Origin of the sequence: Streptomyces sp. BK79 (assembly GCF_044142145.1) — a bacterium.
Classification (GTDB): Bacteria; Actinomycetota; Actinomycetes; order Streptomycetales; family Streptomycetaceae; genus Streptomyces.
Window position 1 is genome coordinate 1 of sequence record NZ_JBHVOC010000025.1, and the last position, 56,963, is coordinate 56,963.

The following is a 56,963-nucleotide window of genomic DNA, read 5'->3' on the forward strand; positions in this document are numbered from 1 at the left end:
GCGCCCACGGACGTCCGTCGCTCAGGCCGACGCCTCGGTGAGCGTGCGGACCTCCTGCTCCGTCAGGCTCAGCTCCGCCACGCCCAGCAGCGCCGGCAGCTGCTCCACCGTCCGCGCGGAGGCGATCGGCGCGGCCACCGTGGGCTGCGCGGCCAGCCAGGCCAGGGCGACCGTGGCGACGGGGGCGTCGTGGGCACCGGCGATCTCGTCCAGGGCGGCGAGGACGCGCCGGCCCCGCTCGCTCTCCAGGTACCTGGCCGCGCCGCCCGCCCGCGGGCTGTCGACCTCGGCGCCGGGCCGGTACTTGCCCGTGAGGAACCCGGACGCGAGGGCGTAGTACGGCACGGCGGCCAGCCCGGACCGCTCGGCGAGATCGCGCAGCCCGCCCTCGTAGGTGTCCCGGGAGACCAGGTTGTAGTGGGGCTGGAGGGCGACGTACCGGGCGAGGCCCTCGCGGTCGGAGAACTCCAGGGACGCCGCGAGGCGCTCGGCGGAGATGTTGGAGGCGGCGATGTGCCGGACCTTGCCCGCCCTCACCAGCTCGTCGAGCGCGCCGACGATCTCCTCGACCGGCACTTCGGGCTTGTCGAAGTGGGTGTAGTAGAGGTCGATGTGGTCGGTGCCCAGGCGGCGCAGCGAGGCGTCGGCGGCGGCCTTGATGTTCGCGGCGCTCAGGCCCGGGTACTCGGGGTGCTGGCTGACCTTGGTGGCGAGGACGACGCCATCGCGGTTGCCGCGGGAGGCGAGCCACGCGCCGATCGGCGAAGGAGGTGTCCTGGTCGGCGGTCCAGCCGAAGACGTTGCCACCGAGGGCGAGGGGGAAGATCTCCAGGTCGGAGGCGCCGAGCTTGCGCAGAGCAGTCATGTCGTGCGTCAACGAACGCACCGGAGCCCGGGATTCCGGAGGCGGGGCAAAATACCCGCAAACCGCAAACCGCCAGCCGGCAGCCCTGACGTCGGGGGGTCGCCGTCAGGACCGCCGGGGTTCGGGAACCGGCGGCGGGGGCTCAGCGGGCGAGGCTCAGGGGGTGAGGCCCTTGCTCTGCAGCCACGCCATCGGGTCGATGCCGGCGCCGTCGCTGGTGTGGACCTCCATGTGGAGGTGGGCGCCGGTGACGTTGCCGGTGGCGCCGACGCGGCCGATGACGTCACCGGTGGTGACCTTCTGGCCGACGCTGACGCTGATGGACGACTGGTGGGCGTACCAGATCTCGGTGCCGTCGTCGAGGGTCAGCACGGTCTTGTAGCCGTACGACCCCTCGTAGCCGGCCGACGTGATCGTGCCGCTGTGGACCGCCTTGAGCAGCGTGCCCGTGGGAGCCGCGAAGTCGAGGCCCGTGTGGTACCCGGAGGACCAGTAGGCGCCGGCCTGGCCGAAGCTGGAGGAGATGGTGTACGAGGAGGTCGGCAGCGTGAACTGCTTGGCCAGCTTCGCGAGTCGCTCGGCCTCGGCCTTCTTCGCGGCCTCCTCCTCCGCCTTCTTCTTGGCGGCGGCGGCCTTGGCCTCGGCCTCCTTCTCCGCCTTGGCGGCGGCCTCCGCGGCCTTCTTCTCGGCGGCGGCAGCGGCCTCGGCGGCGGCCTTGGCCTCGACCTGGGCCTGCTGCTGCTCGGCCTGCGCCATGATCCGGGCCCGGAGCGTCTCGCCGGCGTCGGCGGCGCCCTCGGTGGCGGTGGTGTCGGCGGCGACCGCGGCGATGCCGCTGAGCGGGGTGGCGGAGCCCTGCGGCTCCGGTTCCGCGTCGTCGGAGATGATCGAGCCGACGTTGGGCAGGTCCGGCATCGAGATGGACACCGGCGGCTTGCCGGTCTGCGCGGTGGCCATGCCGCCCGCGCCGACCGCGGCTATGACACCGACGCCGAGGACGGTGGAGCTGCGGGCGAGTCCGCCGCGCTGCTTGGCCACGCGGTGCCGGCCGCGTACGGGGCGGATGGAGTCCGCGGTGGGATTCCACTCCTCCCAGGGGCCCTCTTCGGTGCGGTGGCCGTCGAAGCCGAAGGTGTCGGTGTCGTGCGTGAGCGGCACGAACGGGGCCTCGGGGGCAGGCCGGTTGGACGCCACGTGGGCGTACTCCTTTCCTTCCTTCTCGCCTACCGGGTTAGCTGACGGGTTCGGAGCAGGAAGGTCTCCTACGCGCGTATAACCGCCGTGTCTCCACGGCGTCGTACGAGCGATTCACCCCAATGTGGTGGTTCCCCGGTTCCCTTGCGGGATTCGGCGCGTGCGCACGGAGCCGCCTTCTGTGACGGCTGGGACGACCGCGCTGCGTTATCGAACGTTAATAGACGCGGGCCTCGTATTCCAAGCCGTTCCTCTTGATCATTAACGAATCCCGGACGGACGCAGGCCTCAGGAGCGGTGAAAACCGGGCAACTTGACCGCCCCTCAGTCCCATCTTCCCCAACCACTTTTTCTGACGGTGTGTCAGTTGTGATGCGGAGGGCGCTTGCGTCGTCACCGGTTGTGATCACGGCCGTCGTACGGCGAGCAGGGCCATGTCGTCCGTCATGCCGCCCCCGGAGTGCCGGCGGACGTCCTCGGCGAGGGTGTCGAGCAGTTCCGTCGGGTGCCGGAAGGCGCGGCCGGCCAGCCGCGCCTGCGGATCGTAGAACTCGCCCCGGGCGTCGCGGGCCTCCGAGAGCCCGTCGGTGTACAGCAGCAGCGTGGCCCCGCCCGGGAAGGGCGCCTCGTCCGCCCGGTCGGGCCACACGCCCAGTTCCCCCATCCCCAGCGGCAGCGCCGACTCCCGGGCGGGCAGCGGACACAGGGTGCCGTCGGCGTACAGCAGCAGGGGCGGCGGATGGCCGCGGTTGACGATGCGCACGACCCCGTCGCCGTGCGGGAGTTCGGCGAGGACGGCGGTGGTGAACCCCTCGAAGGCGTCCAGGCCGTCGCGCCGGGTGCCCTCGCGCGCCAGCGCCCGCTCCAGCCGCTGCGCCACCGCCTCCAGCGTCGCCTCCTGCTCGGCCGCCTCCCGGAACGCGCCGATCACCACGGCGACGGCGGCGACCGCGCCCATGCCCTTGCCGCGCACGTCCCCGACGATGAGCCGGATGCCGCGCGCGCTGTCCTGCACCGCGTAGAGGTCGCCGCCGATGAAGGCGTCGGCCTGCGCGGCCTCGTAGCAGGCGGCGATCTCGAAACCGCCGATCCGCTCGGCGGGCTCGGGCAGCACGGCGCGCTGGGCCGCCTCGGCGATCTCCCGCACGGTGACCAGCCGCTCGCCGGTACGGCGGACGAAGGCGTTCACGAAGACGGCGAGCGCGGCGACCGTCGCGATGGTGATCAGCTCGGTGAGGGAGTCGACGTAGTGGATGACGCCCTTGGTCAGTTGCAGCCCGATGACGGCGGCGACGACGGCCGCCCCGGTGAGTGCCGTGCCGCGCCGTGAGTAGAGCGGGGCGGCGACCAGCGGCGCGGCCGTGTAGAGGGGGGCGGCGGTGAAGTAGCGCGGGGTGAGGATGTCGTACAGGACGGCGACGACGATGAGCAGCACGGGGAGCAGGCGGATCAGGGACCGGCCCCGGAGAGCGCGACGCCGCTGGTCGGGGACGGTGGACGGCACCGGCTCGACGACCGCCCCGAGGCCCGGGTCGGGCACGGGATCACCGGGGAGCCGACCGCCGGCCCTGGCGTACGCTCCCTCGCCGTCCACGTCACCTGGCCGCACCACTCGTCTCCCGCCACCCCGCATGTCCGCGCCGCTTGCCGTCCCGTCCTCCAGGTTTCCCCGGGCGGGGGCGGGGGGCGAGCCGCGGGGGCCGATCAGGTGACGGGGCCGGGGACGGAGTCCGGACGGCTCTGCAGGCGAGGACCGGGCCGGACCCTGAACGCACCGAAGGCCGGAACCCTTACGGATTCCGGCCTTCGGTCTTGAGTAGCGGGGACAGGATTTGAACCTGCGACCTCTGGGTTATGAGCCCAGCGAGCTACCGAGCTGCTCCACCCCGCGCCGTTGTGTTCTCCACTGTACGTCATCCCGGGGGCGGAATGCACATCCGTATCCCGCTACCCCTCCAGGTGACGGTTCGGCGCCGTCGCCCGCTCCTCGTACTCCGGCAGTACGACGACGGTGGCGCCCCCCGCGGTGAGCACCCCGCTGCCGTCGGCCCCCGGCACGAAGGTGTCCGGCTCCCGCCAGGCCGTGACCACGCGGCGCACCCCGGCGTCGAGGATCAGCCGGGCGCAGGGCGCGGGCCGGGAGGCACGGCGGGCGCACGGCTCCAGGCTGCTGTACACGGTGGCGGTCGTGAGCCGCGGGTCGGCGGGGTCGGCCTTGGCGAGCGCGGCCTCCTCCGCGTGGACGACGGGGTCGCCGCCCTCCCGCGAGTGCCCGCGCGCCAGCTCCGTCCCGTCGGCGGCGACCACGACCGCCCCCACGCTGAACGCCGTGCGGGACGGCGGGCACACCTCGGCCAGCTCGCAGGCGAGGGCCAGCCAGTGCCGGTCGGCGGCGGTGACGCGGTCGCCGGTGCCGGGGGCGGTCGGCAGGTACCGCACGAGCACGACGTCCTCGATCCGCCGCGACTCCACCAGCCGCAGGCGTCCGCCCTGGTATCCCCCGGGCCCGAACAGCCGGGGGGCGCCCGGGTCCCCCACGAGCAGCGGGGCGAGGACGAGCTGCAGTTCGTCGGCGAGTTCCAGCCGCAGCAACTGGCTGTGCACGGTCCCGCCCCCCTCGACCATGAGCCGCCGCACTCCCCGCCGGTCGTGCAGGTACTCCAGCGCCGCCCGCCAGTCGAGCACGTCCCCGAGCGGCACGACGTCGGCGCCGATCCCCAGTGCGCGGGCCCGCCGGGCGCCGTCGTCCGTGGTGAGCAGCACCTTCTCCCCGCCGGTGTGCCAGAACCGCGCCGCCGGGTCCAGCTCGCCCGTGGCACTGACCGTGACCTTGACCGGGTACTCCGCCTTCCCCGCCGCGACGCGCGCCGCCCGCCGCCCGGCGTCGTTCACCAGCAGCCGCGGGTTGTCCGCCCGGATCGTGCCGGCCCCGACGAGGATCGCGTCCACCGAGGCCCGCACCTCGTCGACCCGCTCGAAGTCGGCCGGCGAGGAGAGCAGCAACCGCTCGGGACCGGTGTCGTCCAGGTAGCCGTCGAGGGAGACGGCGGCGGAGAGGAGGACGTAGGGGAGGGGCATGGGCTTACTCCGGTGAGGCGGGAGGGCGGGCGGGCGCGGGCAGACCCACGCTATGAGACGCCCCTAGCCGCCGTCGGCCACGGGCAGGCGCCGCCCGCGTGACTCCGCGACCCGCAGTACGTCGGCGAGGCACTCGGTCAGCCGGATGGCGGTGTAGCGGACCTCGGCGTTCGGGGTCACGGGGTCGTCCAGCAACCGACGGGCGGAACGGAGCACGTCCAGCCCTACCCGTCCCCGACGAGGCCGCCCCCGTACCTCCACGACATCACCTCATGACCGCGGCCCCGCTCTCCTTCGGGAGGGCAGGGCCGCTTTCGTGCGTCTGCGGTCAGTCGTCCAGGTCGATGCGGAAGTCGACGATGGTGGTGTCGCCGCGCCGCACGATCGGGTGGGCTACCTCGACGATGCGTCCCGTGTCGGCGATGTGGCGGCGGGTGTACCGCAGGACCGGTACGCCGCCGCCGATGCGGAGCGTCGTCGCCTCCAGTTCGGTCGGCATGCCCACCGTGAAGGACTCCGTGATCGCGGTGATGCGGATGCCGAGGCTGCCGAGCTGCGCGCGGGTGCCGCCTGGCCAGGGCTCGTTGATGGGGTCGGCGACCGGGGTGCCGGCGACGTCGGACCAGCGGACGTAGCTTGTGGACATCTGGGTGGCCTGGTCGTTGTCGTGGAACACGAAGTGCCGGGCAAGGAGCCGTTCGCCGGCCTCGCACTCGAACAGCGCGGCCAGCTCGGTGTCGGCCTTCACGCGCTCGAACCGCTTGTCGAGCCGGTACTCGGACCAGCCGATGCCCTGGTCTCGTGTGTAGGGCGTCGACTTGGCGCCGGGCGTGGACCGGTAGCGGTCGGCGGCCATGCGGTGGATCGGCGGCCGCGGCCGCACGCGGGTGCCCGCCCGGGCCCGGGTCTCGATGAGGCCCTCGGTGGCGAGGAGCCGGAGTGCGTTCCTGATGGTGGTCTCGGATACGCCATATGAGGCACACAGGGCGGGCAGGGTCGGCAGCTGGTCGCCGGGGGCGAGCTGGCCGGAGGCGATGCGCTGCCGCAGCTCACCGGCGATGCGCAGGTACTCGGGCTGTGCCACTGCCGTACCACCGTTCCACGTGATCGCGTCAATCTGAGTACACATACTCTCCCCTCCCTCTTGACCAGCGCCAACTGCGGCGACAATCTGTGTACAGATAAGCAATATCCGTACACAGATAGCCACCGTCTGCGGGGTACAGCCATGCCCGAATCGGGTCACACGTGGCAGAAGGCGTTCAAGGGCGAGCCCATCGAAGCGCCCCACGTCCGCCTGTGGGTCCGTGGCCGCGTCGAGCACCCCGATGCCCCGCTCGTCGCCGACGAACTGTTCGTCGCCGTCCTCGGCTCGGGAGCCCTCGTCGTCGAGATGACCCTCTCAACCGCCGGCGCCCGCATCCGGATCACCGCGCAGGGCCCCGACCCGCTGCCGCTCATCCACAGCCACGGCCCCGGCTGGTCCATCCTCACCGCCCTCTGCCACAGGGCCGGGCTGACCACCGACGAGAGCGGCCTGTGGGGGCAGTTGGGGGGCTGCTCGTGATCGCCGAACTGCCCGCAGTCTCCGCGCTGTCCTGGGCGCAGTACTCGGGGTGGGCCTGCACCCTGTGCGGCGCCTTCCTCGCCGTGACCGGAGGTATTTCCGTGGGCCGCGCCCAAGGCCGCTCCGGAAGCCACGACTTGAGCGTCGAGGTGTACGCCTGCCTGCCCCTGTCCGGCTGTGGACCCGCGCGCCTCACCCAGACTCCCGCCCGCCACCAGCGGACGGGCCGGACGCCCCCGACCGGGGGCTCCATCCACACCAGGAGGACATCGTGACCGTCGCGTTAGACCTCGCCAGCACCACCCGCACCCGGGACCCGCAGGAACTCCTCAACGCGGTCGCCCCCCACATCACCGAGCTGACCGTCAACGTCTTCGACTCCGGCATGACCCTCTGGGACCGTGAGGTCGCGCTGCTCCTGCGCGACCACACCATGGTCCGCGACATGGCCGAGCGCATCCTCGACAACGCGGTCATGTACGTCATGGGCTCGATCGAGAACCCGGACGTCCATCTCGGCGTCGGCAAGCTCGTCGACATCGGCGTCCACCAGCTCATCCTCGACACGCCGGTCTGGTGGGGCCTGTGCCGCCTGTACAACGGCGGCCGGTACAAGCACCACGCCCCGTTCATCGAGCGCCGTAGCGACGGCCTGTGCCTGCGCACCAGCGACTTCCTGCGGTCCCAGGGCTGGGACATCGACGAGGAGCTGTGGGCCATCGACGGCGCGAACTGCAGCCCCTGCGACAACAAAGTCCCCGACAGCCACTGACCGCCGCTACAGTCGGCCCCTGCCCTCACGGCACCCCGAGGGCAGGGGCCTCCCCGCGACCAGGAGAACCACTGTGCCCGTACCCCACGACATCCCCGCCGAGATCGAACTCTGGGACACCTTCGCCAAGAGCGCGTTCGACGCCGAGGCCGAGCCCTCGTTCTGCTGGACGCAGTACACCGGCCACGGCCCCGGGCCCGAACTCCTCGGCACCCCGGAGTCGGTGCTGGAGATCGGCTGCGGCACCGGCCGCGCGCTCGCCACCCTCGCGCAGCAGGGCGTGAAGGCGACCGGCGTGGACCTGTCGCCGCGCATGGTGCAGCTGGCCGGTGAGCGGTGGGCGCCGCTCGGCGTGCGGATCGAGCAGGCGGAGATCCTCGACTGGCTGGCCACCGACACCAGCCGGTACGACGCCGTGTACTCCATCTTCGGCGCGGCCTGGTTCACCGACCCGTCCCGCCTCTTCCCCCTCGTCCGCGAGCACCTGGCCCCGGGCGGCGTGTTCGTCTTCTCGCAGCCGCCGGCCATCCCCGGGGCCTACGGCCCGCAGGGCATGTACAAGGGCGGGTTCGCCGGGAAGGCGATGTTCACCTACCGCTACAGCTACAAGCCCGCGGTGTGGGAGCGGCACCTGATCCGGGCGGGGTTCGCCGAGGTGGAGGCCCGCATCATCGACGCCCCGCAGGAGGGGCACATCGGCACCCTCATCGTTCAGGCACGCGCCTGAGCAACCTCCCGAGGCGGCCCGGGCCGATCGCGCTGTGGCTCCCGAGCGGCCTGCCCCTGTCACCCCCGTCGGGGGCGGGCCGCTCACAGTCGTGCGAGTTCCTCCAGCTCGATACCCATGGCGTCGGCGATCCGGATCAGGGTGTCCAGCTTCGGAGAGGAGTGGCCCTGCTCGATTCGGCTGTACGTCGCGACGTCGATACCGGACCGGCCGCACACGTCGGCCTAGGACAGATTCAGGTACTCGCGCACGCGCGGGATCTGCTCCCCGACCTGGCGGCGGCGGGCGATGACCCGGTCGTCGGGCGGGGTGGGGCTCTTTCTTGAGCGCACGATCCAGATAGGTTACGGTGAGGTCATGGCAAGGACCCGGGAGTTCGACACCGAGGCGGCGGTGAGCCGCGCGATGGAGCTGTTCTGGACGCGTGGCTACGAGGCCACCTCGGTGCGCGACCTGACCGGGCACCTGGGGATCGGGCAGGGGTCCTTGTATGCGGCGTTCGGCGACAAGGACGGCCTGTACCGGGCGGCGCTGGAGCATTACCGCACCACCCTCGCGGCGGCCGCCCTGCGCAGCCTGGAGGAGGGGTCGGACGCCCGGTCGGCGATCCGCACCATGCTGGTCGAGCGGGTCCGGATCGCCGTGGCGGACAATGGCCGGGGCTGCCTGGCGGTCAATGCCGCCTGCGAGCGCCTGCCGGAGGATGCGGCGATCCGGCGCACCGTGCGCGACATGCAGGACGCCAGCCGGGACGCGCTCGCCGAAGTGCTGCGGGTCGCGGCGGAGCGGAGCGAGATCGCGAAGCGGCACGACCCGGACACCCTCGCCGCCTTCCTCGTCACCTTCCTCAACGGACTGCTGGTCTCCGCGAAGATCACGCCGGACGTCCGCGCCCTCGAACCCCTCGTGGAGGTCGCGCTGGCCGCCCTCGACTGACTTTTTCATGCGCGAAATCTGTATCGCACGATCCAGAAAAATCGCCGGTGCCCGCTCGGACAAAGGGACCGGCGACCCCGCCCCGGTTCAATCGACGACTTCGGAGGACCCATGCCCCGCGCATCCGTCCCGGGTACGCCCGCTCTCGGCGGAAGCCGCTGGAACACCTTCCCCGCGGCCGGCACCACCCTGACCGCCCGCGAGTTCCTCACCGCCACCGAGCCGCTGCTCCAGGGCATCATCGACGACAACGCCCTCACCAGTGCCGACAGCGAGGTGCTGGAGGGGCAGATCCGCGCGACGCTCGCCCTCGGCTCCCGGGAGACCTCCCTCCCGCTGTTCCTCGGCCCGGACAGCGCCTCGGCAGCGCGCGAACTGGGCGCGCAGGCCGAGACGATCGGCCAGAAGCTCGCCTCCTGGGCGACCGAGGCGCTGGAGAGGCTGCTCACCCATCCGGTACCGCTGCCCGCCGGCCCGCTGGTCGTCCGCAGCCACTGCTACGGCCACCTGCTCACCCCTCCCGCAGCCGATCTGCTCCGCGGCCGTCGCGGCGGACCGGTCACGATGCAGCTCTACAACGAGTGGCTCCACCAGATGGTCCTGCTGCGCGACGCCCTGCTGCCCTTCACCAACTGGCAGGACGTCCCGCTCCTGATCACCCCGACCGGACTGCGGCACACCGAACCGGCCCGCGACGCGTTCCTCACCGAACTCCTGGTCCGGCAGATCCGGCACACCAGCATCGTGGCCTTCGCCCGCAACGTCGTCACCGGCACCTCCGGTCCGGCCGGCTACGGCTTCGAGGCGGGTGGCGGCACCGCCCTGCCCGCCGTCCTCGGCCAGCCACCCCTGACCGCGCCCCGGCACCTGCTGACCTGGCGCCCCGACCCGGCCGTCGGTGAAGCCGCCACGTACGTCACCGGGGTACAGGACTACTACGCCGCACCCCGCACCCTCGTCGAGGACCTGCCGCCCGCCACCACCACATCCGGCCCGCTCTCCGCCCGTACCGTCACCGCGCCGGTCGCCGACGGGACCCGCACCGCCCGCATCGAGGTCACCCACGAGGGCACCACCGCCCACGTCGACCTCGGCCAGGCCCTGCGCGGCCACCGCTTCGCCCACCGGGAGGGCCCCGCCGCAGGCGACGCATCCGGCACCGCCGACGTCTGGTCCGCGCTGCGCGCGCCGGGACTGGTGTGGACACAGGGCGGCGACGTCGCCCTGGACGCCACCGGTCAGGAGGACCTCGTCGTACTGGCCCTGCTCGGCCGGCTCTACCCGGAGAACGTCACCCTGCGCCCCGCCGGCCGTTCCGCCGGTCCGACACCCCCCGGCGGCAGCGGACCGAGCCACCTGGTGACCCTCGTCGACCCTCCGCAAGCCCACTGACACCCGCATCGCGACGCACACCACGAAGGTTGAAGAACATGATGTCCGACCATGAAGGAACGCCCGTCCGCACGGGCCGAGCCGCCGTGAACGGAACGAGCCTGCACTACCGCACAGCCGGGTCCGGCCCTGCGGTGGTGCTCCTGCACGGCGTGCCCAAGACCGGCTACCACTGGCGCCACCTCGTCCCGGAGCTGACGCCCCACTACACCGTCGTCGTCCCGGACCTTCGCGGTCTCGGCGACTCCGCCCGCCCGTCGGACGGCTACGACTCTGCGACGATGAGCGACGACATCGCAGAGTTGATGAACCACCTCGGGCACCGGACATACGCCGTGGTGGGTGAGGACTGGGGAGCGGTGATCGGCTACCAGCTCGCCGCCCGCCACCGCGACCAGGTCACTGCTCTCGTGTTCGCGGAGGCACTGTTCCCCGGATTCGGCTTCGAGGACCACACGGCCCTCACCCCCGAGAACGTCTCCAGCGGCATGCACCTGTGGCATCTGGGCTTCTACTTCCAGCCCGACGTACCCGAGATGCTGATCACCGGACGCGAGCGCGAGCTGATCACCTACATGATCAAATACGAGCGCAGCCGGCCCGACACCGCCACCCCCGACGCGGTCGACGAATACGTGCGCTGCTACTCCATGCCCGGCGGCATCCGCGCGATGCTCTCCATCTACCGGGCCATGCTCGTCGACGCCGAACAGAACCGGCAGACCGCACAGAAGAAACTGGACATCCCGGTCCTGGCACTGGGCGGATCCGCGTTCATCGGCGACCGCAACGAGTCCCAGATGCGACTCATGGCCCACGACGTCACCGGGCATGTCTTCGACGCCGGCCACGACCTCGCAGAGGAAGTACCCGACGAGATGACCGACGTCCTCCTGCCGTTCCTGGCCACGCACCAGTAACCGCACCCGGCCGCCGAGACCGGCGATCTGCAGCGGCCCGGCACGGCGAGGGCCTCGTGCCTGACACGAACGATCTGGTTCCGCACAGCCAGGGCGACTTGGACGCCTCGCAGGCTGGGGCACGAGCGGAGGGACTTGCCAAGCATCGCAAGCGCTCACGCACGGCATCGAAAACGAAGCAGTGCCCGACCCGGCCGAAGCCGACTCAGGCACTGCACAGCAGGTCAGAGGGTGTTTCCCTCCCCCGCTAGCGGTAGGCCCTGTGGGACTCGAACCCACAACCAATGGATTAAAAGTCCACTGCTCTGCCAATTGAGCTAAGGGCCCAGGGCGCGTGTTGCGTGATGTTGCCACACCGAGCATAGCCCGACGCGGCCGAGACTCCGATCGGGTATCGGGAGTCGGCCGCGTCGGCGCGTGTCAGGGGCGGGCCGTCACGGATCCACCGGCTCGGGGGCGTTCGCGCGGGCGGCGACGCGGGCCCGGGTGCGTTCGTGGTCGGGGTTGAGGAACCAGTGGCGGGCCGAGGCCAGCCACCAGGTCGCGGCGAAGCCGAGCACCACCAGGACGGCGACCGGCGCGTAGTTGAACGTCTCCCAGGTGACCGGGGAGACCTGCGGCAGCATGAACAGGACCGTGATGACGCCGACCCACGTCACGGCCACCACGCCCACCGCCCGCGACCACCGGCCCAGGTGCCACGGCCCCCGTTCGAACGCGGCGCCCTTGCGCAGGCGCAGCAGGGTCGGGATGGCGTACGCGATGTAGAGGCCGATGACGGCGATCGACGTCACCGCCGCGTACGCCGTGACGTTGATCAGGTACGGCAGGCCGAGCACCAGCGCGCCCAGGGCCGCCAGCCAGACCGCCGCGACCGGCGTGCGGGTGCGCGGGTTCACCGTGTGCCAGACGTGGGAGAAGGGCAGCGCGCCGTCGCGGGAGAAGGCGTAGATCATGCGGCTGTTGGCCGTCACCGACGCCATCCCGCAGAACAACTGCGCCCCGATGACGACGAGAAGGAGCAGCTTCCCGGCGGTCGCGCCGAGCGCGTCGAGCAGGATCTGCGCGGGCGGCGCCCCCGTGGGGGACGTCAGGGCGCCCTCGTAGGACTGGATGGCGAAGGTGAAGCCGAGCAGGAGGACGAAGCCGGCGATCCAGGACGTCCAGATGGCGCGGACGATGCCCTTGGGGCCGGCCGTGGACGCGTCACGCGTCTCCTCGGTCATGTGGGCGGAGGCGTCGTAGCCGGTGAAGGTGTACTGGGCCATCAGGAGGCCGATGAGGACGACGTAGACGCCGCTGCCCCAGCCGGTGTTGTTGACGAACTCGCCGAAGACGAAGGACGCCGACTGGTGCTGGTCCGGCGCGAAGGTCAGCGCGCCGACGATGACCGCGACGCCGATGACGTGCCACCAGACGCTGATGCTGTTGAGCAGGCCGACGATGCGGACACCGAAGGTGTTGAGCAGGCCGTGCAGGATCAGGATGGCCGCGAAGAGGAGGATCGTGCGGCCCGGGGTGACCTCGAAGCCGAACTGGAGGTTCAGGTAGGCGCCCAGGAAGGACGCGGCGCCGAAGTCGATGCCGGCGGTCACCGCGACCTGGCCCAGCACGTTGAACCAGCCCGTGAACCACGCCCAGGCGGCCGCCGTACGGGGCGGCGCGAGACGGTGCGCCCAGAAGTACAGGCCCGCCGACGTCGGGTACGCCGAGCAGATCTCGGCCATCGCCAGGCCGACGAAGAGGGTCATCAGGCCGACGGCGACCCAGCCCCACGTGATGACGGCGGGGCCGCCCGTGTTCATGCCGAAGAGGTAGAGGGTCAGGCAGCCCGACAGCACCGAGATGATGGTGAAGGAGACCGCGTAGTTGGAGAACGCCGACATGCGGCGGGCCAGAACCTGGGTGTAGCCGAGCTGGGCCAGCCGTTCCTCGTCCGAGAGCCCGCTCGCCTTGGCGTCGTCTGTCATGCCCCCAGCAATTCCCCTGCGGGCTACGTGACATGCGTCACTCGGTGGCCGAAAAGCAGTCCGATGGGCGAGCCGGTGAACAGCGGGTGCGAAAAGCGCCGTGGCCTCCACCCGTTGGGGCGGAGGCCACGGCGTTGTCAGACGCTCAGACGCTCAGGGACGTCAGCCGTTGCGCTTCCAGCGCGGCTTGTCGTCACGGCGGCCGAAGGAGGAACCGCGGTGGTCGTCACGACGGCCGTACGGGCGGTCGTGGCCGCCGGCGCGGAAGCCGGGGCGGTCGCCCTGACGGTCGCGGTTGAACGGACGGTCGCTGCCGGGGCGGTCGCCCTGGCGGTCACGGTTGAACGGACGGTCGCTGCCACGGTGCCCGCCGCGCTCGCCGCGGTCGTCGCGGCGGAAGCCGCCACGGTCGCCACCGCGGTCGTCACGGCGGTCGAAGGAACGGCCGCCACGGTCGTCACGACGCTCGAACGAACGCCCACCACGGTCGCCGCCACGGTCACCACGGTCGTCACGACGGAAGCCACCACGGTCACCGCCACGGTCGTCCCGACGGTCGTCACGGCGCTCGAACGAACGCCCGCCACGGTCACCACGGTCGTCGCGGCGGAAGCCGCCACGGTCGCCACCGCGGTCGTCACGACGCTCGAAGGAACGGCCACCACGGTCGTCACGACGCTCGAACGAACGCCCACCACGGTCACCGCCACGGTCACCACGGTCGTCACGACGGAAGCCACCACGGTCACCACCGCGGTCGTCACGACGCTCGAACGAACGCCCGCCACGGTCACCACGGTCGTCGCGGCGGTCGTAGGAACGGTCGCGGTCCGCGAAACGGTCCCGGCCACCCCCGCGCTCGGTCCGCTCGGTCCGCTCGAACCGCTCGGTCTTCTCCACGTCCCGCGCGCCCGGCTGCTCCGGCAGCGTGACCTCGGCCTCGGCGGACACGGCGGCGGCCACCTCGGCCAGCACCGCCTCCGGGTCCTCGCCACGCTCCCGCGCGGAGCGGGCGACCAGACGGTCGGCCTCCTCGCGCAGCTCGGTCGCGCGCCGCTGGGCCCGCTCCAGCTCCTTGGTGAGCTGGGCGACCTCGCGCTCGGCCTGCTGCGCCGCGTTGCCCGCGGACTCGGCCTGGACCTCGGTCATCGACCGGGCCCCGGTGATCTCGGCGACCTCCGGCTCGAAGGCCGCGCCGCCCTGGATGATGTGGCGCGTGGCGTCGACGCCCGCGTCCTCCATCAGCCGGAAGATCTGGCGCCGCTGGTGCGGCAGGGAGAGGGAGACGACCGTGCCGGTACGGCCCGCGCGGGCGGTACGGCCGGCCCGGTGCAGGTAGTCCTTGTGGTCGCCCGCCGGGTCGACGTTCAGGACGAGGTCGATGCCGTCGACGTGGATGCCGCGCGCGGCGACGTCGGTGGCGACCAGGACGTTGACGTACCCGTCCTTGAAGTCGGCCAGCGTGCGGGTGCGCGCGCCCTGGGTCATGCCGCCGTGCAGCGCGTCCGCCTTCACACCGGCGTCGCGCAGCTGCTCGGCGACGCGGTCGGCGCCCAGCTGGGTGCGGACGAAGATGATGGTGCGGCCCTTGCGGGAGGCGATGGCCGCGGTGACCGGCGCCTTGTCCTTGGGCTTCACGACCAGGATGTGGTGCGACATGGTCGTCACCGCGCCCTGGGCCGCGTCGACCTCGTGGCTGACCGGGCTGTTCAGGTACCGGTCGACGAGGGTCTTGATCTCGTTCTCCATGGTCGCGGAGAACAGCATCCGCTGACCGCCCGCGGGCACCTGGTCGAGCAGCTCGGTGACCTCGGGCATGAAGCCCAGGTCGGACATCTGGTCGGCCTCGTCGAGGACGGCGATCTGCACGTTCTCCAGGGAGCAGGCGCCGCGCTTGATGATGTCGCGCAGGCGGCCCGGGGTGGCGACGAGGACGTCGACGCCGCGCTCCAGGGCGTAGATCTGGTTGCCCATGGAGGTGCCGCCGCACACGACCTTCATCTTCAGCCCGAGGACGTCCCCGTACGGCTGGAGCGCGTCCGCGACCTGCATGGCCAGCTCACGGGTGGGCGTCAGGATGACGGCGCGCGGCTTGTGCTTCTCGGTGCGGCCGCCGGCCAGCGTGGCCAGGGTCGGCAGACCGAAGGAGAGAGTCTTGCCGGAGCCGGTGCGGCCCCGGCCGAGGATGTCCTTGCCCGCCAGCGCGTCCGGGATGGTCGCGGCCTGGATCGGGAAGGGGGTGGTCACGCCGTTCTGCGCGAGCTTGCGCACGACGCCCTCGGGCAGTCCGAGCGACGCGAAGGTCACCTCGGGAGCGGCCTCGACGGCCTCGACACTCTCGGTGCCGGGGGTCTCGACGGCCTCGACGGCCTCGGTGATGTCGGCGTTCGGGATGTCGGCGTTCTCGGGCACGACGACGTGATCAGTACTGATGATGGACATGCGAATGCGAAACCTTCCGGAGTCTCTCAGTCGGCACGCGCCCGTCAACTCCGTGAATCGCGATTCGCAATACGACCGCCTCGATGCGGTCCACCACGGCAAAGGAGAGTACGCGCCACACGGCGCGCTCTGCGGTGGCGCCGGGCAAATGGGATCAAACGATCTACCACCATACGCACCCCCCACCCCTCAAGGCAAACCGACCGGCACATGCCCAGGTCAGACCGGCTGCCGGTGCCTTCCGCGACCCCCGTGCCCCGCCCGTCCGACTACACCGGCACGCCCGCCTGGGGGGCAGGCTCGCGCTGCTCCAGCTGGGTCCCCGGAGGCTCGTGCGCCGACGAGGACGGCTCCGCCGTCGTCGGCTCCGGCGTGGGCGAGGCGGGCGGCTCCTGGGGCGGCGTGGGCTCCGGCTCCGGCGCCTTCGTGGGCTCCCAGGGCGGCGTCCGGGTGGGCGCCGGCTCCTCGCCCCCGCCCTGGGCCGGCGGCGTCCCCGTCACCCGGGCGGGCGGCTCCTCGGCCGGAGCGGAAGCGTCCTGGCCCTTGCCGTCCCGGCCCTTGCCCTTGCGGTCGCCCTTGCCCTTGCCCCCGTCCTTGCCGCCCTTGCCGCGCCCGCGCCCCTCGTCGGCCTTCGGCCCGTACCCGGCGTTCCCGCCCGACACGGCGGCGCCGCCCCCCGGTGCCTCGTCGCCCCGCTCCCCGGCGGACCGCGACGGCTTGGCGCCCCCGCCGGACGCGTCGTCGCCGACACTCATGCAGCCGGCGGCGGCGACGACGGCCACGGCCGTGACGGCCAGCCGGGCGGGGACCGACAGACGGACGGGGACGGCCCTACGGACGGGTACGGACAAGGGGCGCACGGGCGGCCACCTCCGGGGGTCAGGAGTCGCCGTGCCCAACTCCCGTCACCCGCAAGAGGACACGCGCCGCGCGCCTCGGACCTTGACCCGAGCGCGTCACCCGTACCCGAGGGCGTGCAGCCGCGCGTCGTCGATCCCGAAGTGGTGCGCGATCTCGTGGACCACCGTCACCTCCGTCTCCGCGACGACGTCCTCACGCGTCTCGCAGAACCGCAGCGTCGGGCCCCGGTAGATGGTGATCCGGTCCGGCAGCACCCCCGCGTACCACTCCCCGCGCTCCGTCAGCGGCGTCCCCTCGTACAGCCCGAGCAGCTCCGGGTCCTCCGCCGGGGGTTCGTCCTCGACGAACACCGCGACGTTGTCCATCAGCCGCGTCAGCTCCGGCGGAATCCGGTCCAGGGCCTCGGCGACCAGTTCCTCGAACTCCTCGCGCGTCATCTCCAGCACGAGCCCATTGTCGGGTACGACCGTGGAGTACGACACAGCCGTCCGAGTCGCTCGCATACCCGCCCGGGGCCATGGGCATACGGCACCAATGGCCCGCGTCCGAGCCGCAGTCCCGCACGTCCTGGCCGAGGTGATGAAGCCCATCCGCAACGCCCCGCGCGCCCTCACCCGCCGCCACCGCACCCACGAGGCACCCACCGAGGTCGAACTCGCCCCCCGGTCACGCCCCTGGACCCGCGCCGCCGGCCTCGTCGCCGTCGTCCTCCTCGGCGCCTGGCTCGGCCTGCTGGTCGTCGGCGACGTCCGCGTCCCCGTCGGTCCCATGAACACCACGATGACCCTGCGCCCCTCCGCCACCGGCGGCACGAAGATCAACGTCTCGCCGCTGGGCGCCCTCCAGCTCGACAGCCACGTCGCCCCCGTCCGCCTCGACGTCAACGTCGACCAGCTCGACCCCGACCGCGCCCAGGCCCTCGTCGACCACCCCGAACGCCTCTCCGGCCTCCAGGACGAGGTCTCCCAGGACGTCGAGCACGGCACCCTCGACCTCGCCGTCCGCTCCTGCGTGGCCGTCGTCACCGGCGCCACCGCCCTCGGCCTCGCCGTCTACCGCCGCCCCCGGCGCGCCCTCGCGGCCGGCGGCCTCGCCCTCACCCTCCTGGTCGCCTCCGGCGGCACCGCGTACGCCACCTGGAACCCCGACTCCGTCCTGGAACCCAGGTTCTCCGGCCTGCTCTCCTCCGCGCCCTCCCTCGTCGGCAACGCGCGCAGCATCGTCACGGAGTTCGACGTCTACCAGAAGGAGCTGGCCCGCCTGGTGACGAACGTGACCAAGCTCTACGACGTCACCTCCACGCTCCCCGCCTACCAGCCCGACCCGACCACGATCCGCGTCCTGCACGTGTCGGACATCCACCTGAACCCGGCGAGCTGGAAGATCATCGCCTCGCTCGTGGAGCAGTACGAGGTGAACGTGATCGTCGACAGCGGCGACACGATGGACCACGGCACCGCCGCCGAGAACGGCTTCCTCGACCCCATCGAGGACCTCGGCGCCCCCTACGTCTGGGTCCGCGGCAACCACGACTCCCACGTCACCCAGGAGTACCTGAAGGGCCTCAAGAACGTGCACGTCCTCGACGACGGCCGGGCCCGCACCGTCGCGGGCCTGCGCTTCGCCGGCATCGGCGACCCGCAGTTCACCCCCGACCGCTCCAGGCCGGACGGCGCCGAGGCCTCCCAGGAACTGGCCGGCGCCCGCCTGGCCTCCGCCCTGCGCGACCAGAGCGCGGCCGGCACCCCCGTGGACGTCGCCGTCGCCCACGAACCGTCCGCCGCCCGCGAGGTCGACGGCGAGGTGCCCCTCGTCCTGGCCGGTCACGTCCACCGCGAGGACATGGAGGTCATGAAGTACGGCACCCGCCTGCGCATCGAGGGCTCCACCGGCGGCAGCGGCCTGCGCGCGGTGGAGGGCAAGCACCCCGACCCGATCCAGGCGTCGATCCTCTACTTCGACCGGGACAGCCGCCGCCTCCAGGCCTGGGACCAGATCAAGCTCGGCGGCCTGGGCCTGACGACGGCCGAGGTCAGCCGCCACCTCCCCAAGGAGAACCAGCCCGGCGCGACCCCCTCCCCGACCGGCACGGGGCCGTCCCCGACCAGCCCCTCCCCCAGCACCCCGTAAACCGTTTTGGCGATACCTCCCGCCATCCCATATGCTTCTCACGTCCCCGACGCGCTGCGAAGCGCCCAGGCGGGCCGATAGCCCTCATCGTCTAGCGGCCTAGGACGCCGCCCTTTCAAGGCGGTAGCACGGGTTCGAATCCCGTTGGGGGCACGCAGTACGTGTGCGACACTGTCGTACGAAGCTTGGTCCTGTGGAGCAGTTTGGAGTGCTCGCCACCCTGTCAAGGTGGAGGCCGCGGGTTCAAATCCCGTCAGGACCGCTGAGGTTTCACGTGAAACCTCGCGGCTGGGTAGCTCAGTTGGTACGAGCGATCGCCTGAAAAGCGATAGGTCGCCGGTTCGACCCCGGCCCCAGCCACATTCAACCCCCGTCGAGATCATCGACGGGGGTTTTGTGTGTCCGGTGGGCAGGCGGACAGGCGGTGCCCCCACGCCGGGACGGCCGGGCGGAAATCGTTCGCCACGAAATTCGCGGGGATGAGATCCTGGAACCCGTATGTCTACGCACCCCGCCCCCGCCCTCGGCACCCTCGCTTCCCGGCTGACCGAGCTGTCCCTGCGTGACGCGCACCGGCTCGGCCGCAGGCTCGAGGGTGCGCGGAAGATCCGTAAGCCGGAAGCCCGTGCCGCCGTTCTCGCCGAGATCGAGACGGAGGTGGCCAAGGCCGAGCAGCGCATCGGTGAGCGCCGGGCGCGTGTGCCCGCCGTCAGCTATCCGGAGCAGCTGCCCGTCAGCCAGAAGAAGGACGTGATCGCGGAGGCCATCCGCGACCACCAGGTCGTGATCGTCGCCGGTGAGACCGGGTCCGGGAAGACCACGCAGATCCCGAAGATCTGCGTGGAGCTGGGCCGCGGTGTGCGCGGGATGATCGGGCACACCCAGCCCCGCCGGATCGCCGCGCGCACCGTCGCCGAACGGGTGGCGGACGAGCTGGACACGCCGCTCGGTGAGGCCGTCGGCTGGAAGGTGCGGTTCACCGACCAGGTGAACCCGGACGCCACCTTCATCAAGCTGATGACGGACGGCATCCTGCTCGCCGAGATCCAGACCGACCGCGAGCTGCGCGCCTACGACACGATCATCATCGACGAGGCCCACGAGCGGTCCCTCAACATCGACTTCCTGCTGGGCTACCTGGCCCAGCTGCTGCCCAAGCGGCCCGACCTCAAGGTCGTCATCACCTCGGCGACCATCGACCCCGAGCGCTTCTCCCGGCACTTCGGTGACGCGCCGATCATCGAGGTCAGCGGCCGGACGTACCCCGTGGAGGTGCGGTACCGGCCGCTCCTCGAGGAGGACGGCGACGACGCCGACCGGGACCAGATCACCGCGATCACCGACGCCGTCGAGGAGCTGATGGCGGAGGGGAAGGGCGACATCCTCGTCTTCCTCTCCGGCGAGCGGGAGATCCGGGACACGGCGGACGCGCTGGAGAAGAAGAAGTACCGGTTCACTGAGGTGCTGCCGCTGTACGCGCGGCTGTCGCACGCCGAGCAGCACCGCGTCTTCCAGCAGCACACCGGGCGCAGGATCGTTCTGGCGACCAACGTTGCCGAGACCTCGCTGACCGTGCCGGGCATCAAGTACGTGATCGATCCCGGGTTCGCCCGGATCTCCCGGTACAGCCACCGCACCAAGGTGCAGCGGCTGCCGATCGAGCCGATCTCGCAGGCCAGCGCCAACCAGCGCAAGGGCCGCTGCGGACGGACCAGTGACGGCATCTGCATCCGGCTGTACTCCGAGGACGACTTCGAGGCGCGGCCGGAGTTCACGGACGCGGAGATCCTGCGGACCAACCTCGCCTCGGTCATCCTCCAGATGACCGCGGCCGGCCTCGGCGACATCGAGAAGTTCCCCTTCATCGACCCGCCGGACCACCGCAACATCCGCGACGGTGTCCAGCTCCTCCAGGAGCTGGGCGCGCTCGACCCCGCGCAGAAGGACGCGCGGAAACGGCTCACGGACACCGGCCGCAAACTGGCCCAGCTGCCCGTGGACCCGCGGCTGGCGCGGATGGTGCTGGAGGCCGACAAGAACGGCTGTGTCCGCGAGGTCATGGTCATAGCGGCGGCGCTGTCCATCCAGGACCCGCGGGAGCGGCCTTCGGAGAAGCAGGCGCAGGCGGACCAGCAGCACGCCCGCTTCAAGGACGAGACCAGCGACTTCCTGGCGTTCCTGAACCTGTGGCGGTACGTCCGCGAGCAGCAGAAGGAGCGCGGCTCGTCCTCCTTCCGCCGGATGTGCAAGCAGGAGTACCTCAACTTCCTGCGCATCCGCGAGTGGCAGGACATCTACACGCAGCTGCGCACGGTCGCCAAGCAGATGGGCATCCACCTCAACGAGGAGGACGCCCCCGAGGAGCGCGTGCACGTGTCGCTGCTGGCGGGGCTGCTCTCCCACGTCGGCATGAAGGACGTGAAGGACGCGGGGAGCGAGGGCGCGAGGAGCGGGGGGAAGAACGAGTACCTGGGCGCGCGGAACGCCAAGTTCGCGATCTTCCCGGGCTCCGCGCTGTTCAAGAAGCCCCCGCGGTTCGTGATGTCCGCGGAGCTGGTGGAGACCTCCCGGCTCTGGGCCCGGGTCAACGCCAGGATCGAGCCGGAGTGGGTGGAGCCGCTCGCCGGGCACCTCCTCAAGCGCACCTACAGCGAGCCGCACTGGGAGAAGGACCAGGCGGCCGTGATGGCGTACGAGAAGGTCACGCTGTACGGCGTGCCGATCGTGGCCCAGCGCAAGGTGAACTACGGGCGGATCGACCCGGAGGTCAGCCGCGAACTGTTCATCCGCAACGCCCTGGTGGAGGGCGACTGGCGTACGCACCACAAGTTCTTCGCGGACAACCGCCGGCTGCTGACCGAGGTCGAGGAGCTGGAGCACCGCGCCCGGCGCCGGGACATCCTGGTCGACGACGAGACGCTGTACGACTTCTACGACCAGCGGGTGCCCGAACACGTCGTCTCGGGCGCGCACTTCGACTCGTGGTGGAAGCACAAGCGGCACGAGCAGCCGGACTTCCTCGACTTCGAGCGCGAGATGCTCATCAACGAGAAGGCCGGGGCGGTCACCAAGGACGACTATCCGGACTCCTGGCGCCAGGGACCGCTGAAGTTCCGGGTGACCTACCAGTTCGAGCCGGGCGCGGACGCCGACGGTGTGACCGTGCACGTGCCGCTCCAGGTCCTCAACCAGGTCACGGACGAGGGCTTCGACTGGCAGATCCCGGGCCTGCGGGAGCAGGTCGTCACGGAGCTGATCCGGTCCCTGCCCAAGCCGGTCCGCCGCAACTACGTGCCGGCCCCGAACTACGCGCAGAAGTTCCTGGAGCGGGCGGTACCGCTCCAGGAGCCGCTGACGGTGACCATGGCGCGGGAGCTGAAGCGCATGGTGGGGGTGCCGTTCGACGCGGAGGACTTCGACTGGTCGAAGGTCCCCGACCATCTGAAGATCACGTTCCGGATCGTCGACGAGCGGCGCCGCAAGCTGGCCGAGGACAAGGACCTGGAAGCGCTGAAGCTCCGGCTGAGGCCGAAGGCGCGCAAGGCGCTGTCGCAGGCCGCGGCGGCCACCGCCGAGCGCAGCGGCGGCGAGTCCCTGGAGCGCTCGGGTCTGACGGACTGGACGATCGGCTCGCTGTCGCGGGTCTTCGAGACGCGCCGGGCGGGTCAGCCGGTGAAGGCGTACCCGGCGCTGGTCGACGACGGCGACACCGTCTCGGTACGGCTCTTCGACACCGAGGCCGAGCAGGCGCAGGCGATGTGGAAGGGCACGCGCCGGCTGATCCTGCGCAACATCCCGGTCAATCCGGCGAAGTTCGCGTCCGAGAAGCTCACCAACCAGCAGAAGCTGAACCTGTCCGCGAACCCGCACGGTTCCATCCAGGCCCTGTTCGACGACTGCGCCATGGCGGCGGCGGACAAGCTGATCGCGGACTTCGGCGGGCCGGCGTGGGACGAGGAGTCGTACCGGAAGCTCTACGACAAGGTCCGGGCGGAGATCGTCGACACGACCGTCCGCGCGGTGGGGCAGGTGCAGCAGGTGCTGGCGGCCTGGCAGGCCTGTGAGCGGCGCCTGAAGGCGGTGCGCAGCCCCGCGCTGCTGGCGAACCTCCAGGACGTCCGGGGACAGCTGGACGCGCTGGTGAAGCCCGGCTTCGTCACGGAGGCGGGGATCAGGCGGCTGCCGGACCTGATGCGTTATCTGGTCGCCGCCGACCGCCGGCTCCAGCAGATGCCGACGGGCGTCCAGCGGGACACGTCCCGGATGGAGAAGGTCCACGAGATGCGCGACGAGTACGCGTGGCTGCTCGAGCAGATGCCGCAGGGCCGGCCGGTTCCGCAGCAGGTCCTCGACGTCCGCTGGATGATCGAGGAGCTGCGGGTCAGCTACTTCGCGCACGCGCTGGGCACGGCGTACCCCGTCTCGGACAAGCGGATCGTGAAGGCGATCGACGCGCTCGCGCCGTGACGAGGCCCCCACGGAGGGTGAGTTCGACCCGGGGCTCACCCTCCTGTAGAGTCTCTTCTCGCAGCGCAACGCAGGAAAAGCGCCGCAAAACCTGGTCCTGTGGAGCAGTTTGGAGTGCTCGCCACCCTGTCAAGGTGGAGGCCGCGGGTTCAAATCCCGTCAGGACCGCAGTGAAGAGGCTCGCACCGATCGGTGCGGGCCTCTTCTTCGTGCTGCCCGGCCGCGCTCCCGCGCCCCCTCGGCCGTGCTCGCCCGACGCGTTGCGCCCCACGCCCCCCAGGAGCCCTCAGCGGCGCTCTCGCGGCCTTGACGGCGTCACATTCGCTCGGTACTCCAAAGGCAGGCGACGTTCCCCGTACGGCCCCGGAGGTGGCGCATGGCGGCATCGGTCAGGCACGAGACGCGGGCTCTGCTCCGCGCGCACCTGGCGGCCGCGTCGTCGTACCGCCATCTGACGCGGCACTGTCCGATCTGCCACCGGCTGCTGCGGCTGGCGATGGACTCTCCCGCGCCACAGTCTCCGACGGGCCGTCAAGAGGGCGCCGAGGACCCGAGCGCGTCCACCGCCTGACCGGGGCCGGCCTCAACACCCTTGCCGCGCAGACCTGCTGGAGCCGAGGCTTCCTCTAGCGCACGGCGCCCGACGTCAACAAGCCGCGCGCCGTGTGACGGGTGTCACCGCGTGAGTTTTTGAAACCGTGGCACTTACGGCTCCCCTACAACCAGTCAATTTAATATGTGCAATTGCACTACCCTCCCCAGCTCGCGCACAGCTGTTCCGACACCCCTCCCCAGACACCGACAAGCCCGCTCACAGGGCGGCCCGGCAACCCCGCCACCAGGCATAGAACCGGACACAAAAAAGATCGCGCTGGACCCGGCGGAGTCCAGCGCGATCTACGACGCACCCCTGTTGGGGCAGGAACGGCGTCGTTCCAAGCTGTGGTCCCGAGCGCTCCGGCAGGTTGGGGGACCTGCCGTTCTGCCCGGTTATTCAGTTGTTCAGGCCTCGCTGCGCTGCTGCGGGATGCCCGCGAGCAGAGCGCGGACCTCGGCCTCGCGGTAGCGGCGATGCCCGCCGAGCGTGCGGATCGACGTGAGCTTGCCGGCCTTCGCCCAGCGCGTGACCGTCTTCGGGTCGACGCGGAACATGGTGGCGACCTCAGCCGGGGTCAGCAGCGGCTCGGCATCAGGGGTGCGAGCGGTCATGAGCGGCCTCCTCGGGAGAACCGAACCTTCTCGGTTCTTTCCTTTAAATTCTGCACCTTGACCCGCGTTGCCCGAAATGGCGGACACGGGTCGAGTCGGTTATAGGACGAACGGCTTGTCCTCGGCACTACAACTACACCATCCGTCCAGCCGCGTCGGCCAAACCGATGGAATTGCCCTCCCAGGTGTTCATCAGCGACGGAAGCCGATGGACCATGCCATAGCGGACAGTCACGCCACTGTGACGATCAGTCACAGGGCGATCAGGAGTCATCAGACCCAACATGAGACCCCCCAAAGCGTGCAATGCGGAGATTCCGCCCACAGTGCATCACGGCAGGACGGAAGGAGCCCTCCCCGGACTCCTTGTCCTATTTTGGCATGAGGAGGGGGAACAGGCGCAAGAGTGATGTACGTGCGGTCCGTCACGCTTGACGCAAACGCCCGGATCGGGACCTACGTCCCTTGTTGACCCATGATCAGCCCACACCGGGCACGTGTCGGATCGGAAGACGAAACCCCACATCGGGCGGTACGTCAAACGTCAGTTCGCCGACCGCCGGTCCCGCACCGCCCGCCAGCGCTCCACGAGCCGCCCGTAGGCCGCCCCCGCGGTGGCCCCGTCGCCGTGCCGCAGCGCCTCGATCCCCTCGGCCACGTCCGCCGCGGAGTGGTCGTCCTCCAACTCACCGGCCGACAGGGCGTGCACGAGTCCGCCGTAGTCCAGCTCCACCAGGGAGCGCGGGTGGAACTCCTCGAGCCAGCGCCCCACGTCCACCAGGCCGTCGACGAGCGGTCCCTCGTCCATCGCCTCCTTGAGCGCCCGCAGGCCCCGGGCCACCCGGCGGCGGGCCTGCACCATCGGCGTCCGGTAGCGCAGCACCGGCGCGGGCGCCCCTTCGCCCTCGCCGCCCCGGTCGTACTCCCGCTCCGCGTCGGAGACCAGGACGAACCAGTTGATCGGCACCTGCCAGGTGGCGGTGCGGATCCAGGGGCGGGCGTCCGGGTTGCGCTCCAGCCAGCGTTCGTAGTCCTGGGCCGTCTGCCGGCGTACGACCGGGGGCAGCAGGGCGTCCAGGACGGGCTCCGGGAAGTCCTCGGCCAGCTCCCCCAGGGCCTGCCAGCCGCGCAGCCGGGTCCGCCAGGGGCAGACGCAGACCACGCCGTCGACCTCGGTGACGAAGGCGTCGCCGCTCTCGTGCACCGGCACCGCGGCGGGCGGGGTCGGCAGCAGGGCGGCCAGGGAACGGCGGAGTTCGTCCTGGTAGGAGGGGAGGTCGGTGCGCCGGGCGTACCGCGTCCAGTGGGCCCGCTCCGCCTCGGGGAAGGCGGCCAGCGGCTCGTACACGCGCAGGTACGCCGCGTACGGGACGATCACCGAGGACACCTTGGGCACGCCTGCTCCCTCCCCCGCGCGCGGCCGCGAAAACCTGCGGGAGCCGATCACGGACGCACGGGAATCTCCACGCATCGTCGCACGCCCGTACTCCGTGCGGAGTGATCCTCGGCACTGTGCGGCGAGGAGGCCCCGGCAGGCTCTAATCTCGTGCCACAGTCCCCGCCACCCGCACGGGGACGCCCTCTCCACCCGCCGCATCTCACAGGAGTCACCACCGTGACCGACGTAACCGGCGCACCTGCTGATGTACTGCACACCCTGTTCCAGTCGGATCAGGGGGGTCATGAGCAAGTCGTGCTCTGCCAGGACCGTGCCAGCGGCCTCAAGGCCGTCATCGCCATCCACTCGACCGCCCTGGGCCCCGCGCTCGGCGGCACGCGCTTCTACCCGTACGCGAGCGAGGCGGAGGCCGTCGCCGACGCCCTGAACCTCGCGCGCGGGATGTCGTACAAGAACGCCATGGCCGGACTCGACCACGGCGGCGGCAAGGCCGTGATCATCGGGGACCCGGAGCAGGTGAAGTCCGAGGAACTGCTCCTCGCCTACGGCCGCTTCGTCGCCTCCCTCGGCGGCCGCTACGTCACCGCCTGCGACGTCGGCACGTACGTCGCCGACATGGACGTCGTCGCGCGCGAGTGCGACTGGACGACCGGCCGCTCCCCCGAGAACGGCGGCGCGGGGGACTCCTCCGTGCTCACCGCCTTCGGCGTCTACCAGGGCATGCGGGCCTGCGCCCAGCACCTGTGGGGCGACCCCACCCTGCGCGACCGCACCGTCGGTATCGCGGGCGTCGGCAAGGTCGGCCACCACCTGGTCGAGCACCTGCTCGCCGAGGGCGCCCACGTGGTCGTCACCGACGTGCGCAAGGACGTCGTGCGGGGCATCACCGACCGGCACCCGTCGGTGGTCGCCGTCGCCGACACGGACGCGCTGATCCGGGTCGAGAACCTGGACATCTACGCCCCCTGCGCGCTCGGCGGCGCGCTGAACGACGACACGGTGCCGGTGCTGACCGCCCGCGTGGTGTGCGGCGCGGCCAACAACCAGCTCGCCCACCCGGGCGTGGAGAAGGACCTCGCCGACCGCGGGATCCTCTACGCGCCGGACTACGTGGTGAACGCCGGCGGGGTCATCCAGGTCGCCGACGAGCTGCACGGCTTCGACTTCGACCGGTGCAAGGAGAAGGCCGCGAAGATCTACGACACCACGCTGGCCATATTCGCACGTGCGAAGGAGGACGGGATTCCGCCGGCCGCGGCGGCCGACCGGATCGCCGAGCAGCGCATGGCGGAGGCGCGCGACCGGCGGTGATCCGGCGGTGATCCGGCGGATGACCCGGCGGTGATCGCCCGGTGATCGTCCGGTGTCCGGGCAGGTATTTCGAAGGTTTGACCGGTACCCGCCGGGGGGCAGTTAGAGAGAACTCTCACTTATCCCGGCGGGTCGACCGTCGAAAGGTGGTTAAAATCGCCTTTGACCAGCGAGGACGGGGCGCCTCGACGGTCCTGGACGTGGCCACGTCCTGTGGGCGACGTACCGTATGGGCGTGGGCTCAGGTACCGTGGAAGCCCTACGGACCGGTCTCTCCACGGAGAGCCCGTTCCGGACCATGAACGCGTGTCAAGACTCTGGGGCCGTCGAGCCCCGTCGTTGAGGGGGTCGAGCCATGGGGCGCGGCCGGGCCAAGGCCAAGCAGACGAAGGTCGCCCGCCAGCTGAAGTACAACAGCGGTGGGACTGATCTCTCCCGCCTGGCCGAGGAGCTGGGCGCATCGACGTCGAGTCCGCAACCGCCTAACGGCGAGCGGTTCGAAGACGATGAGCAGGACGACGACGTGTACGCACGGTACGCCGACCTTTACGAGGATGACGACGAGGATGAGGACGGCCAGTCCTCCCAACAACGTCGCGGCGCTTGACCTCGCACTGAATGACCCGCCCGGTCGGTGACTCAGGTCACCGACCGGGTTTAGTGCTACCCGCGGACGCTCAGACGGCGTAGTCGCCCACCAGGGCGGCGCCCGTCCCGTGGTCGCCTCGGCCGGTGATCTCGCCGGCCACCCAGGCGTCCACACCGCGGTCGGCCAGGGTCGCCAGCGCCACGTCCGTCGACGCCTCGGGGACGATGGCGATCATGCCCACGCCCATGTTGAGGGTCTTCTCCAGCTCCAGGCGCTCGACCCGGCCGGTCCGGCCGACGAGGTCGAAGATCGCGCCCGGGGTCCAGGTGGAGCGGTCCACGACGGCGTGCAGTCCGTCGGGGATCACGCGGGCCAGGTTGGCGGCGAGCCCGCCTCCGGTGACGTGGCTGAAGGCGTGGACCTCGGTGGTGCTCATGAGGGCCAGGCAGTCCAGCGAGTAGATCTTGGTCGGCTCCAGCAGCTCCTCGCCGAGGGTGCGGCCGAGGCCGTCCAGGTGGGCGTCGAGCGACAGGCCGGCCTCGTTCAGCAGGACGTGGCGGACGAGTGAGTACCCGTTCGAGTGAAGCCCGGAGGCGGCCATGGCGATGACCGCGTCCCCCTCGCGGATGCGGTCCGCGCCCAGCAGCCGGTCGGCCTCCACCACGCCCGTACCGGCGCCGGCGACGTCGAAGTCGTCCGCGCCGAGCAGGCCCGGGTGCTCGGCGGTCTCGCCGCCCACCAGGGCGCAGCCGGCCAGGACACAGCCCTCGGCGATGCCCTTGACGATCGCGGCGACCCGCTCGGGGTGGACCTTGCCGACGCAGATGTAGTCGGTCATGAACAGCGGCTCGGCGCCGCAGACCACGATGTCGTCCATGACCATGGCGACCAGGTCGTGGCCGATGGTGTCGTAGACGCCCAGCTGCCGGGCGATGTCGACCTTGGTGCCGACGCCGTCGGTGGCGGAGGCGAGCAGGGGACGCTCGTAGTTCTTGAGGGCGGAGGCGTCGAAGAGGCCGGCGAAACCGCCGAGGCCGCCGAGGACCTCGGGGCGCTGGGTCTTCTTCACCCACTCCTTCATCAGTTCGACGGCGCGGTCGCCCGCTTCGATGTCGACGCCCGCGGCTGCGTAGCTGGCACCAGTCGTGTCAGACATGACGATGAGAACCTCTGACCTTTGTGTCGTACGGCAGGTATTGCGGACGGCTACGGGCGACGGATGGCGTCGGCGGCGGCCGTGGCGGCGGGCCCGGCGGCCAGCTCGGTCTCCAGGAGCTGCTTGCCGAGCAGCTCGGGGTCGGGGAGCTCCATCGGGTACTCGCCGTCGAAGCAGGCGCGGCACAGGTTCGGCTTGGCGATGGTGGTCGCCTCGATCATGCCGTCGATGGAGATGTACGCCAGGGAGTCGGCGCCGAGCGAGGTGCCGATCTCGTCGATGCTCATGCCGTTGGCGATGAGCTCGGCGCGGGTGGCGAAGTCGATGCCGAAGAAGCAGGGCCACTTCACCGGCGGGGAGGAGATCCGGATGTGGACCTCGGCGGCGCCGGCCTCGCGGAGCATGCGGACCAGGGCCCGCTGGGTGTTGCCGCGGACGATGGAGTCGTCCACGACGACCAGCCGCTTGCCCTTGATGACTTCCTTCAAGGGGTTCAGCTTCAGACGGATGCCGAGCTGGCGGATGGTCTGCGAGGGCTGGATGAAGGTGCGGCCGACGTAGGCGTTCTTCACCAGACCGGCGCCGAAGGGGATGCCGGACGCCTCGGCGTACCCGATCGCGGCGGGCGTGCCGGACTCCGGGGTCGCTATGACCAGGTCGGCCTCGGCGGGGGCCTCGGCGGCCAGCTTGCGGCCCATCTCCACGCGGGAGAGGTACACGTTCCGGCCGGCGATGTCGGTGTCCGGGCGGGCCAGGTACACGTACTCGAAGACACAGCCCTTGGGCTTCGCTTCTGCGAATCGCGACGAGCGCAGGCCGTTCTCGTCGATGGCGACGAACTCGCCCGGCTCGATCTCGCGGACGTAGGAGGCGCCGCAGATGTCGAGGGCGGCGGACTCGGAGGCCACCACCCAGCCGCGCTCGAGGCGGCCGAGGACCAGCGGGCGGATGCCCTGCGGGTCGCGGGCGGCGTAGAGGGTGTGCTCGTCCATGAAGACGAGGGAGAAGGCACCCATGACCTGGGGAAGCACCCGGTGGGCGGCCTCCTCGATGGTCAGCGGCTTGCCGTCGTCGTCGACCTGGGCCGCGAGCAGCGCGGTCAGCAGGTCGGTGTCGTTGGTCGCCGCGACCCGCGTGGAGCGGCCGTCCTGCTTGGGCAGGTCGGCGACCAGCTCGGCGAGCTGGGCGGTGTTGACGAGGTTGCCGTTGTGCCCGAGCGCGATGGAGCCCTGCGCGGTGGCACGGAACGTAGGCTGCGCGTTCTCCCACACGGAGGCGCCGGTGGTCGAGTAGCGGGCGTGTCCGACCGCGATGTGACCCTGGAGCGAACCGAGCGAGGTCTCGTCGAAGACCTGGGAAACGAGGCCCATGTCCTTGAAGACGAGGATCTGGGAGCCGTTGCTGACCGCGATTCCCGCGGATTCCTGGCCCCGATGCTGGAGGGCGTAGAGCCCGAAGTACGTGAGCTTTGCGACCTCTTCGCCCGGAGCCCAGACACCGAAGACGCCGCAAGCGTCCTGGGGGCCCTTCTCGCCGGGAAGCAGATCGTGATTGAGTCGACCGTCACCACGTGGCACGTCTCCGAGTGTAGGCGAGGTCGACCACTGGTCCGAATTGGGGACAGCGGCTCACGCACGGGTCACCGATCGGCATGAGCCCGCAGGATCTCACCGTCTTCCCTGGTCAGGGTGAGGGTGTGTTGAACGATGCGGTATTCGGCCCGCCCTTCGAAGAAGCCCAGCATCCGCTTCTCGGCGGCCATGAGTGAGCCTTCGCACACCATTCGGGTGGTCGAGGGAGCGCCCAGGGTGATATGTCCGTCGCTGACGGTGGCCTCGGCGTTGACGCGGTTGCAGGGGAGCCGGCCGGAGACGGTCTTCGCGTCCTTGTCGAAGGTGAGCCGGGTACGGATCTTCCCGTCGGCCTGCGTGACGGTCCACTCGGTGCCGTACAGGGACGCGTCCGCGGACTTGCTGAGCGCGACGGTGTCGCCGTCGGCGGTGGTGAGGGTGAGGCGGTCGCCCTGAGCCTTGGCGGTGAGACCGCCCTCGAGGACGCGGCCGAGGGACTTCTCGAAGGCGGCGGGTGTGTCCGCGCACGCCTTCTCGGTGAACATGGCGTCACGGAGCCGGACGCGGTCGCCCTCGACGTCGGCGCGGGCGCCGAAGGTGTTGCATCCGGTGCTGCCGGACGCCTCCCCGCTCTCGTGGATCAGTACCCGGGCGGAGTCGGGCGCCTCGTGGGTGGCGCCGTCCACGGTGACGGAGTCGATGCTCCACTGCACGCCGGTGAACGGCCGGTCCGCGCCGACGGAGCCGCTGCCGCCGTCGGCCTTCTCACTGCCGCAGGCCGCGGCGAGCGGGACGAGCGCCGCGACGGCGGCCACGGTCAGGGTCATGCTGCGCTGCTGCTTCTGCCTGTACATGTCCATTCGACGGAGACGCGGAGGATCTGGTTCCCCCCGCCCGCTCACCTGAGCAGGGGCAGCAGGTCCCCGAGGTCCGCCCGCTCCCCGCTCGCGCTCACCCTCGCCCCGTCCACGGCGTCCTTCCAGGACAGCCGCCCGGCCGCCAGCCGGACCCAGGTCAGCGGGTCGGTCTCGACGACGTTGGGCGGGGTGCCGCGGGTGTGCCGGAGCCCTTCGACGCACTGCACGACGGCGTACGGCGGGATCCGCACCTCCGTCGAGCCGCCGGGGGCCTTCACGGCGAGCGCGTCGGCCAGCAGCCGGGACGCGGCGGCCAGGGCCTGCCGGTCGTACGGGATGTCGAGGCCGGGCACGGCGGCGTTCAGGTCGTCGGTGTGGACGACCAGCTCGACGGTGCGGGTGACGACGTAGTCGGCCAGCGGCAGGGCGCCGGCGCTGGTCGGGAGCAGCCGGGTGCCGGGGTGGGTGTCGAGGCGGCCGGTGAAGCGGCGCTCCACGTCGGCGAGGTGGGCGTCGAGGTCCGGGTGCTCCGCCGCCAGTGCGCGGGCGGTCGCGGCGATGGCGTCCGCGTCGGCGGCGATGGCGGACGGCCAGTCGAGAAGCCGCCCGTCCTGCCGCGCCGGCTCGGGCTCACCGAGCAGCCGGTCCACGGCCGTCAGCGCCATCCCGACGTGCGCGACCAGCTCCCGCACGGTCCAGTCCCCGAGCCGCGTCGGCAACGCGAGCTGCTCGGGGCTCAGGGTGCGGACGCCCTCCCGTACGTTGCCGAACTGGGCGAGCACGGCGGCACGGGTGCGGGCGGGGTCGTAGGCGCGGGCACGCTTCCTGGCTGGGGGCATGCGGGGAGCTTATGCGGGGGTGCGGGCGGTCGGTCACCCGTACGTGTGTCTGGCAGTGAAAGCTGCACGCGAAGCGCCGACCCGCGGAAACACTGGTCCGCGCCTGGAAGGAGGTGCAACATGACGGTTATGGCCGAGCACACGTCTCAGATGTCGGTGGACGAGTTCGAAACGATCGCTTCCGCCGCTCCCGAGACCGTCACGTTGGAGTTCATTGACGGACGGATCGGGGTCAAGCCGGTGACAGACGGGGACCACAACAGCATCGTGTCCTGGCTAGCCAAGCGCTGCATGCAGGCGCGGCCCGACCTGGACCTGTACCAGACACAAGGTCTACGGGTCGACGCGTACCGTCGGAGCAGGGCACGACCGGATGCCGTGCTGGCGCCCGAGGCGCACTTCGCGGGGCACGGTGAATGGGCCGACCCGGCCGGAGCCCTCATGGTCGTCGAGGTCACCTCGTACGACTCGGACACGGACCGGCGGGACCGGCACGAGAAGCCGGCCGCGTACGGGCAAGCGGGGATCCCCTTGTACCTCTTGATCGACCGGGACTCCGGCACGGTCACGGTGCACACCTCCCCGGACCGGCACGTCGGCGGCTACCGGGACGTCCGCGTCTCGAAGTTCGGCGAGACGGTGGCCCTCCCCGGCCCGGTCGGCGTCGAACTCGACACGGAGGTTCTCAAGAGCTACGTCCGCTGAAACGACGAGGTCCCGTCCGGAACCGGACGGGACCTCGGCCGTACGGGACCTGCTACGCGAGCAGCGCCGGGATGGTCGCCTCGTGGACCTCGCGCAGCTCGGCCAGGGAGAGGGTGAACTCGCCCTGGACCTCCACCGCGTCCCCGTCGACGACGCCGATGCGGGTGGCCGGGAGGCCGCGGGCACCGCACATGTCGTTGAAGCGGACCTCCTCCGAGCGGGGGACAGCGACGACCGCGCGGCCCGCCGACTCCGAGAAGAGGAAGGTGAAGGCGTCGAGCCCGTCCGGTACGACCAGACGCGCGCCCTTCCCCCCGAGCAGCGCCGACTCGACGACCGCCTGGACCAGACCGCCGTCGGACAGGTCGTGCGCGGAGTCGATCATGCCGTCGCGGGAGGCGGAGATCAGGATCTCGCCCAGCAGCCGCTCGCGCTCCAGGTCGACCTTCGGGGGCAGGCCGCCGAGGTGGTCGTGGATCACCTGGGACCAGGCCGAGCCGCCGAACTCCTCGCGGGTGTCGCCCAGCAGGTACAGCAGCTGGCCGTCCTCCTGGAAGGCGACCGGCGTGCGGCGGGCCACGTCGTCGATGACGCCGAGGACCGCGACCACCGGGGTGGGGTGGATGGCGGCCTCGCCGGTCTGGTTGTAGAGCGAGACGTTGCCGCCGGTCACCGGGGTGCCGAGCTGGAGGCAGCCGTCTGCCAGGCCGCGCACGGCCTCCGCGAACTGCCACATGACCGCCGGGTCCTCGGGCGAGCCGAAGTTCAGGCAGTCGGAGACCGCCAGCGGCTTCGCGCCGGTCGTCGCCACGTTGCGGTAGGCCTCCGCGAGGGCCAGCTGCGCGCCCGTGTACGGGTCGAGCTTGGCGTAGCGGCCGTTGCCGTCGGTGGCGATGGCGACGCCGAGGCCGGTCTCCTCGTCGACGCGGATCATGCCGGAGTCCTCGGGCTGGGCGAGGACGGTGTTGCCCTGCACGAAGTGGTCGTACTGCTGGGTGATCCACTTCTTGGACGCCTGGTTCGGGGAGCCGACCAGCTTCAGGACCTGGTCCCTCAGCTGCTCGCCCGTCTCCGGCCGGGGCAGCTTGTTCGCGTCGTCGGCCTGGAGGGCGTCCTGCCATTCGGGGCGGGCGTAGGGGCGCTCGTAGACCGGGCCCTCGTGCGCGACCGTGCGCGGGTCGACGTCGACGATCTTGCCGCCGTGCCAGTAGATCTCCAGGCGGTCGCCGTCGGTCACCTCACCGATGACGGTGGCGATGACGTCCCACTTCTCGCAGATCTCCAGGAAGCGGTCGACCTTGCCGGGCTCGACGACCGCGCACATGCGCTCCTGCGACTCGCTCATGAGGATCTCCTCGGGCGAGAGCGTGGAGTCGCGCAGGGGGACGTCGTCCAGGGTGACGCGCATGCCGCCCGAGCCGTTGGACGCCAGTTCGCTGGTCGCGCAGGACAGGCCCGCGGCTCCCAGGTCCTGGATGCCGACGACCAGCTTCTCGGCGAACGCCTCCAGGGTGCACTCGATGAGGAGCTTCTCCTGGAAGGGGTCGCCGACCTGGACGGCGGGGCGCTTGGAGGGCTTGGCGTCGTCGAAGGTCTCGGAGGCCAGGATGGAGGCGCCGCCGATGCCGTCGCCGCCGGTGCGGGCGCCGTACAGGATGACCTTGTTGCCCGCGCCGGACGCCTTGGCGAGGTGGATGTCCTCGTGCCGCATGACGCCGATGGCACCGGCGTTGACCAGGGGGTTGCCCTGGTAGCAGGCGTCGAAGACGACCTCGCCGCCGATGTTGGGCAGGCCCAGGCAGTTGCCGTAGCCGCCGATGCCGGCGACGACGCCGGGCAGGACGCGCTTGGTGTCGGGGTGGTCCGCCGCGCCGAAGCGCAGGGGGTCGACCACGGCGACGGGCCGCGCGCCCATCGCGATGATGTCGCGGACGATGCCGCCGACGCCCGTGGCCGCGCCCTGGTAGGGCTCGACGTAGGAGGGGTGGTTGTGCGACTCGACCTTGAAGGTGACCGCGTAGCCCTGGCCGACGTCGACGACACCGGCGTTCTCGCCGATGCCGACGAGCATGGCGTCGGACTCGGGGGCCTTCTCGCCGAACTGGCGCAGGTGGACCTTGCTGCTCTTGTACGAGCAGTGCTCGGACCACATCACCGAGTACATGGCCAGCTCCGCCCCGGTGGGGCGGCGGCCGAGGATCTCCACGACCCTCTCGTACTCGTCCTTCTTCAGGCCCAGCTCGGCCCAGGGCAGCTCGACGTCGGGGGTCTCGGCCGCGTGCTCGACCGTGTCCAGAGGCGTCCGGCTCATGCGTTGACCAGCTTCTTGAGGATCGACGTGAAGAACGGGAGGCCGTCGGTGCGGCCGGTGCCGATCAGCGGCTCGACGGCGTGCTCGGGGTGCGGCATGAGGCCGACGACGTTGCCGGCGGCGTTGGTGATGCCGGCGATGTCGTTGAGCGAGCCGTTGGGGTTGACGTCCAGGTAGCGGAAGGCGACGCGGCCCTCGGCCTCCAGCTCGTCCAGCGTCCGCCGGTCGGCGACGTAGCGCCCGTCCATGTTCTTCAGCGGGATGTGGATCTCCTGGCCGGCGCTGTAGTCGCTGGTCCAGGCGGTACCCGCGTTCTCCACCCGCAGCTTCTGGTCGCGGCAGATGAAGTGCAGGTGGTCGTTGCCCAGCATCCCGCCGGGCAGCAGGTGGGCCTCGGTGAGGATCTGGAAGCCGTTGCAGATGCCGAGCACCGGGAGGCCGGCCCTGGCCTGGTCGATGACCGTGTCCATCACCGGCGAGAAGCGCGCGATGGCGCCGGCGCGCAGATAGTCGCCGTACGAGAATCCGCCGCAGAGGACGACGGCGTCGACCTGCTTGAGGTCCTTGTCCTTGTGCCAGAGGGCGACGGGTTCGGCGCCGGCGACGCGGATCGCGCGCTGCGTGTCCCGGTCGTCGAGAGAGCCGGGGAAAGTGACGACGCCAATACGAGCGGTCACTTCGCGGCCTCCGCGACAACGTCTTCGGACTCGACCCTGACGGTGAAGTCCTCGATCACGGTGTTGGCGAGGAAGGATTCCGCAAGATCATGGATGCGGGCGAGGGCGGCGTCGTCGACCGGCCCGTCCACTTCCAGTTCGAATCGCTTTCCCTGACGTACGTCCGAGATCCCCTCGAAACCCAGCCGCGGCAGTGCGCGCTGCACCGCCTGGCCCTGGGGGTCGAGGATCTCCGGCTTGAGCATGACGTCGACTACGACGCGTGCCACTGGCACTCCCGGTGTGTGGTGCTGAGCAGGTTCCTTCAGACTACCCGTACAAAATTTCTACGCGCGTAGCATTGTAGGAAACTACGTGAGCCCCATCACGATTCGGCATCGGGGGGAGGGTGTCGCGAAAAGCTTCGGGAAAGATGCCGGATCGGGCGCGGACACCTATTGCGCGGTGGACACGCGGAGAGATTTAGTCGGACTTCCCATTGCAATGCCGAGCACTGTACAAATGAAATGTCATTAGCCGATACTTTGCCCAATTACAGGCGAACAGTCGGCATCATCGCGGCGTCCTGGCACGTCATCGCGGAGGTGCCGCACGAAGGGACCGATATTCGTGGCGCAGCGTGTCGTGGTCACTCTCTTTGACGACATCGACGGCTCGGAAGCGGCGGAGACGATCGCCTTCGGTGTCGACGGCCGGATGTACGAGATCGACCTGAACGAAGCCAATGCCCGGAAACTGCGCAAGGCGCTCGAGCCCTACGTGTCGGCCGGCCGCAAGCGGTCCCGCTCCGGCAAGGCGTACCGGCAGACGGAGGTCGCCCCCGACCCGGCGGCGGTCCGGGCCTGGGCCCAGGCGAACAAGATGGACGTCCCCGCGCGGGGCCGGATCCCGAAGAAGGTGTACGAGGCGTTCGCCGCGGCCCAGTGAGCCACTCCGGCCCAGTGAGCCACTCCAGCACGGTGAGCCACTCCGGCCGGGAGGGGCCGACGGCCGCTCAGTCGCCCCTCGCGGCAACCGACTTGCGCAGCACCCCGGGTGATCAGCTAAAGTCTGGAGCACGCCGAGGGGCGAGGCCGAAGGGCCCGGCTCACGGAACATGCGGGTGTAGTTCAGTAGTAGAACATCCCCCTTCCAGGGGGAAGGCGCAGTGTGCAATTCCTGTCACCCGCTCTGCATCGCCGTACCGATCACGGATGGGGGTCCCCCCTCCGGGGGACGATCAGGTAGGCTGGTGCTCGCACCGATCGGTGAAGGCCGGTCGGGGGCAATGCGGACGTAGCTCAGTTGGTAGAGCGCAACCTTGCCAAGGTTGAGGTCGCGAGTTCGAGCCTCGTCGTCCGCTCGGGAATCAGACCCCGGTCCTCCAGGACCGGGGTCTTTTCGTATGTCCGGCGCGGTGTCCCGCACGACCCCACGTCTGACATTTGTCATGTCCGGTGATGACGGCTCGCACTGTTCCGCGGCCCGGTCCGCCGGAATGCTCGAAGCATGCGATCAGACGGACACGAACACGTGATTGAGGTCACCGACCTGCGACGTGTGTACGGGGGCGGGTTCGAGGCCGTGCGCGGAATCGACTTCTCCGTGCGCCGCGGGGAGGTCTTCGCCCTGCTGGGCACCAACGGCGCCGGCAAGACGTCCACCGTCGAGCTGCTGGAGGGCCTCGCCGCCCCGGCCGGCGGGCGGGTGCGCGTCCTCGGGCACGACCCCTACACCGAGCGGGCCGCGGTACGCCCCCGCACCGGCGTGATGCTCCAGGAGGGCGGCTTCCCGTCCGAGCTGACCGTCGCCGAGACCGCGCGGATGTGGGCGGGGTGTGTGAGCGGGGCCCGCCCGCCGGCCGAGGTACTGGCGACGGTCGGACTGGAGGCGAAGGCCGGCACCCGCGTGAAGCAGCTGTCCGGCGGCCAGCGGCGCCGCCTGGACCTGGCGCTCGCGCTGCTCGGCGACCCCGAGGTGCTCTTCCTCGACGAGCCCAGCACCGGACTGGACGCCGAAGGCCGCCGGGACACCTGGGAATTGGTGAGCGCCCTGCGCGACGGGGGCACGACGGTGCTGCTGACCACGCACTATTTGGAAGAGGCCGAGAACCTCGCCGACCGGCTCGCGATCATGCACGAGGGCCGGATCGCCGCCACCGGGACCCCGGCCGAGGTGACCGCCGCCCAGCCGTCCCGGATCTCCTTCGAACTGCCCGACGGCTACTTCGTGGGCGACCTGCCGCCGCTCGCCGAACTGGGCGTGAGCGATCACGAGACCGACGGCCGGACGGTCCGGCTGAGCACCCGCGAACTCCAGCGCGCGGCCACCGGACTGCTGGTGTGGGCCGGGCGGGCCGGGGTCGAACTGCGCCGCCTGGACGTGCGGTCGGCATCCCTGGAGGAAGCCTTCCTGAGGATCGCGAAGGAGGCGTCCGGGAGGACCGCCGAGGGGACGACGCCGGGAACGGCACCGGGAACGACGAAGGAGTACGCGGGATGAGCGCCACGACCACCAGGAAGTCCCCGGCGCCCGGCGCCGCGAACGCCGCCGCCAGCACACCCATGACCCGCATGACCGCCCTCGCCCGGGCCGAGCTGACCCTGCTCGGGCGGAACAAGGGCACCCTCTTCGCCGCGCTGTTCGTGCCGCTGGTGCTGCCGTTCAGCGTGCGGTCGGCGGCCCAGGAGATGGACCTCGCCGAGGCCGGGCTGACCACCGGCACGCTCGTGCTGCCCGCCGCGATCGGCTTCTCCCTGCTCTTCGCCGTCTACTCGGCGCTCGTCGGCGTCTTCGTCGTCCGGCGCGAGGAACTCGTCCTCAAGCGGCTGCGCACCGGCGAGCTGCGGGACGCCGAGATCCTCAGCGGTTCCGCGATGCCGGCCGTCCTCAGCGGACTCCTGCAGAGCCTGCTGCTCGCGGCGGGCTGCTTCGCCCTGCTGGACCTGTCCGCGCCGTCCGCGCCCCACCTGGCCGTCCTCGGTCTGCTGCTGGGGCTCGTGATGTGCGCCGCGCTCGCCGCCGTCACCGCGAGCTTCACCCGGACCGGCGAGAGCGCGCAGGTCACACCGCTGCCGTTCATGTTCGTCTCGATGCTCGGCTCCGGCATGTTCGTGCCGCTGGAACTGCTCCCCGACAAGCTGGCCTCCTTCTGCGAGCTGCTGCCGCTGACGCCCGTGATCACGCTGGTGCGCGGCGGCTGGACCGGCGACCTGACGGCGTACGAGGCGCTGGGCGCCGTGGCGTCGGCGGTGGCCTGGACCGTGGTCGCGGTGTTTGCTGTACGGCGGTGGTTCCGCTGGGAGCCGCGGCGCTGACGTACGGGAGGACCCGGACGGGGGCCAGGACCAGGGAGAGCGGGGCGAACGGGGACATGCGCAGGTCTGAGCGCTGGTGGGGGCGGAAGAGCACGCCGGCGAAGGTGGAGACGTACACGCGGTGGTCATTCCACTTCTTCGGGGTCGTCGAGATCCTGGTGATCGTCCTGACCGCCGTCGAACAGGCCGGGCCGCGGCCCGCCGCCGCGGCGTCCCTGGTGGTCGGCACGCACGCCGCGGTCTGCGTGCTGGTCGCCGCCCGGTCCCTGGACTGGACCCTCGGCCGGCGGGCGCAGCCGGTGCGGCTGCTGTGGGTGCTGGCCGCTCTCACCGCGGTGCTCGCCGTCGGCGCGATCGGCGTCGCGGAGCGCGGACCGGGCGGCGACGCGGTGGACAGCGTGGCGGGGACGACCTTCAGCGTGGTGCTGTGCTTCGGCTCGGGCGTCATCGCGCTCGGGCTGCGCGAGAGGCGACGGGTGGCCGCCGTCGTCGGCGGCTTCGCGCTCGGCGCCGGGGCCGTGTCCTTCGCGGTGGGCGCGCCGGGCCTCGCCGCCCTGGCGCTGGCGTGCGCCGTGCTGGTGGGAGGCGCGTTCATGGCCTTCACCTCGGTCTTCTCGGTCTGGCTGCTCAACGCCGTCTACGCGCTCGACGACGCCAAGGAGACCCGGGCCCGGCTCGCGGTCGCCGAGGAACGGCTGCGGTTCGGCCGGGACCTGCACGACGTGATGGGCCGGAACCTGGCCGTCATCGCGCTCAAGAGCGAGCTGGCCGTCCAGCTGGTCCGGCGCGGACGGCCCGAGGCGGTGGAGCAGATGATCGAGGTGCAGCGCATCGCGCAGGAGTCGCAGCGGGAGGTCCGGGAGGTCGTCCGCGGTTACCGCGAGGCCGACCTGGAGGTCGAACTCACCGGCGCCCGGGGCGTGCTGACCGCGGCCGGGATCGACTGCGAGGTGAGCGGCGAGACGTCGGGGCTGCCCGCCGAGGTGCAGTCGGCGCTGGGCTGGGTGGTCAGGGAGGCGACCACCAACGTGCTGCGGCACGGGGACGCGGAGAAGGTCTTGGTGGTGGTGCGGGTGTCGGAGGGGCGCGTGGCGCTGACGGTGGAGAACGACGGAGCGGCGGAGCCGGCCGGGGCCGAGCCCTCGGGCGGGTCCGGGCTCGCGGGACTGCGGGAGCGGCTGTCCGCCGTGGACGGCACGCTGGAGGCCGGGCGGGCCGGCAAGGGCGTGTTCCGGCTCACGGCCGAGGTGCCGCTGCCGTCGGCCACCCCGGACCGGCTGGAGGTCGCGTCGTGACGACCCCGGTACGTGTCCTGCTCGCCGACGACGAGCACCTGATCCGCGGGGCGCTGGCGGCCCTGCTGTCCCTGGAGGAGGACCTCCTCGTGGTCGCCGAGGCGGCCACCGGTCCGGAGGCGCTGGCGATGGCCCGGGCACACGCCCCGGACGTCGCCGTACTGGATCTCCAGATGCCCGGGGCCGACGGTGTGAAGGTCGCCACATCGCTGCGGGCCGAGCTGCCCGCGTGCCGGGTGCTGATCGTGACCAGTCACGGGCGGCCCGGTCACCTGAAACGGGCGCTCGCGGCGGGGGTGCGCGGGTTCGTCCCCAAGACGGTCAGCGCCCAGCGGCTCGCCGAGCTGATCCGCACGGTGCACGCCGGAAACCGTTTCGTCGACCCGGAGTTGGCGGCCGACGCGATCTCCGCCGGGGACTCGCCGCTGACCGCGCGCGAGGCCGAGGTGCTGGAGTACGCCGCCGACGGGGCGCCCGTCGCGGAGATCGCCGAGCGTGCCGCGCTCGCCGAGGGGACCGTGCGGAACTACCTGTCGTCGGCCGCGAGCAAGCTCGGCGCGGAGAACCGGCACACGGCGGTGCGGCTCGCACGGGAGCGGGGTTGGGTATAGTGGCTGTCGCACCACGGCGAAGTCCTCGGCGAAGTCAGGGACCGCGTCACGGCGCAGTGCGAACGTAGCTCAGTTGGTAGAGCGCAACCTTGCCAAGGTTGAGGTCGCGAGTTCGAACCTCGTCGTTCGCTCCGTGTGAGAAGCCCCCGGCTCCGGCCGGGGGCTTCCTCGTGTCCGGGGTCCGGCCCTACGACCAGCTCAGACCGGTCAGGCGCTCGTACGCCTCCACGTACTTCGCCCGGGTGGCGTCCACGACCTGCTGGGGCAGCGCCGGCGGGGGCTGCTCGCTCGTGCGGTCCCAGCCGGACTCGGCCGAGGTCAGCCAGTCCCGCACGAACTGCTTGTCGTACGACGGCTGCGCGCGGCCCGGCTCCCACTGGTCGGCCGGCCAGAAGCGGGAGGAGTCCGGGGTGAGGACCTCGTCGGCGAGGACCAGGTCGTCGCCGTCGAAGCCGAACTCGAACTTGGTGTCGGCCAGGACGATCCCGCGGTCGCGGGCGATGTCCCGGGCGCGGGAGTAGACGGCGAGGGTGGCCTGGCGCAGGCGGGCGGCGGTGTCCGCGCCGACCTGGCGGGCGACCTCCTCGTAGGAGACGTTCTCGTCGTGCTCGCCCACCTCGGCCTTGGTGGCCGGGGTGAAGATCGGGGCGGGCAGCTCCGAGCCGTCGACGAGGCCCTCGGGCAGGGCGAGGCCGCAGACGGTGCGGGTCTGCTCGTACTCGGCCAGCCCCGAGCCGGTGAGGTAGCCGCGGGCCACGCACTCCACCGGGACCATCCGCAGGGACTTGCAGACCAGGGCGCGGCCCTCCCAGTCGGCGGGGGCGCCGGGGGGCAGCTCGGTGCTCAGGACGTGGTGGGGGGCCAGGTCGGCGAGCTGGTCGAACCACCACAGGGAGAGCTGGGTGAGGACCCGGCCCTTGTCGGGGATCTCGGTCGGCAGCACCCAGTCGTAGGCGGACATGCGGTCGCTGGCGACCATCACGAGGTCGCCCGCCTCGTTCCGGTACAGCTCGCGCACCTTGCCGGTGTGCAGATGCACCAGGCCCGGAACCTGCAGCGGCTCGGGCTTTTCGACGAATCCGGACACGGTTCCTCCCCGTGGTTCTGTCCAAGTACGTCGATTCTCCCGTATGCGCCGGTCGGTCTCCGGGCGGGGTGGTCCGCGGGCGGTGTCAGTCCCGTTTGCAGATGCGGTCCAGGAGGTTGGCGGTGGCGCGCTGGACGCGCGGGTCGACGTGGCCCGGCCGGTCCAGGGCCGGGGACCAGGCGAACGTGCCGGACGCGAAGACCCAGGCGCCCGACGGCGCCCGGTACAGCGACGTCTCCTGGTGGCGCCGGGCGCCGTCCACGTCGGTGTACGGCGAGTGGGCGAGCAGGACCCGCTCGTCGTGCTCGGGCAGCGCGGTGCGCGGGAAGTAGCGGTCGGCCTCGCCCGCGACCAGGCCGTCGATCGCGTCGCCCTCGTGGGCTCCGGTGGCCTCCCAGAGCCAGTGACCGGCGTTGCGGACGATCAGCGGGTGCGGTTCGGGGACCCGGCCGGCGTACTGGATGCCGAGCAGCTGCTGTTCGGCGCGGTCGATCTCCCGCCACAGCACCGGCCGGCCGGGGCCCCGGCGCTTGCGGCAGGTCAGCAGGCGGTCGGGGGTGCCGGACGGGGAGGGGGACAGCTCCACCTGCCAGTACATGGTGTTGGCGGACAGGAAGACCAGGGAGGTGCCCTGCTCGCGGGCCAGCTCCGTGGTGCGGCGCATGGCCGTGGACCAGTACTCGTCGTGGCCCGGGAAGACCAGGCCCCGGTAGCGGGTCGGGTCGACGCGGCCGGAGTGCAGGTCGCGGGCGTCGGCGTAGGCGAGGTCGTAGCCGTAGCGCTCGGCGAAGCGGATGAAGTCGTAGGCGTGGCCGACGTGCAGGGGGAGGCCGGCACCCGCGTACGGGCGGTCGAAGGACACGGTCGTCGCGGCGTCCGACTCGCCCAGCAGCCGGCCCTCCTCGTCCCAGGCGTGGTAGAGGCTGGCGCCGGTGCGGCCGTCCTCCGGATAGAGGTTGTACGCCTGCCACGTGATGTCCGGCAGCAGCAGGAGCAGGTCGGCGGGGTGGTCGTCGCGGACCGTGAAGGGGACGTGCGAACGGTGGCCGTCGGCGGTGGTGAGGACGGCTACGTAGGCCCCGACGTTCCAGTACGACGGGATCTGGAGGCGCCAGGACAGCCACCAGTGGTGGCAGGAGACCGTGCGGTCGGCGGTGAGCGGCGGGGGCTGGACGATGCCGGACAGGCGAGGGCTGGTGGTGATCTTGGCGGCGCCGTCACCGCCGTAGTGGCCGATCCGGTAGACGTCGACGCTGAACTCCTGCGGCGGGTCGACGGTGATGTGGAAGTCGATGGCCTCGCCGGGGGCGGCGGCTCCGGTCGCGGTGAAGCCCTTGATCTGGCGGCGGACGTCGTCGGCGGCTCGCGGACCGCCCCGGTCGGCGCGCCGCGCGCGGGTCTTCGCGCCGGACGCGCCGGGCGCCTCCGGTACGTCGTCCGGGTCGGCGTACCAGGGGACGACTTGGCCGGTGTCGCCGAAGTACGTCTCGCCGCCGCGCAGCCAGGGGACGGGTCCCTGCCCGAAGGGATCCGTCACGGCGTGCGCGAGTGCTCCCGACTCCCAGCGGCGGATCTGCTCGGGCCCCATGGGACAGTCCCCTCCCTCGTGCCCCCGTGGTCGTGCGTATGACGAACGCCTTTGCCATGTGCGCGATCGGTCCCAGCACATCACATTTCGCGCGCGTGCTGTCACTGTTCGTTGCGAAGTGGCCCAAAGTGGAATTGGGGGGTCCACTTCGGGGGCGGGCTGCGGGCTGCGGGGCCGGGGCCGGGAGGTGGGCCGGGAGGTGTCAGACCAGGCGGACCGGCTTCTCCGGGCGTACGCCGAGTTCCGTCATCCAGGCGCGCAGGGGGCCCGGGTCGCCGGTTTCCACGAGGCTGCGGACGCGGGGGGCCAGGTCCGTGGCGCGGGCGCCGTCGACCAGGAGGGACGGGCCGTCGAGCCAGTCGAGGCCGGGGGCCGCGCCGGCGGTGTCCATCGCCGCGCAGCACACCATCGCGGTGATGTGGGCGGTGAGGATCTCGCGGCCGGTGCGCGGGGGCTGGAGGGGGAAGAGGGGCAGCGCGCGGTCGTCCCAGAGGGCGGCGCTGTCGGGGCCGACCGGTCCGGTGCCCGTGCCGGGCACGGGGGCCGCGCCTCCGGCTCCGGGTCCGGCGGGCTGGGCCTCCGCCTCCTCGCGGGCCAGCTGGGCACTGAGCCCGGCGGCCAGGGCGGCGCCCCGGGGGGTGGTGCCGGCGAGGTCGTCATCGTCGTCGACGGGGGCGCTGCGGTCCGGGGCCGCCGCTAGGTCGGGGGGCGGCTGCTGGGCCGGGGCGCCCGGGTGGTCGGGGGCGCTCGGGGGGTCGGGGAGGGCGTGATGGTCGTCCGGGGCGGCCGCGCTCAGGTGGTGCGGGGTGCTCGGGGCGTCCGGGGCGTCGTGGCCGTCGGTGGGGTCGCGGGGAGCGACGGGGGTGGTGGGGGCGGTGGGGGTGTCGTACGCCGGAGGTGTGGCGTAGGTGTCGGCGTCGGTTCCCGGGCCGGGCTCGGGCCCGGAGGGGGCGTCGGCGGGCGGGGTCGTGAGGTGGTCCAGGACGCGGGCCAGGGTCGGGCCCTCCGTGCCCGGGGCGGCGCCCTCGGCGGCGCGGCGGACGCCCAGGGCGTCCAGGACACGGTGGAGGCGCGCGGCGTCCGTGCGCCAGGTCCGGTCGACCACCTCCTCGGGGTACTCCGCCCAGTCCACCGGTGACCAGTCCGGGCCGGTCTCGGCGGGCCCGCCGTGGAAGAGGCGCGCGGCGAGGAGCGAGACCGCCTCGTCCATCACCCCGGGCTCCTCCAGCAGGTCACAGGCCGGACGCTCGCCCAGGCGGGAGGCGAAGCCCTCGGCCAGGCGGTCGCGGCGGGACAGCTCCGTGAGCGCGGCGACCACGCCCACGTCCAGCCGGGAGGGCCAGCGGCCCATCCGCCAGGCCGGCAGCGCCACCCGGGTGAGCAGGCGGTCCCAGCCCGCGTAGGCGAGCCCGACCTGCTCCTGCGCGACGATCCGCACGCCGTAGTCCACCGCCTGGGCACGCTCGGCGGCGGCCGTCGCGACCCCGCGCTCCATCTCCGCCGCGTGGACCCGGCAGCCGCGCAGCAGGAGCCTGGACACCCGGCCGAGGCCCGCGCGCGCCGCGCGGGACAGCGGTCCGCGTCCGCCCGTCGAGGCGACCGCCACCGCGGCGTCCAGGCCCCGTATGAAGCGCCGGGCCGCGGCTATGTCGGGGTGCGCCGAGGGCCCCGTACCGGCGACGACCGGGGCGAGGACGGCGCGCAGCTCTCCCACGCGCATCCACCACAGGAAGGGCGAGCCGATGACGAGGACGGGCGCGGCGACGGCCCGGCGGCGGGCGGGGGCGTCCACGCCGGCCACGTCGTCGTGCTCCTCCACGGGGGGCGGGCCGTGGGCCGGGTGGGTGCGGTCCTCCAGCCAGCTGTCGCAGTCGGGTGTCAGCGCCATGGCGGAGGGAGCGGGGACGTCGAGCCGGTCGGCGAGGTCCCGCACCATCCGGTAGAGGTCGGGGGCGGACTCCTCGGCGATCGTGACCGTCGGGGTCACCGCGGGCCGGGAGCGCGCGACGACCAGGGCCACTGCGGCGGCGGCCGCCAGGACGAGCACCGCGAGCACGGACACGATCCAGCGGACGACGTCCCAGCCCCCGCCCGCGAGGTGCCCGGTGGACCCGCCGACGAGCAGGATCACGGCGGCGGCCGCGGGCAGCAGGGCGATCGCCAGCGCCCGGCTGCGGACGCGCAGCACGGCCAGGGCTCGGGAGCGCGCCGCCTGCGCGCCCATCTCCACACCACCGGTACCGGTCACGGCCGGACCTCACCCCGTCCTCGCTGTCCTGTCTGTCCTGTCTTTTCCGGGCATTTCCGCGGCTCTCCCGCTCTTGCTCTCCCCCCACTGTGGCACCCGCCACTGACATCGCAATGCCGGTGGGCCAAGTGCCGGAACGCTTGCGCGGCACCCTAGTTGGGGCCTCCGCGCCCGTCAGCCGTATGGCGCATCGGTCACTCGATGGAATGGCTTTGGGGAAAGGTGGATGACGGACAGCAAGGGTCAGGCCCCGGCTCCTGAGACGGAGCCGGGGCCTGCCGGGTTCGGTGCGAAGGGGCTGCTCGCGGTTACGCCCCCGCCGCCTTCGCCGCGATGTCGGTGCGGTACTGGGAGCCGTCGAGGCCGATGCGCGCGACGGCCCGGTAGGCGCGGTCGCGGGCCTCGGTGAGGTCCGTACCGGTGGCCGTGACGGACAGGACGCGGCCTCCGGCGCTGACCACGGCGTCGTCCTCGCGCCGGGTGCCGGCGTGCAGGACGTAGGCGTGCGGGGCGTCCTCGGCGGCCACCTCGTCGAGGCCGGTGATCGGGTCGCCGGTGCGCGGGGTGCCCGGGTAGTTGTGCGAGGCGACGACCACGGTGACGGCCGCCTCGTCGCTCCAGCGCAGGGGCTCCAGGTCGGCGAGGTTGCCGGTGGCGGCGGCCATCAGCAGACCGGCGAGCGGGGTCTTGAGGCGGGCCAGGACCACCTGGGTCTCGGGGTCGCCGAACCGGGCGTTGAACTCGATCACGCGGACGCCGCGGGACGTGATCGCCAGACCGGCGTAGAGGAGACCGGAGAAGGGGGTGCCCCGGCGACGCATCTCGTCGACGGTCGGCTGGAGCACGCTCTGCACGACCTCGTCGACCAGCTTGGGGTCGGCCCACGGCAGCGGCGAGTACGCGCCCATGCCGCCGGTGTTCGGGCCCTCGTCGCCGTCCAGGGCGCGCTTGAAGTCCTGGGCGGGCTGGAGCGGGCGGACGTTGTCGCCGTCGGTGATGGCGAAGAGGGAGACCTCGGGGCCGTCCAGGTACTCCTCGATGACGACGCGGTCGCAGGCCGCCGCGTGGGCGCGGGCCGCCTCGATGTCGTCGGTGACGACGACGCCCTTGCCGGCGGCCAGGCCGTCGTCCTTGACGACGTAGGGGGCGCCGAAGGCGTCGAGGGCCTCGTCGACCTCGGCGGGATTCGTGCAGACGTAGGAGCGGGCCGTGGGGACGCCGGCACCGGCCATGACGTCCTTGGCGAAGGCCTTGGAGCCCTCCAGCCGCGCGGCCTGCCCGGAGGGGCCGAAGACCGGGATGCCCGCCTCGCGCACGGCGTCGGCGACCCCGGCGACGAGGGGCGCCTCCGGTCCGACGACGACCAGTTCGGCACCGAGCCGGGTGGCCAGCGCGGTCACGGCCGCGCCGTCCAGGGCGTCGACCTGGTGCAGTTCGGCGACCTCGGCGATACCGGCGTTGCCGGGTGCGCAGTGCAGCGCGGTCACGTCGGGGTCGAGGGACAGGGAACGGCACAGGGCGTGTTCGCGGGCGCCGCCGCCGATGACAAGGACCTTCACGGGGTCAGCCTAATGGGAACGGGCCGCGGCGGTTTGTGCGGGCTTCCGAAGGGGTGGGGCGCGGGGGGTTGTGGGTTCCTCCAGGCGATGGCCGGGGGTGGGGAACTGGTGGAGCAGAGGGCTGGGGGCGGGCGGCGCAACGGCCGGAGCCGCACGCCGGGGCTGAGGGCCGGGGCTGGGCAGCGCGACAGCCGGGGCCGCATGCCGGGGTCGCACGCCGGGGCTGGGGCCGGGCGGCGCGACGGCCGGGGTCCGGCAGCGCAGGGGCCGGGGCTGGGTGGCGCGGGGGTCGGGGCTGGGCGGCGCGGGCGCGTAGCCCTGCCGCTCGGCGCAGGTGCACGGGCGCGCTACTCGTGCGCGATCTCCTCGACGACCGTCGCCCCCAGCTCCCGTACCAGCAGTTCCTTGCCGGAGAGGGCCGACTCGTCGAGGTCGGGGTCGTCGTCCTCCGGGATGTCGTCCTCGGGCGAGACCGAGCGCGGCGGCTCCGGGGCCGGGGGCCGGGGAGCGTGGGCGGGGGCCGTGCCGGACGGCGGCGGTGCCGGCGCGGCGGGCGCGGGCGCCGGGGACGGGTCCGCGGGCGAGGGAGCCGACGGACGCGGGGCGGGCGCCCCGCCCCCGAAGCCACCGCCCGCACCGCCGCCGGACCCGCCGAAGCCGGCGCCGCCGCCCGCACCGCCGCCGGTGCCTCCAAAGCCGCCGGGCGCCGGGGGCGCCGAGCCGCCGGAGGGGTCGACGACCGCCTCGATCTTCCACTGCACGTTGAACTGCTCGGTCAGTGCCTGGCGCAGGACGTCCTCGCTGCCACTGCTGAGGAAGTTGTCGCGAGCACCGGCGTTGACGAAGCCGATCTGGAGGGAGGTGCCGTCGAAGCCGGTCACCTGGGCGTTCTGGCTGAGCAGGATCCAGGTGAAGCGGCGGCGGTTCTTGACCGCCTCCAGGATGTTGGGCCAGATCGAACGGGGGTCGACTCCCGAACCCGGCGACGGCGACGGCGACGGCGAAGCGGCTGCCGGTGCGGCAGCGGCCGGTGCGGCAGCCGGGGCCGGGGCGGGGGTGGCGGGCCCGGCCGGCGTCCGGGCCGGCTGACCGCCGCCTGCGGGAGCCGCCGTGGGCCACCCCCCGGGGCGTCGGCCGCCCCCCGCGGGAGCGGCGGTCGGCCAGGCACCCGGCGCGGGCGCCGAGGCAGGGGACGAATCCGGGGCCGGGGCAGGAGCAGCGGCCGGGGCAGGAGCGGCAGCCGGAGCGGCAGCCGGAGCAGGAGCGGCAGCCGGAGCAGGAGCGGCAGCCGGAGCAGGGGCGGCAGCCGGAGCAGGGGCCGCCTGGGGCTGCCCGCCCCCGGTGTGACCACCGCCTTCGCCGGTCGCGGTAACGGCACCCGGGGACGCCTCCGAAGGTGCGTCTCCCCGACCGGAAACCACAGGGGCACCACCCGGCGCCCGTACCGCCGCCCGCGCCGCGGCGGGTCCGCCGCCCGGCGGAACCGGGCCGGCGGCGGCCACGGCGCCGCCACCACCGGCATGCGCCTCGGGCCCGGGGACGTACCCCATGGCGGGCGCGCCCGCGCCGGCGGAGAACTGCACCCCGCGCTCGATCCGGTCCAGACGGGCCATCACCGAACGCTCGTCCCCGTACGCGGCGGGCAGCAGCACGCGCGCGCAGATCAGCTCCAGCTGAAGGCGCGGCGAGTGGGCGCCGCGCATCTCGGTGAGCCCCTCGTTGACGATGTCGGCGGCACGGCTCAGCTCGGCGGCGCCGAAGGACCGGGCCTGGGCCTGCATCCGCTCGACCACGTCGGCGGGGGCGTCGATGAGCCCCTTGTCCGCCGCGTCGGGCACGGCGGCGAGGATCACCAGGTCACGCAGGCGCTCCAGCAGGTCGGTGACGAAACGCCGCGGGTCGTTGCCGCCCTCGATCACCCGGTCCACGACCTCGAAGGCGGCCGAGCCGTCCCCTGTGACGAACGCCTCGACGACGGAGTCCAGCAGCGAGCCGTCCGTGTAGCCGAGCAGGGAGGTCGTCATGTCGTACGTCACACCGTCGGCACCGGCGCCGGCGAGCAGCTGGTCCATGACGGACATGGAGTCGCGGACGGACCCGGCTCCGGCCCGCACCACCAGCGGCAGCACACCGTCCTCTACCGGGATCTGCTCCTTGCCGCAGACCTCGGCGAGGTACTCGCGCAGGGTGCCGGGCGGCACCAGCCGGAACGGATAGTGGTGCGTCCGCGACCGGATGGTCCCGATGACCTTCTCGGGCTCGGTGGTGGCGAAGATGAACTTCAGATGCTCCGGGGGCTCCTCGACGACCTTCAGCAGGGCGTTGAAGCCCTGCGGGGAGACCATGTGGGCCTCGTCGATGATGTAGATCTTGTACCGGCTGGAGGCGGGCCCGAAGAACGCCTTCTCCCGCAGGTCACGGGCGTCGTCCACGCCTCCGTGCGAGGCGGCGTCGATCTCGATGACGTCGATGGAACCCGGTCCGTTACGCGCGAGGTCGCGGCAGGACTGGCACTCGCCGCACGGCGTCGGCGTCGGGCCCTGCTCGCAGTTCAGACAGCGGGCCAGGATCCGGGCGCTGGTCGTCTTGCCGCACCCGCGCGGACCGCTGAACAGGTACGCGTGATTGACCCGGTTGTTCCGCAGCGCCTGCTGCAACGGGTCAGTGACATGCCCCTGACCGATGACCTCGGCGAAGGACTCCGGGCGGTAACGGCGGTAGAGCGCGAGAGACGACACGCATACGAGGTTATAGGCGCCCACTGACAACCGGAGCGCCCTGTGAACCGGCCCACCCCGTGAACGCAGGCGCCCCCCACGCACCCGCCAGAGCCGACCTACCCTTGCTGCCTTCCGGCCCTGGGGGAGTTCAGTCAGATAGCGCCGCGTGAGGGGCTGAGCCACACGTTACCCGATGCGGGGCCCCGAGAACGAGTTCGCAAGCACTCTCCGACGTCATGTAATGTTTGCCGCGGAGGATTCGCCTAGAGGCCTAGGGCGCACGCTTGGAAAGCGTGTTGGGGGCAACCCCTCACGAGTTCGAATCTCGTATCCTCCGCCAGTGCCTCACCGGGCACGAAGTCGAAGGGCCCCCTGGAAACAGGGGGCCCTTCGACGTTCTGTCTTTTCCTCGCCGTTGCCGTCCCTACCGCTCGATGCGGATCCGCCGGGTCTCGGTCACCTGGTCGATCTCCGACACCCGGACCGTGGCCCTCATCGTCCAGGTGCCGGGGAGCGGGAGGGTGAGGGAGTTGGCGCTCCAGTAGCCGCCCCGGTCGACGAGTTCCGCTTCGAGGGGGCCGACCTGGTGGTCGGGCAGGGTGAAGGAGAGGCGCAGTTCGGGTACGGCGGCCAGGCTGCCGTCGGGGCCGAAGACCACGGCCTGCACCGCGTTGTCGCCGGTGCGGCCGGGGTCCAGGGTGATCTGGACCGTGCCCCGGCCCGAGGTGCCTAGGTCGAAGGGGATCGTGGTGACCGACGCGGGCAGCACGCCGCCCGCCGGTACCGCCCGCGCCGCCTCGTCCGCCGTCCGGCCCGGCGGGGTGCTGGTGAGCACCGTGGTGACCACCAGGACGACGGCCGCGACGCCGGCCTCCACGAGCACGGACCGGCGCAGTGCCCGGTGGTGGGGGGCGTCCTCCGACCTCGACGGCTCCGAGGGCTCCGAGGGCTCCGGCGGCTCGGACGGCACGGTCTGTTCGGATACGGATACGGATACGGGTACGGCTACGGGTTCGGGTTCCGGTGCCCGGGGTGGGGGGCCGCCCGCCGGCTCCGGCACGCGGGCGCGTACGTGCCCCCGCTCACGCTCCCGCGCCGCCGCCGTTCCCGTCGCCGTCCCCACCTTCGTCGTCACCAGGGCGGTCGTCCAGCGGCGGGACACCGCCGCCGCTGCCAGCAGTACGGCCACCAGGACGACCTTCGCGAGCAGCAGCCTGCCGTACGTCGTCCCCGTGAGCGCCGGCCAGGAGCCGAGGCCGCGCCAGGACTGGTAGGCGCCGGTGACCACCAGAACGGTCACGGAGGTGAGGGCGGTCCGGGAGAAGCGCGCGACCGTGGCCGCGTCGGGGGCGGAGCGCAGGGTCGTCAGCAGGGCCACGAGGCCGCCGAGCCAGACGGCGGTGGCCAGCAGGTGCAGTACGGACGATGTCATCGCGAGCGGCACCTGGATGCCGGCGGCGGCGTGTTCGGCGGCGGCCCAGGTCAGGGCGAGGGCGACGGCGAGGAGCGTGCCCGCGGCGGCGGTGAGGGCGGTGCCCCGCCCGGTGCGGGCCGTGCGGGCCGTACCGACTGCGCGGAGGAGGAGCAGCGCGACCGGCGCGAGCAGCGCCAGTCTGGCCAGCAGGAGCATGCCGGGCCGGCCGGTCATCGTGTCGCCGAGGGCGGTGGCGTCCAGGGCCGCCGACGGGCCCGCGCCCGACTCGTACGGCGCCCGCAGCACCAGCAGCGCGACGGTGGCCGCCAGCAGGGTCCACCAGCCGGCCGTCAGCGGGCGGCGCAACGGGGCGGGGTCCGGCGGGCGGCACAGGAGGACGAAGGCGGCGGTGCCGATGAGGAGGGCGGCGGCGAGGTAGGAGAGGTAGCGGGCGATGGTGTGGAGGGCGGCGGTCAGCGGGTCCTCGGCGGGGCCGGTGTCCGACGCGGCCGTCGCGGAGGGCGTGCCGACCGAGAAGGTGAAGGCGCCGGACACGGGGTGGCTGTCGGCCGACACCACGCGCCAGGCCACCGTGTACGTGCCCTCGCCCAGCTCGCCCGGGAGCGCGACGCGGACCGTGTCGGAGCGGCCGTCCACGCGCCCGGCCTCCCCCGTGCGCACCCGGTGGCCGCCCGGGTCGAGGACGCGGAAGGAGTCGTCGCGCAGGCCGACGGACTCGGTGAAGGCCAGGGTGACGTGCCGGGGGGCCCGCTGGAGGACGATGCCGTCCCCGGGGTCGGTCGAGCGCAGGGCGGCGTGGGCCGAGGCGGGTCCGGCGCCGCCGAGGACGAGGAGGACCAGCACGGTCCCGAGGAGCACCACCCCTCGCGGTCCCCGGCCGACCCGGACTCCCGTGCGCGTACCGCCACCACACCTCACGTCGCATCTCCGTCGTCGGGACCCGCTGCCTCGGGGACTCGGGGATACGTACGGACGCGGGCGCCGTACCGCTCAACGCGCGGGCGCCGTACCGCTCAACGAAGGACCGGCCGGGTCCTCACCACGAGGGGCGGGCCGTCACCCCGCCGTCGACCACCAGGTCGTGCCCGGTGATCCAGGACGCCAGGCGCGACGCCAGGAACACGCACGCGTCGCCCACGTCCTCCGGGCGTCCGAGCCGTCCCGTGGGCGCCGCCTCGCGCCACCGGCGTACGCCGTCCGGCCAGTCCCGGGCGAGCCCCTCCCGGTCGACGAGGCCGGGCGAGACGGTGTTGACCCTGACCCCCCACGGCCCGTACTCCAGCGCCGCCGCACGGGCGTGCGCCACCACCGCCGCCTTGGAGGCGCCGTAGTGCGCGTGGGCGGGGGCGGGCGCGCCCGCCTCGATGGAGGCGATGTGGGTGACGGTGCCGCCGCCGTCCTGGGCCCGCATGACCTCGGCGGCGGCCTGCGTGCACGCGAAGACGCTGGTGAGGTTGGCGTCCACCACCGCCCGCCACTCGGCGGCCGTCATGCCGGGCAGCTCCCGCAGTGGCTGCACGCCCGCGTTGTTGACCAGCGCCGTCAGCCGTCGTCCATGTCGTCCTTGAGGTCCCTGTCCCCCGCCTCCGCCGCCCCAGTCGGCGGCCTCCGCCACCAGGTCCCGGCAGGCGTCCTCGTCCGTGAGGTCGGCCCGCAGGACCGTGGCCCGGCCGCCGCGCTCCCGGATCCGCGCGGCGACGTCCCGCGCCGCCCCGACCGCCGTACGGCAGTGCACCGCGACCGCCGCGCCCTCCTCGGCGAACCGGAGGGCGATGCCGCGGCCGATGCCGCCGCTCGCGCCGGTGACCAGGGCCACCTGGCCGGCGAGCAGTGGGGTGGGCGGGTTCATGGACGGCACAGTCCCACGATGCGTGCCGCCTCGGCGGGATAGCGCGCCGTGAGGGCGGCCGCGTCGCCGTGCTCGTAGTCCCCGTACGTGAATCCGGGCGCCATCGTGCAGCCGAAGAACGTCCACGCGCCGCCCGCCGCCACCCGGCCGCCCATCCAGGTCCCGGCGGGGACGGTGAACTGCACGTGCTGTCCGCCCAGGACGTCCGGTCCCAGGACCGCCGTACGCGCGCCGCCGTCCGGGCCGAGGAGCAGCAGCTCCAGCGGATCGCCGAGGTAGAAGTGCCAGACCTCGTCGGCGGGCAGGCGGTGCAGGGCGGAGAAGTCGTCGGGCCGGGCGGTCAGCAGGGCCACGATGGCGGAGCCCGCGGGGCGTCCGTCGGGGCGTTCGGGACCGGCCCAGGTGCGCCGGAAGAGGCCGCCCTCCCGGGGGATGGGCTCCAGTCCGTAGTGCGCGATCAGGTCCTCGGCGGTCGGCGGGGGAGTCACCCCGGGAAGGCTACCTCCCGGCGCAGGAAGGCGAGTTGCGCCTTCTTCTCCGGCAGGTACACGTCCGGCAGGTCGACCTCGGGCAGCACGACGGCCGGCCCGGCGGTGAAGCCCTGCTTGACGAAGCGGGCGATCGCCTTGGTGTTGTCCACGTCCGGGTCGACCACGATCCGCTTCCGGTCCAGGACCAGCAGGACGTACGCCACGATGGCGCGCGAGAGCGCGGCGGTCCAGCCGGGCCGGGCGCCCCCGGTCCCGGCGGGGGCCAGCAGCAGGTGGACGCCGATGTCGCCGGGTTCGACGGCGTAGCACTCGCTCACCCGGTCGGCCTCGGGCTCGTAGGTCTGGAGCAGCGCGACCGGCTCGCCGTCCTTCACCACCAGGAAGGCGTGGTGGGTGTCGAGGGTCTCCATGTGGGCGTAGATGCCAGCGATCTGTTCGCGCGTGAGGCCGTTCATGCCCCAGAACGCGGCCCGTTCCTCGCCGGCCCAGCGGTGGATCACCTCGGCGTCCGCGGCGGGGTCGAGGGGGAGGAGGCGGACGGTGCCGAAACCGTCGAGTTCCTGCTCGTGGACCGAGGGGCGGGAGGAGTAGGGGGAGGAGTAGAGGGAGGGAGGGGAGTCAGGGGACGGGTGCGGGTCGGACATCGGTTTCGGTCTCCTTGGTGAGCAGGGCGAAGTCGGTGATCACCGGGGCGAGTTCCCCGTCGAGCCACAGGGGCTGCTGGTCACGGTGGTGGGGTGAGCCGGGGACGCCCGAAGCGCCGAGGGGCACCACCCAGCGGCTGTGCCGCCGGTCGGCGAGGTCCCAGACGTAGCGGGCGGCGGGGCCGCGCGCGGCCCGGTCGGTGAGACCGGGGACGGCCGAGGTGCACAGCACGCAGTCGTGGTCGCCGGCCAGTCCGGGCTCCTCGACCGAGTCGCCCGAGTCGCCGGAGCCGTCCGAGCCGCCCGAGCCGCCCGAGCCGCCCGAGCCGTCCGACGATGCCGGCAGTGCCCGCCAGGGGGCGAGGCGGTGGGTGTCGCCCCAGGGGCCGGCGGGGGGCCGCGCGGCCACCTCCTCCAGGGCCGCGCGGACGGCCTCGGCGCGGTCGATGCCGTAGAGGTCCGGCGCGCGCAGCAGGTGTTCGAGGGCGTATCCGACGCGCGGCACCAGCGCGAGCCACGGCAGGAGCACCTCGGGGTACGCGGGCGGCACGGCCGCCGGGGCGAGGACGGGGTGTGCCGCCAGCCGTCGTACGACCGCCGTGCGCACGGCCGCGTACGCCGCCGCGTCCGTGCTGCCGGCGTCCATGCGCCGGTCCCAGGCGAGGAGCTGTTCGCGGAGGGCGGCGGCCTCGGGGGTCAGGTCCTCCAGGGCGGTGAGGTGGTCCAGGAGGGGGCCGGCCGAGGCGAGGTGGGTGTCCATGTGGATCGCGGGCATGTCGGCGGCCGACCAGCGCTCCTTGCCGCCGAGGAGGGCGGCGATGCGGTCGGCGCGGTGCGGCGGGGCGAACTCGACGCCCAACGGGGTGGCCGGACCGCGCTGGTTGGCCATCACGGCGACGCCGTCGGTGAGGCCGGCGCGGGGCGGGGTGTGCCAGCCGGTCCACTCGTGGCCGGGCTCCCAGGCGGGCACCGGGCGCAGGCGGGCCTCGGCGGAGCGCACCGGCACCCGGCCCGCGACGCGGTGCAGCAGCCCGCCCTCGGTGTCGGCGGCCTGCACGACGTTGACCGGCTCGGCCCACGCGTCCAGGGCGCGGTCCACGTCGGCGACCCGGCGGGCCCGCAGCAGCGGCAGCAGCGCGCCGAAGCCGAGGTCGGCGGTGACGCGGGGCGGGTGGCGCAGGCTCAGGGCGGCCGGGGTGCCGTCGTCGAGGCCCTCGGGGCCGCCGGCGATCACCGGGCCCCGGTCGGTCTCGATGATCTCGACCTCGACCGTCCCCTCGCCCGCGACGTCGATCGTCTCCGTGTGCCGGGCGGCGCGGTGCCAGGCGCCGTCGGGGCCGAGCGCCTCCACGCCGGCGCCGGTGCGGCGCAGTCGCTCGCGGTACAGGTCCTGGTAGTCGGCCATGGCGTTGGTGATGGCCCAGGCGACGGTGCCGGTGTGGCCGAAGTGCGCGATGCCGGGGACGCCGGGGACGGCGAGGCCGACGACGTCGAACTCGGGGCAGGAGAGGTGGATCTGCTGGTAGACGCCGGGGTCCTCGATCCAGCGGTGCGGGTCTCCGGCGATGACCGCGTGCCCGGTGACGGTGCGTTCGCCGGCGACCAGCCAGCCGTTGCTGCCCGCCGTGCCGGGGCCGTCGGTGGCGAACAGGGCGACGGCGTCCGGGCCGAGGTGCGCGGTGATGTGCTCGCGCCAGAGCTTGGCGGGGAAGCCGGCGAAGAGGATGTGCGTGGCGAGCCAGACGCCGAGGGGGGTCCAGGGCTCCCAGCAGCCGGGGACGAGCCCCGCCCTCGCGAACTCGGGGGCGGCGCACCGGGCGAGTCCCTCGTTCACGCCGTCGACGTACGCCCGTACCCAGGCGGCGGTCTCCGGGTCCCGCTCCTCCAGGGCGGTGAAGCAGCGGCGGGCGGTGTCGGCGAGGCGGGCGCGCCGCACGAACCGGTCCCAGGGCAGGGCCTCGGGGCCGAGGAAGGACGCGGAGGTGCCCTGGGCGCGGTGGCGTTCGACCTCCAGCTGCCAGGCCCGGTCGCGGGCGGTCACCCGGCCCTGGGCGCGGGCCAGTTCGCCGGCGGTGTCCGCGCGCAGGTGCGGGATTCCCCAGGCGTCGCGATAGGTCTCGGCGCTCACCCCTGTGCCCCTACTTTCCTTTAGGTTAGGCTCACCTAAGTCTGTGAGTCGTGGCCGAATAGTACGT

Annotated in this window: 45 protein-coding genes, 10 tRNA genes, 1 other RNA gene, 1 pseudogene and 1 riboswitch; of the genes and pseudogenes, 25 read left to right on the forward strand and 32 right to left on the reverse strand. The window is 72.2% G+C overall.

Annotated elements, in window-relative coordinates:
* Positions 1–21 precede the first annotated feature (21 nt).
* The 6 genes and pseudogenes from ACFIF2_RS28075 to ACFIF2_RS28100 form a co-directional block, all read right to left on the reverse strand.
* Positions 22–865 (reverse strand): annotated as a pseudogene (locus ACFIF2_RS28075) (aldo/keto reductase).
* 156 nt (positions 866–1,021) lie between these two features.
* Positions 1,022–2,059 (reverse strand): M23 family metallopeptidase, encoded by a 1,038-nt coding sequence (locus ACFIF2_RS28080; protein ID WP_395576035.1) that lies wholly within the window; start codon positions 2,057–2,059, stop codon positions 1,022–1,024.
* Between the two features lie 11 nt (positions 2,060–2,070).
* Positions 2,071–2,228, reverse strand: a riboswitch (cyclic di-AMP (ydaO/yuaA leader).
* Positions 2,229–2,465: 237 nt separating this feature from the next.
* Entirely contained in the window at positions 2,466–3,668 is a 1,203-nt protein-coding gene (locus ACFIF2_RS28085) for a PP2C family protein-serine/threonine phosphatase (RefSeq protein ID WP_395576036.1), read from the reverse strand.
* 208 nt (positions 3,669–3,876) lie between these two features.
* Positions 3,877–3,950: transfer RNA gene (locus ACFIF2_RS28090), tRNA-Met, on the reverse strand.
* A 56-nt stretch (positions 3,951–4,006) separates the two neighbouring features.
* Complete coding sequence (locus ACFIF2_RS28095) at positions 4,007–5,137, reverse strand: dihydrofolate reductase family protein (protein WP_395576037.1); 1,131 nt, start codon at positions 5,135–5,137, stop codon at positions 4,007–4,009.
* A 328-nt stretch (positions 5,138–5,465) separates the two neighbouring features.
* The gene (locus tag ACFIF2_RS28100) at positions 5,466–6,266 is read right to left on the reverse strand and encodes a GntR family transcriptional regulator (RefSeq protein WP_395576038.1); all 801 of its coding nucleotides are present in this window, start codon (positions 6,264–6,266) and stop codon (positions 5,466–5,468) included.
* Positions 6,267–6,365: 99 nt separating this feature from the next.
* Between ACFIF2_RS28100 and ACFIF2_RS28105 the strand changes: the two genes are divergently transcribed.
* The 3 genes from ACFIF2_RS28105 to ACFIF2_RS28115 all read left to right on the forward strand — a co-directional run bounded on the left by ACFIF2_RS28105 (position 6,366) and on the right by ACFIF2_RS28115 (position 8,203).
* A complete protein-coding gene (locus tag ACFIF2_RS28105) occupies positions 6,366–6,704 on the forward strand; it encodes a hypothetical protein (RefSeq protein ID WP_395576039.1) in 339 nt (112 codons plus the stop codon).
* A gap of 271 nt (positions 6,705–6,975) precedes the next feature.
* Positions 6,976–7,476: a hypothetical protein gene (locus ACFIF2_RS28110; protein WP_395576040.1), complete on the forward strand. Its 501-nt coding sequence runs from the start codon at positions 6,976–6,978 to the stop codon at positions 7,474–7,476.
* A gap of 73 nt (positions 7,477–7,549) precedes the next feature.
* On the forward strand, positions 7,550–8,203 hold the full coding sequence (locus ACFIF2_RS28115; protein WP_395576041.1) for a class I SAM-dependent methyltransferase: 654 nt from the start codon (positions 7,550–7,552) through the stop codon (positions 8,201–8,203).
* Positions 8,204–8,286: 83 nt separating this feature from the next.
* Here ACFIF2_RS28115 and ACFIF2_RS28120 read toward each other — a convergent pair whose 3' ends face one another.
* A complete protein-coding gene (locus ACFIF2_RS28120) occupies positions 8,287–8,421 on the reverse strand; it encodes a helix-turn-helix domain-containing protein (protein ID WP_395576042.1) in 135 nt (44 codons plus the stop codon).
* A 139-nt stretch (positions 8,422–8,560) separates the two neighbouring features.
* On the opposite strand from ACFIF2_RS28120, the gene ACFIF2_RS28125 reads away from it, so the two are divergent.
* The 3 genes from ACFIF2_RS28125 (at position 8,561) to ACFIF2_RS28135 (ending at position 11,451) form a co-directional block, all read left to right on the forward strand.
* Entirely contained in the window at positions 8,561–9,139 is a 579-nt protein-coding gene (locus ACFIF2_RS28125) for a TetR/AcrR family transcriptional regulator (RefSeq protein WP_395576043.1), read from the forward strand.
* Between the two features lie 111 nt (positions 9,140–9,250).
* Entirely contained in the window at positions 9,251–10,531 is a 1,281-nt protein-coding gene (locus ACFIF2_RS28130) for a hypothetical protein (protein ID WP_395576044.1), read from the forward strand.
* Positions 10,532–10,569: 38 nt separating this feature from the next.
* Complete coding sequence (locus ACFIF2_RS28135; protein WP_395576045.1) at positions 10,570–11,451, forward strand: alpha/beta fold hydrolase; 882 nt, start codon at positions 10,570–10,572, stop codon at positions 11,449–11,451.
* A gap of 254 nt (positions 11,452–11,705) precedes the next feature.
* On the opposite strand, the gene ACFIF2_RS28140 is transcribed toward ACFIF2_RS28135, so the two are convergent.
* The 5 genes from ACFIF2_RS28140 to ACFIF2_RS28160 form a co-directional block, all read right to left on the reverse strand.
* Positions 11,706–11,778 (reverse strand) — tRNA-Lys (locus ACFIF2_RS28140).
* A gap of 107 nt (positions 11,779–11,885) precedes the next feature.
* Entirely contained in the window at positions 11,886–13,421 is a 1,536-nt protein-coding gene (locus tag ACFIF2_RS28145) for an amino acid permease (protein ID WP_395576046.1), read from the reverse strand.
* Between the two features lie 162 nt (positions 13,422–13,583).
* A complete protein-coding gene (locus ACFIF2_RS28150) occupies positions 13,584–15,863 on the reverse strand; it encodes a DEAD/DEAH box helicase (RefSeq protein WP_395576047.1) in 2,280 nt (759 codons plus the stop codon).
* Between the two features lie 269 nt (positions 15,864–16,132).
* Positions 16,133–16,723, reverse strand: coding sequence for a hypothetical protein (locus ACFIF2_RS28155; protein WP_395576048.1), 591 nt, complete (start codon positions 16,721–16,723; stop codon positions 16,133–16,135).
* Between the two features lie 96 nt (positions 16,724–16,819).
* Entirely contained in the window at positions 16,820–17,170 is a 351-nt protein-coding gene (locus tag ACFIF2_RS28160; RefSeq protein WP_395576049.1) for a metallopeptidase family protein, read from the reverse strand.
* An 88-nt stretch (positions 17,171–17,258) separates the two neighbouring features.
* Between ACFIF2_RS28160 and ACFIF2_RS28165 the strand changes: the two genes are divergently transcribed.
* The 7 genes from ACFIF2_RS28165 (at position 17,259) to ACFIF2_RS28195 (ending at position 23,892) form a co-directional block, all read left to right on the forward strand.
* Positions 17,259–18,854, forward strand: coding sequence for a metallophosphoesterase (locus ACFIF2_RS28165; protein WP_395576050.1), 1,596 nt, complete (start codon positions 17,259–17,261; stop codon positions 18,852–18,854).
* An 80-nt stretch (positions 18,855–18,934) separates the two neighbouring features.
* Positions 18,935–19,007, forward strand: a tRNA-Glu gene (locus ACFIF2_RS28170).
* Positions 19,008–19,041: 34 nt separating this feature from the next.
* Positions 19,042–19,116 (forward strand) — tRNA-Asp (locus ACFIF2_RS28175).
* 24 nt (positions 19,117–19,140) lie between these two features.
* Positions 19,141–19,214, forward strand: a tRNA-Phe gene (locus tag ACFIF2_RS28180).
* A gap of 138 nt (positions 19,215–19,352) precedes the next feature.
* A complete protein-coding gene (gene hrpA, locus ACFIF2_RS28185; protein WP_395576051.1) occupies positions 19,353–23,321 on the forward strand; it encodes an ATP-dependent RNA helicase HrpA in 3,969 nt (1,322 codons plus the stop codon).
* A 93-nt stretch (positions 23,322–23,414) separates the two neighbouring features.
* A tRNA-Asp gene (locus ACFIF2_RS28190) sits at positions 23,415–23,489 on the forward strand.
* A 208-nt stretch (positions 23,490–23,697) separates the two neighbouring features.
* Positions 23,698–23,892 carry a DUF6274 family protein gene (locus tag ACFIF2_RS28195; protein WP_395576052.1) on the forward strand — a complete coding sequence of 65 codons (195 nt, stop codon included), beginning with the start codon at positions 23,698–23,700 and terminating at the stop codon, positions 23,890–23,892.
* Between the two features lie 431 nt (positions 23,893–24,323).
* Here the strand turns inward: ACFIF2_RS28195 and bldC are convergent, their stop codons facing one another.
* Both bldC and ACFIF2_RS28205 read right to left on the reverse strand, forming a co-directional pair.
* Positions 24,324–24,530 (reverse strand): developmental transcriptional regulator BldC, encoded by a 207-nt coding sequence (gene bldC / locus ACFIF2_RS28200; protein WP_003949541.1) that lies wholly within the window; start codon positions 24,528–24,530, stop codon positions 24,324–24,326.
* A 544-nt stretch (positions 24,531–25,074) separates the two neighbouring features.
* The gene (locus tag ACFIF2_RS28205; RefSeq protein WP_395576053.1) at positions 25,075–25,926 is read right to left on the reverse strand and encodes a hypothetical protein; all 852 of its coding nucleotides are present in this window, start codon (positions 25,924–25,926) and stop codon (positions 25,075–25,077) included.
* Positions 25,927–26,145: 219 nt separating this feature from the next.
* Here ACFIF2_RS28205 and ACFIF2_RS28210 point away from each other — a divergent pair, with 219 nt between their 5' ends.
* Positions 26,146–27,240, forward strand: a complete 1,095-nt coding sequence (locus tag ACFIF2_RS28210; protein ID WP_395576054.1) for a Leu/Phe/Val dehydrogenase — start codon at positions 26,146–26,148, stop codon at positions 27,238–27,240.
* A 355-nt stretch (positions 27,241–27,595) separates the two neighbouring features.
* A complete protein-coding gene (locus ACFIF2_RS28215) occupies positions 27,596–27,847 on the forward strand; it encodes a DUF3073 domain-containing protein (protein WP_395576055.1) in 252 nt (83 codons plus the stop codon).
* Between the two features lie 70 nt (positions 27,848–27,917).
* On the opposite strand, the gene purM is transcribed toward ACFIF2_RS28215, so the two are convergent.
* The 4 genes from purM to ACFIF2_RS28235 form a co-directional block, all read right to left on the reverse strand.
* Positions 27,918–28,985 carry a phosphoribosylformylglycinamidine cyclo-ligase gene (purM, locus tag ACFIF2_RS28220; protein WP_395576056.1) on the reverse strand — a complete coding sequence of 356 codons (1,068 nt, stop codon included), beginning with the start codon at positions 28,983–28,985 and terminating at the stop codon, positions 27,918–27,920.
* 50 nt (positions 28,986–29,035) lie between these two features.
* Positions 29,036–30,562 (reverse strand): amidophosphoribosyltransferase, encoded by a 1,527-nt coding sequence (purF, locus tag ACFIF2_RS28225; protein WP_395576057.1) that lies wholly within the window; start codon positions 30,560–30,562, stop codon positions 29,036–29,038.
* Positions 30,563–30,624: 62 nt separating this feature from the next.
* Positions 30,625–31,410 carry an META domain-containing protein gene (locus ACFIF2_RS28230; RefSeq protein WP_395576058.1) on the reverse strand — a complete coding sequence of 262 codons (786 nt, stop codon included), beginning with the start codon at positions 31,408–31,410 and terminating at the stop codon, positions 30,625–30,627.
* Positions 31,411–31,454: 44 nt separating this feature from the next.
* Entirely contained in the window at positions 31,455–32,252 is a 798-nt protein-coding gene (locus ACFIF2_RS28235; RefSeq protein ID WP_395576059.1) for a sterol carrier family protein, read from the reverse strand.
* Positions 32,253–32,372: 120 nt separating this feature from the next.
* On the opposite strand from ACFIF2_RS28235, the gene ACFIF2_RS28240 reads away from it, so the two are divergent.
* Positions 32,373–32,957: a Uma2 family endonuclease gene (locus ACFIF2_RS28240; protein WP_395576060.1), complete on the forward strand. Its 585-nt coding sequence runs from the start codon at positions 32,373–32,375 to the stop codon at positions 32,955–32,957.
* Positions 32,958–33,009: 52 nt separating this feature from the next.
* Here the strand turns inward: ACFIF2_RS28240 and purL are convergent, their stop codons facing one another.
* Genes purL through purS form a run of 3 tightly spaced genes read right to left on the reverse strand, consistent with a single transcriptional unit; the run spans position 33,010 to position 36,214 of the window.
* Positions 33,010–35,268: a phosphoribosylformylglycinamidine synthase subunit PurL gene (gene purL, locus ACFIF2_RS28245; RefSeq protein WP_395576061.1), complete on the reverse strand. Its 2,259-nt coding sequence runs from the start codon at positions 35,266–35,268 to the stop codon at positions 33,010–33,012.
* A complete protein-coding gene (gene purQ / locus ACFIF2_RS28250; RefSeq protein WP_395576062.1) occupies positions 35,265–35,945 on the reverse strand; it encodes a phosphoribosylformylglycinamidine synthase subunit PurQ in 681 nt (226 codons plus the stop codon). The genes purL and purQ overlap by 4 nt, the downstream gene beginning before the upstream one ends.
* A complete protein-coding gene (gene purS / locus ACFIF2_RS28255) occupies positions 35,942–36,214 on the reverse strand; it encodes a phosphoribosylformylglycinamidine synthase subunit PurS (protein ID WP_395576063.1) in 273 nt (90 codons plus the stop codon). Before purS ends, purQ begins: the two co-directional genes overlap by 4 nt.
* Positions 36,215–36,554: 340 nt before the next feature.
* Here purS and ACFIF2_RS28260 point away from each other — a divergent pair, with 340 nt between their 5' ends.
* The 8 genes from ACFIF2_RS28260 to ACFIF2_RS28295 all read left to right on the forward strand — a co-directional run bounded on the left by ACFIF2_RS28260 (position 36,555) and on the right by ACFIF2_RS28295 (position 41,278).
* Positions 36,555–36,872, forward strand: coding sequence for an Lsr2 family protein (locus ACFIF2_RS28260; RefSeq protein ID WP_019330658.1), 318 nt, complete (start codon positions 36,555–36,557; stop codon positions 36,870–36,872).
* Between the two features lie 171 nt (positions 36,873–37,043).
* A tRNA-Gly gene (locus tag ACFIF2_RS28265) sits at positions 37,044–37,115 on the forward strand.
* 99 nt (positions 37,116–37,214) lie between these two features.
* A tRNA-Gly gene (locus ACFIF2_RS28270) sits at positions 37,215–37,287 on the forward strand.
* Positions 37,288–37,433: 146 nt separating this feature from the next.
* Entirely contained in the window at positions 37,434–38,426 is a 993-nt protein-coding gene (locus ACFIF2_RS28275; protein ID WP_395576064.1) for an ABC transporter ATP-binding protein, read from the forward strand.
* Positions 38,423–39,241: an ABC transporter permease gene (locus ACFIF2_RS28280; protein WP_395576065.1), complete on the forward strand. Its 819-nt coding sequence runs from the start codon at positions 38,423–38,425 to the stop codon at positions 39,239–39,241. The genes ACFIF2_RS28275 and ACFIF2_RS28280 overlap by 4 nt, the downstream gene beginning before the upstream one ends.
* A 56-nt stretch (positions 39,242–39,297) precedes the next feature.
* A complete protein-coding gene (locus tag ACFIF2_RS28285) occupies positions 39,298–40,536 on the forward strand; it encodes a sensor histidine kinase (RefSeq protein WP_395576066.1) in 1,239 nt (412 codons plus the stop codon).
* Positions 40,533–41,147 carry a response regulator gene (locus ACFIF2_RS28290; RefSeq protein WP_395576067.1) on the forward strand — a complete coding sequence of 205 codons (615 nt, stop codon included), beginning with the start codon at positions 40,533–40,535 and terminating at the stop codon, positions 41,145–41,147. Before ACFIF2_RS28285 ends, ACFIF2_RS28290 begins: the two co-directional genes overlap by 4 nt.
* A gap of 58 nt (positions 41,148–41,205) precedes the next feature.
* Positions 41,206–41,278: transfer RNA gene (locus ACFIF2_RS28295), tRNA-Gly, on the forward strand.
* 56 nt (positions 41,279–41,334) lie between these two features.
* Here ACFIF2_RS28295 and ACFIF2_RS28300 read toward each other — a convergent pair.
* From ACFIF2_RS28300 to ffs, 6 genes are all read right to left on the reverse strand, one after another.
* Positions 41,335–42,234 carry a phosphoribosylaminoimidazolesuccinocarboxamide synthase gene (locus tag ACFIF2_RS28300; RefSeq protein WP_395576068.1) on the reverse strand — a complete coding sequence of 300 codons (900 nt, stop codon included), beginning with the start codon at positions 42,232–42,234 and terminating at the stop codon, positions 41,335–41,337.
* Positions 42,235–42,319: 85 nt separating this feature from the next.
* Complete coding sequence (locus ACFIF2_RS28305; RefSeq protein WP_395576069.1) at positions 42,320–43,822, reverse strand: N,N-dimethylformamidase beta subunit family domain-containing protein; 1,503 nt, start codon at positions 43,820–43,822, stop codon at positions 42,320–42,322.
* Positions 43,823–44,024: 202 nt separating this feature from the next.
* The gene (locus ACFIF2_RS28310; protein ID WP_395576070.1) at positions 44,025–46,070 is read right to left on the reverse strand and encodes a hypothetical protein; all 2,046 of its coding nucleotides are present in this window, start codon (positions 46,068–46,070) and stop codon (positions 44,025–44,027) included.
* Between the two features lie 308 nt (positions 46,071–46,378).
* Positions 46,379–47,629: a phosphoribosylamine--glycine ligase gene (gene purD / locus ACFIF2_RS28315; protein WP_395576071.1), complete on the reverse strand. Its 1,251-nt coding sequence runs from the start codon at positions 47,627–47,629 to the stop codon at positions 46,379–46,381.
* 347 nt (positions 47,630–47,976) lie between these two features.
* Positions 47,977–50,367 carry a DNA polymerase III subunit gamma and tau gene (locus tag ACFIF2_RS28320; protein WP_395576072.1) on the reverse strand — a complete coding sequence of 797 codons (2,391 nt, stop codon included), beginning with the start codon at positions 50,365–50,367 and terminating at the stop codon, positions 47,977–47,979.
* A 65-nt stretch (positions 50,368–50,432) separates the two neighbouring features.
* Positions 50,433–50,527, reverse strand: an RNA gene (ffs, locus tag ACFIF2_RS28325) — signal recognition particle sRNA small type.
* 74 nt (positions 50,528–50,601) lie between these two features.
* On the opposite strand from ffs, the gene ACFIF2_RS28330 reads away from it, so the two are divergent.
* Positions 50,602–50,689: transfer RNA gene (locus tag ACFIF2_RS28330), tRNA-Ser, on the forward strand.
* A gap of 84 nt (positions 50,690–50,773) precedes the next feature.
* Here the strand turns inward: ACFIF2_RS28330 and ACFIF2_RS28335 are convergent.
* The 5 genes from ACFIF2_RS28335 to ACFIF2_RS28355 form a co-directional block, all read right to left on the reverse strand.
* Positions 50,774–52,642, reverse strand: coding sequence for a copper resistance protein CopC (locus tag ACFIF2_RS28335; RefSeq protein WP_395576162.1), 1,869 nt, complete (start codon positions 52,640–52,642; stop codon positions 50,774–50,776).
* Positions 52,643–52,820: 178 nt separating this feature from the next.
* Entirely contained in the window at positions 52,821–53,633 is an 813-nt protein-coding gene (locus ACFIF2_RS28340; RefSeq protein ID WP_395576073.1) for an SDR family NAD(P)-dependent oxidoreductase, read from the reverse strand.
* Positions 53,630–54,121: a cupin domain-containing protein gene (locus ACFIF2_RS28345; protein ID WP_395576074.1), complete on the reverse strand. Its 492-nt coding sequence runs from the start codon at positions 54,119–54,121 to the stop codon at positions 53,630–53,632. Before ACFIF2_RS28345 ends, ACFIF2_RS28340 begins: the two co-directional genes overlap by 4 nt.
* Positions 54,118–54,768: a GNAT family N-acetyltransferase gene (locus ACFIF2_RS28350; protein WP_395576075.1), complete on the reverse strand. Its 651-nt coding sequence runs from the start codon at positions 54,766–54,768 to the stop codon at positions 54,118–54,120. Before ACFIF2_RS28350 ends, ACFIF2_RS28345 begins: the two co-directional genes overlap by 4 nt.
* Positions 54,743–56,896 carry a penicillin acylase family protein gene (locus ACFIF2_RS28355; RefSeq protein ID WP_395576076.1) on the reverse strand — a complete coding sequence of 718 codons (2,154 nt, stop codon included), beginning with the start codon at positions 56,894–56,896 and terminating at the stop codon, positions 54,743–54,745. The genes ACFIF2_RS28350 and ACFIF2_RS28355 overlap by 26 nt, the downstream gene beginning before the upstream one ends.
* Positions 56,897–56,963 lie beyond the last annotated feature (67 nt).

Bases quoted from the DNA above. Each gene is read 5' to 3' on its own strand.
- ACFIF2_RS28095 (WP_395576037.1), bottom strand. From the start codon at position 5,137: ATGCCCCTCCCCTACGTCCTCCTCTCCGCCGCCGTCTCCCTCGACGGC.
- ACFIF2_RS28100 (WP_395576038.1), bottom strand. From the start codon at position 6,266: ATGTGTACTCAGATTGACGCGATCACGTGGAACGGTGGTACGGCAGTG.
- ACFIF2_RS28105 (WP_395576039.1), top strand. From the start codon at position 6,366: ATGCCCGAATCGGGTCACACGTGGCAGAAGGCGTTCAAGGGCGAGCCC.
- ACFIF2_RS28125 (WP_395576043.1), top strand. From the start codon at position 8,561: ATGGCAAGGACCCGGGAGTTCGACACCGAGGCGGCGGTGAGCCGCGCG.
- ACFIF2_RS28130 (WP_395576044.1), top strand. From the start codon at position 9,251: ATGCCCCGCGCATCCGTCCCGGGTACGCCCGCTCTCGGCGGAAGCCGC.
- ACFIF2_RS28135 (WP_395576045.1), top strand. From the start codon at position 10,570: ATGATGTCCGACCATGAAGGAACGCCCGTCCGCACGGGCCGAGCCGCC.
- ACFIF2_RS28145 (WP_395576046.1), bottom strand. From the start codon at position 13,421: ATGACAGACGACGCCAAGGCGAGCGGGCTCTCGGACGAGGAACGGCTG.
- ACFIF2_RS28150 (WP_395576047.1), bottom strand. From the start codon at position 15,863: ATGTCCATCATCAGTACTGATCACGTCGTCGTGCCCGAGAACGCCGAC.
- ACFIF2_RS28165 (WP_395576050.1), top strand. From the start codon at position 17,259: ATGGCCCGCGTCCGAGCCGCAGTCCCGCACGTCCTGGCCGAGGTGATG.
- hrpA (WP_395576051.1), top strand. From the start codon at position 19,353: ATGTCTACGCACCCCGCCCCCGCCCTCGGCACCCTCGCTTCCCGGCTG.
- ACFIF2_RS28195 (WP_395576052.1), top strand. From the start codon at position 23,698: ATGGCGGCATCGGTCAGGCACGAGACGCGGGCTCTGCTCCGCGCGCAC.
- bldC (WP_003949541.1), bottom strand. From the start codon at position 24,530: ATGACCGCTCGCACCCCTGATGCCGAGCCGCTGCTGACCCCGGCTGAG.
- ACFIF2_RS28215 (WP_395576055.1), top strand. From the start codon at position 27,596: ATGGGGCGCGGCCGGGCCAAGGCCAAGCAGACGAAGGTCGCCCGCCAG.
- purM (WP_395576056.1), bottom strand. From the start codon at position 28,985: ATGTCTGACACGACTGGTGCCAGCTACGCAGCCGCGGGCGTCGACATC.
- ACFIF2_RS28230 (WP_395576058.1), bottom strand. From the start codon at position 31,410: ATGTACAGGCAGAAGCAGCAGCGCAGCATGACCCTGACCGTGGCCGCC.
- ACFIF2_RS28235 (WP_395576059.1), bottom strand. From the start codon at position 32,252: ATGCCCCCAGCCAGGAAGCGTGCCCGCGCCTACGACCCCGCCCGCACC.
- ACFIF2_RS28240 (WP_395576060.1), top strand. From the start codon at position 32,373: ATGACGGTTATGGCCGAGCACACGTCTCAGATGTCGGTGGACGAGTTC.
- purL (WP_395576061.1), bottom strand. From the start codon at position 35,268: ATGAGCCGGACGCCTCTGGACACGGTCGAGCACGCGGCCGAGACCCCC.
- ACFIF2_RS28275 (WP_395576064.1), top strand. From the start codon at position 37,434: ATGCGATCAGACGGACACGAACACGTGATTGAGGTCACCGACCTGCGA.
- ACFIF2_RS28280 (WP_395576065.1), top strand. From the start codon at position 38,423: ATGAGCGCCACGACCACCAGGAAGTCCCCGGCGCCCGGCGCCGCGAAC.
- ACFIF2_RS28285 (WP_395576066.1), top strand. From the start codon at position 39,298: ATGCGCAGGTCTGAGCGCTGGTGGGGGCGGAAGAGCACGCCGGCGAAG.
- ACFIF2_RS28305 (WP_395576069.1), bottom strand. From the start codon at position 43,822: ATGGGGCCCGAGCAGATCCGCCGCTGGGAGTCGGGAGCACTCGCGCAC.
- ACFIF2_RS28340 (WP_395576073.1), bottom strand. From the start codon at position 53,633: ATGAACCCGCCCACCCCACTGCTCGCCGGCCAGGTGGCCCTGGTCACC.
- ACFIF2_RS28350 (WP_395576075.1), bottom strand. From the start codon at position 54,768: ATGTCCGACCCGCACCCGTCCCCTGACTCCCCTCCCTCCCTCTACTCC.